The 57,406-nt window shown below is 75.7% G+C and carries 53 protein-coding genes (1 of these 53 cut by a window edge); 35 read left to right on the forward strand and 18 right to left on the reverse strand.

The window, feature by feature from the left end; translation table 11 throughout:
* Positions 1–43: 43 nt before the first annotated feature.
* Entirely contained in the window at positions 44–1,555 is a 1,512-nt protein-coding gene (locus ACRYM6_RS11860; protein ID WP_432543080.1) for a glucoamylase family protein, read from the reverse strand.
* Positions 1,556–1,667: 112 nt separating this feature from the next.
* The gene (locus ACRYM6_RS11865) at positions 1,668–3,953 is read right to left on the reverse strand and encodes a hypothetical protein (RefSeq protein WP_432543081.1); all 2,286 of its coding nucleotides are present in this window, start codon (positions 3,951–3,953) and stop codon (positions 1,668–1,670) included.
* 130 nt (positions 3,954–4,083) lie between these two features.
* Between ACRYM6_RS11865 and ACRYM6_RS11870 the strand changes: the two genes are divergently transcribed.
* The 3 genes from ACRYM6_RS11870 (at position 4,084) to ACRYM6_RS11880 (ending at position 5,949) form a co-directional block, all read left to right on the forward strand.
* The gene (locus ACRYM6_RS11870) at positions 4,084–4,581 is read left to right on the forward strand and encodes a DnaJ family domain-containing protein (protein WP_432543082.1); all 498 of its coding nucleotides are present in this window, start codon (positions 4,084–4,086) and stop codon (positions 4,579–4,581) included.
* A gap of 140 nt (positions 4,582–4,721) precedes the next feature.
* The gene (locus tag ACRYM6_RS11875; RefSeq protein WP_432543083.1) at positions 4,722–5,093 is read left to right on the forward strand and encodes a hypothetical protein; all 372 of its coding nucleotides are present in this window, start codon (positions 4,722–4,724) and stop codon (positions 5,091–5,093) included.
* A gap of 10 nt (positions 5,094–5,103) precedes the next feature.
* Positions 5,104–5,949 carry an LLM class flavin-dependent oxidoreductase gene (locus ACRYM6_RS11880; protein WP_432543084.1) on the forward strand — a complete coding sequence of 282 codons (846 nt, stop codon included), beginning with the start codon at positions 5,104–5,106 and terminating at the stop codon, positions 5,947–5,949.
* A gap of 3 nt (positions 5,950–5,952) precedes the next feature.
* On the opposite strand, the gene ACRYM6_RS11885 is transcribed toward ACRYM6_RS11880, so the two are convergent.
* The 4 genes from ACRYM6_RS11885 to ACRYM6_RS11900 are packed head-to-tail and all read right to left on the reverse strand — an operon-like array spanning position 5,953 to position 10,725.
* Positions 5,953–7,497 (reverse strand): alpha-N-arabinofuranosidase, encoded by a 1,545-nt coding sequence (locus ACRYM6_RS11885; protein ID WP_432543085.1) that lies wholly within the window; start codon positions 7,495–7,497, stop codon positions 5,953–5,955.
* Positions 7,498–7,503: 6 nt separating this feature from the next.
* The gene (locus ACRYM6_RS11890; protein ID WP_432543086.1) at positions 7,504–8,415 is read right to left on the reverse strand and encodes a carbohydrate ABC transporter permease; all 912 of its coding nucleotides are present in this window, start codon (positions 8,413–8,415) and stop codon (positions 7,504–7,506) included.
* A gap of 1 nt (position 8,416) precedes the next feature.
* Positions 8,417–9,361 (reverse strand): carbohydrate ABC transporter permease, encoded by a 945-nt coding sequence (locus tag ACRYM6_RS11895; RefSeq protein WP_432543087.1) that lies wholly within the window; start codon positions 9,359–9,361, stop codon positions 8,417–8,419.
* Entirely contained in the window at positions 9,358–10,725 is a 1,368-nt protein-coding gene (locus ACRYM6_RS11900; RefSeq protein WP_432543088.1) for an extracellular solute-binding protein, read from the reverse strand. The genes ACRYM6_RS11895 and ACRYM6_RS11900 overlap by 4 nt, the downstream gene beginning before the upstream one ends.
* 149 nt (positions 10,726–10,874) lie before the next feature.
* Between ACRYM6_RS11900 and ACRYM6_RS11905 the strand changes: the two genes are divergently transcribed.
* From ACRYM6_RS11905 to ACRYM6_RS11925, 5 genes are all read left to right on the forward strand, one after another.
* Positions 10,875–12,779 (forward strand): glycoside hydrolase family 2 protein, encoded by a 1,905-nt coding sequence (locus tag ACRYM6_RS11905; RefSeq protein WP_432543164.1) that lies wholly within the window; start codon positions 10,875–10,877, stop codon positions 12,777–12,779.
* 149 nt (positions 12,780–12,928) lie between these two features.
* Positions 12,929–14,350: a CAP domain-containing protein gene (locus ACRYM6_RS11910; RefSeq protein WP_432543089.1), complete on the forward strand. Its 1,422-nt coding sequence runs from the start codon at positions 12,929–12,931 to the stop codon at positions 14,348–14,350.
* Positions 14,351–14,424: 74 nt separating this feature from the next.
* Positions 14,425–16,038, forward strand: a complete 1,614-nt coding sequence (locus ACRYM6_RS11915; RefSeq protein ID WP_432543090.1) for a methyl-accepting chemotaxis protein — start codon at positions 14,425–14,427, stop codon at positions 16,036–16,038.
* A gap of 60 nt (positions 16,039–16,098) precedes the next feature.
* On the forward strand, positions 16,099–17,154 hold the full coding sequence (locus tag ACRYM6_RS11920; protein WP_432543091.1) for an aldo/keto reductase: 1,056 nt from the start codon (positions 16,099–16,101) through the stop codon (positions 17,152–17,154).
* Between the two features lie 93 nt (positions 17,155–17,247).
* The gene (locus ACRYM6_RS11925; RefSeq protein ID WP_432543092.1) at positions 17,248–17,580 is read left to right on the forward strand and encodes an ANTAR domain-containing protein; all 333 of its coding nucleotides are present in this window, start codon (positions 17,248–17,250) and stop codon (positions 17,578–17,580) included.
* A gap of 16 nt (positions 17,581–17,596) precedes the next feature.
* Here the strand turns inward: ACRYM6_RS11925 and ACRYM6_RS11930 are convergent, their stop codons facing one another.
* Both ACRYM6_RS11930 and ACRYM6_RS11935 read right to left on the reverse strand, forming a co-directional pair.
* Complete coding sequence (locus ACRYM6_RS11930; RefSeq protein ID WP_432543093.1) at positions 17,597–18,319, reverse strand: GAF and ANTAR domain-containing protein; 723 nt, start codon at positions 18,317–18,319, stop codon at positions 17,597–17,599.
* Between the two features lie 88 nt (positions 18,320–18,407).
* Positions 18,408–18,671, reverse strand: a complete 264-nt coding sequence (locus ACRYM6_RS11935; RefSeq protein WP_432543094.1) for a hypothetical protein — start codon at positions 18,669–18,671, stop codon at positions 18,408–18,410.
* Positions 18,672–18,852: 181 nt separating this feature from the next.
* Between ACRYM6_RS11935 and ACRYM6_RS11940 the strand changes: the two genes are divergently transcribed.
* From ACRYM6_RS11940 to ACRYM6_RS11955, 4 genes are read left to right on the forward strand one after another with little or no spacing between them, the layout of a single operon-like run.
* Positions 18,853–19,500 carry a biliverdin-producing heme oxygenase gene (locus tag ACRYM6_RS11940; RefSeq protein ID WP_432543095.1) on the forward strand — a complete coding sequence of 216 codons (648 nt, stop codon included), beginning with the start codon at positions 18,853–18,855 and terminating at the stop codon, positions 19,498–19,500.
* Positions 19,497–21,746 (forward strand): SpoIIE family protein phosphatase, encoded by a 2,250-nt coding sequence (locus tag ACRYM6_RS11945; RefSeq protein ID WP_432543096.1) that lies wholly within the window; start codon positions 19,497–19,499, stop codon positions 21,744–21,746. The genes ACRYM6_RS11940 and ACRYM6_RS11945 overlap by 4 nt, the downstream gene beginning before the upstream one ends.
* Positions 21,743–22,792 (forward strand): DUF4037 domain-containing protein, encoded by a 1,050-nt coding sequence (locus ACRYM6_RS11950; RefSeq protein ID WP_432543097.1) that lies wholly within the window; start codon positions 21,743–21,745, stop codon positions 22,790–22,792. The genes ACRYM6_RS11945 and ACRYM6_RS11950 overlap by 4 nt, the downstream gene beginning before the upstream one ends.
* A complete protein-coding gene (locus tag ACRYM6_RS11955) occupies positions 22,789–23,163 on the forward strand; it encodes a hypothetical protein (protein ID WP_432543098.1) in 375 nt (124 codons plus the stop codon). The genes ACRYM6_RS11950 and ACRYM6_RS11955 overlap by 4 nt, the downstream gene beginning before the upstream one ends.
* On the opposite strand, the gene ACRYM6_RS11960 is transcribed toward ACRYM6_RS11955, so the two are convergent.
* Positions 23,145–23,708 (reverse strand): dihydrofolate reductase family protein, encoded by a 564-nt coding sequence (locus tag ACRYM6_RS11960; protein ID WP_432543099.1) that lies wholly within the window; start codon positions 23,706–23,708, stop codon positions 23,145–23,147. The two genes, ACRYM6_RS11955 and ACRYM6_RS11960, sit on opposite strands and share 19 nt — an antisense overlap.
* Positions 23,709–23,787: 79 nt before the next feature.
* Entirely contained in the window at positions 23,788–24,834 is a 1,047-nt protein-coding gene (locus ACRYM6_RS11965) for a LacI family DNA-binding transcriptional regulator (RefSeq protein ID WP_432543165.1), read from the reverse strand.
* A 295-nt stretch (positions 24,835–25,129) separates the two neighbouring features.
* Between ACRYM6_RS11965 and ACRYM6_RS11970 the strand changes: the two genes are divergently transcribed.
* From ACRYM6_RS11970 to ACRYM6_RS11990, 5 genes are all read left to right on the forward strand, one after another.
* The gene (locus ACRYM6_RS11970) at positions 25,130–26,458 is read left to right on the forward strand and encodes an extracellular solute-binding protein (RefSeq protein WP_432543100.1); all 1,329 of its coding nucleotides are present in this window, start codon (positions 25,130–25,132) and stop codon (positions 26,456–26,458) included.
* Positions 26,459–26,532: 74 nt separating this feature from the next.
* Positions 26,533–27,384 (forward strand): carbohydrate ABC transporter permease, encoded by an 852-nt coding sequence (locus ACRYM6_RS11975; protein WP_432543166.1) that lies wholly within the window; start codon positions 26,533–26,535, stop codon positions 27,382–27,384.
* Between the two features lie 3 nt (positions 27,385–27,387).
* Complete coding sequence (locus ACRYM6_RS11980; RefSeq protein WP_432543101.1) at positions 27,388–28,275, forward strand: carbohydrate ABC transporter permease; 888 nt, start codon at positions 27,388–27,390, stop codon at positions 28,273–28,275.
* Between the two features lie 16 nt (positions 28,276–28,291).
* Positions 28,292–29,017 (forward strand): ThuA domain-containing protein, encoded by a 726-nt coding sequence (locus ACRYM6_RS11985; RefSeq protein ID WP_432543102.1) that lies wholly within the window; start codon positions 28,292–28,294, stop codon positions 29,015–29,017.
* The gene (locus tag ACRYM6_RS11990; RefSeq protein ID WP_432543103.1) at positions 29,002–30,129 is read left to right on the forward strand and encodes a Gfo/Idh/MocA family protein; all 1,128 of its coding nucleotides are present in this window, start codon (positions 29,002–29,004) and stop codon (positions 30,127–30,129) included. The genes ACRYM6_RS11985 and ACRYM6_RS11990 overlap by 16 nt, the downstream gene beginning before the upstream one ends.
* Positions 30,130–30,247: 118 nt before the next feature.
* Here ACRYM6_RS11990 and ACRYM6_RS11995 read toward each other — a convergent pair whose 3' ends face one another.
* On the reverse strand, positions 30,248–30,628 hold the full coding sequence (locus ACRYM6_RS11995) for a VOC family protein (protein ID WP_432543104.1): 381 nt from the start codon (positions 30,626–30,628) through the stop codon (positions 30,248–30,250).
* Between the two features lie 99 nt (positions 30,629–30,727).
* Here ACRYM6_RS11995 and ACRYM6_RS12000 point away from each other — a divergent pair, with 99 nt between their 5' ends.
* From ACRYM6_RS12000 to ACRYM6_RS12020, 5 genes are all read left to right on the forward strand, one after another.
* A complete protein-coding gene (locus tag ACRYM6_RS12000) occupies positions 30,728–31,195 on the forward strand; it encodes an RNA polymerase sigma factor (RefSeq protein WP_432543105.1) in 468 nt (155 codons plus the stop codon).
* 92 nt (positions 31,196–31,287) lie between these two features.
* On the forward strand, positions 31,288–31,866 hold the full coding sequence (locus ACRYM6_RS12005) for a methylated-DNA--[protein]-cysteine S-methyltransferase (RefSeq protein ID WP_432543167.1): 579 nt from the start codon (positions 31,288–31,290) through the stop codon (positions 31,864–31,866).
* Entirely contained in the window at positions 31,863–32,045 is a 183-nt protein-coding gene (locus tag ACRYM6_RS12010) for a hypothetical protein (RefSeq protein ID WP_432543106.1), read from the forward strand. Before ACRYM6_RS12005 ends, ACRYM6_RS12010 begins: the two co-directional genes overlap by 4 nt.
* Positions 32,042–32,581: a DUF1697 domain-containing protein gene (locus ACRYM6_RS12015; protein ID WP_432543107.1), complete on the forward strand. Its 540-nt coding sequence runs from the start codon at positions 32,042–32,044 to the stop codon at positions 32,579–32,581. Before ACRYM6_RS12010 ends, ACRYM6_RS12015 begins: the two co-directional genes overlap by 4 nt.
* Positions 32,582–32,585: 4 nt before the next feature.
* On the forward strand, positions 32,586–33,110 hold the full coding sequence (locus ACRYM6_RS12020) for a DUF6328 family protein (protein WP_432543108.1): 525 nt from the start codon (positions 32,586–32,588) through the stop codon (positions 33,108–33,110).
* Positions 33,111–33,120: 10 nt separating this feature from the next.
* Here ACRYM6_RS12020 and ACRYM6_RS12025 read toward each other — a convergent pair whose 3' ends face one another.
* The 5 genes from ACRYM6_RS12025 to ACRYM6_RS12045 all read right to left on the reverse strand — a co-directional run bounded on the left by ACRYM6_RS12025 (position 33,121) and on the right by ACRYM6_RS12045 (position 37,976).
* Entirely contained in the window at positions 33,121–34,260 is a 1,140-nt protein-coding gene (locus ACRYM6_RS12025; protein ID WP_432543109.1) for a DUF418 domain-containing protein, read from the reverse strand.
* A gap of 58 nt (positions 34,261–34,318) precedes the next feature.
* Complete coding sequence (locus ACRYM6_RS12030; protein ID WP_432543110.1) at positions 34,319–36,145, reverse strand: thiamine pyrophosphate-requiring protein; 1,827 nt, start codon at positions 36,143–36,145, stop codon at positions 34,319–34,321.
* An 89-nt stretch (positions 36,146–36,234) separates the two neighbouring features.
* Positions 36,235–36,552, reverse strand: a complete 318-nt coding sequence (locus tag ACRYM6_RS12035; RefSeq protein WP_432543111.1) for a hypothetical protein — start codon at positions 36,550–36,552, stop codon at positions 36,235–36,237.
* Positions 36,553–36,619: 67 nt separating this feature from the next.
* A complete protein-coding gene (locus ACRYM6_RS12040; protein WP_432543112.1) occupies positions 36,620–37,729 on the reverse strand; it encodes an aminotransferase class V-fold PLP-dependent enzyme in 1,110 nt (369 codons plus the stop codon).
* A gap of 22 nt (positions 37,730–37,751) precedes the next feature.
* A complete protein-coding gene (locus tag ACRYM6_RS12045; protein WP_432543113.1) occupies positions 37,752–37,976 on the reverse strand; it encodes a hypothetical protein in 225 nt (74 codons plus the stop codon).
* A 94-nt stretch (positions 37,977–38,070) separates the two neighbouring features.
* Between ACRYM6_RS12045 and ACRYM6_RS12050 the strand changes: the two genes are divergently transcribed.
* The 13 genes from ACRYM6_RS12050 to recD all read left to right on the forward strand — a co-directional run bounded on the left by ACRYM6_RS12050 (position 38,071) and on the right by recD (position 55,645).
* Positions 38,071–38,766, forward strand: a complete 696-nt coding sequence (locus ACRYM6_RS12050; protein ID WP_432543114.1) for a metal-dependent transcriptional regulator — start codon at positions 38,071–38,073, stop codon at positions 38,764–38,766.
* The gene (locus ACRYM6_RS12055; RefSeq protein ID WP_432543115.1) at positions 38,763–39,698 is read left to right on the forward strand and encodes a ribokinase; all 936 of its coding nucleotides are present in this window, start codon (positions 38,763–38,765) and stop codon (positions 39,696–39,698) included. The genes ACRYM6_RS12050 and ACRYM6_RS12055 overlap by 4 nt, the downstream gene beginning before the upstream one ends.
* 25 nt (positions 39,699–39,723) lie before the next feature.
* The gene (locus ACRYM6_RS12060) at positions 39,724–40,725 is read left to right on the forward strand and encodes a Gfo/Idh/MocA family protein (protein ID WP_432543116.1); all 1,002 of its coding nucleotides are present in this window, start codon (positions 39,724–39,726) and stop codon (positions 40,723–40,725) included.
* A gap of 10 nt (positions 40,726–40,735) precedes the next feature.
* Positions 40,736–41,182: a nitroreductase family deazaflavin-dependent oxidoreductase gene (locus ACRYM6_RS12065; protein ID WP_432543117.1), complete on the forward strand. Its 447-nt coding sequence runs from the start codon at positions 40,736–40,738 to the stop codon at positions 41,180–41,182.
* 184 nt (positions 41,183–41,366) lie between these two features.
* A complete protein-coding gene (locus ACRYM6_RS12070; protein WP_432543118.1) occupies positions 41,367–41,744 on the forward strand; it encodes a hypothetical protein in 378 nt (125 codons plus the stop codon).
* A gap of 33 nt (positions 41,745–41,777) precedes the next feature.
* Positions 41,778–42,452: a histidine phosphatase family protein gene (locus ACRYM6_RS12075; protein WP_432543119.1), complete on the forward strand. Its 675-nt coding sequence runs from the start codon at positions 41,778–41,780 to the stop codon at positions 42,450–42,452.
* Positions 42,453–42,454: 2 nt separating this feature from the next.
* Positions 42,455–43,081 (forward strand): nucleoside/nucleotide kinase family protein, encoded by a 627-nt coding sequence (locus ACRYM6_RS12080; protein WP_432543120.1) that lies wholly within the window; start codon positions 42,455–42,457, stop codon positions 43,079–43,081.
* A gap of 54 nt (positions 43,082–43,135) precedes the next feature.
* Positions 43,136–44,965 carry a gamma-glutamyltransferase gene (gene ggt, locus ACRYM6_RS12085; protein WP_432543121.1) on the forward strand — a complete coding sequence of 610 codons (1,830 nt, stop codon included), beginning with the start codon at positions 43,136–43,138 and terminating at the stop codon, positions 44,963–44,965.
* Positions 44,966–45,109: 144 nt separating this feature from the next.
* Positions 45,110–45,487 (forward strand): hypothetical protein, encoded by a 378-nt coding sequence (locus ACRYM6_RS12090; protein ID WP_432543122.1) that lies wholly within the window; start codon positions 45,110–45,112, stop codon positions 45,485–45,487.
* A gap of 48 nt (positions 45,488–45,535) precedes the next feature.
* Positions 45,536–46,930 (forward strand): threonine/serine exporter family protein, encoded by a 1,395-nt coding sequence (locus tag ACRYM6_RS12095; protein ID WP_432543123.1) that lies wholly within the window; start codon positions 45,536–45,538, stop codon positions 46,928–46,930.
* Positions 46,931–46,995: 65 nt separating this feature from the next.
* Complete coding sequence (gene recC, locus ACRYM6_RS12100; RefSeq protein ID WP_432543124.1) at positions 46,996–50,409, forward strand: exodeoxyribonuclease V subunit gamma; 3,414 nt, start codon at positions 46,996–46,998, stop codon at positions 50,407–50,409.
* The gene (locus ACRYM6_RS12105) at positions 50,406–53,783 is read left to right on the forward strand and encodes a UvrD-helicase domain-containing protein (RefSeq protein ID WP_432543125.1); all 3,378 of its coding nucleotides are present in this window, start codon (positions 50,406–50,408) and stop codon (positions 53,781–53,783) included. The genes recC and ACRYM6_RS12105 overlap by 4 nt, the downstream gene beginning before the upstream one ends.
* A complete protein-coding gene (recD, locus tag ACRYM6_RS12110) occupies positions 53,780–55,645 on the forward strand; it encodes an exodeoxyribonuclease V subunit alpha (protein WP_432543126.1) in 1,866 nt (621 codons plus the stop codon). The genes ACRYM6_RS12105 and recD overlap by 4 nt, the downstream gene beginning before the upstream one ends.
* On the opposite strand, the gene ACRYM6_RS12115 is transcribed toward recD, so the two are convergent.
* Entirely contained in the window at positions 55,590–56,180 is a 591-nt protein-coding gene (locus tag ACRYM6_RS12115; protein WP_432543127.1) for an OLD family protein, read from the reverse strand. The genes recD and ACRYM6_RS12115 overlap by 56 nt on opposite strands.
* 31 nt (positions 56,181–56,211) lie before the next feature.
* A protein-coding gene (locus tag ACRYM6_RS12120; protein ID WP_432543128.1) for an NAD(P)/FAD-dependent oxidoreductase crosses the window boundary here: on the reverse strand, positions 56,212–57,406 show its 3' portion. The gene runs 188 nt beyond the window's last position; the window shows 1,195 of its 1,383 coding nt (coding positions 189–1,383); the start codon falls outside the window, past its right edge; it ends in the stop codon at positions 56,212–56,214.

The raw sequence follows: 57,406 nt of genomic DNA on the forward strand, positions 1-57,406 counted from the left end.
GGGACCGGTACCGGTCCCGGGGGCCTCGCCGTGCCGGGGCGGCTCACCACCGGGTCGCGAACACCTCCCGGCGCATGAGCGGTTCCAGCGCCGGGGCGAATTCCGCGCCGACGTGGCGGCGCAGCACGTCCCCGCCCAGCGCGTTGCCGAGAGCGGCCATCACCATGCCCTGGTCCAGGGCGAGGAACCGCTGGGAGACGGTGCCGCTGCGCACGGCGACCGCGTCGAGGAACCCGCCGTCGGTCGTGCAGTCGAAGTCGGCGGCGAGGTTCCGCAGGTTCCGCACCGCGGCGTCGGGGGCGTAGCGCAGGGCCAGGAACGAGGCGTGCGGGGTGACGACGCCGTCGCCGTACCTCCTGGGCGCCGCCGCTCCCGGGCGGCACCCGGCGAACGGCTGCTGCACCGAGGTCCGTTCCTGGTCGGAGGCGTACCCGGGACCGTCGAGGCCGAGCTGGTCGACGCCGTACTCGCGGTACCCGCCGGCGGGGTCGTCGCAGGGGGAGAACCCCCAGTACCCGTACCCCGCCTCCTGCATCCCGTGCTCGATCTGGCACCGCACGTACAGCGGGTGGTTGCGCGCCCACGAGCGCCTCCCCCACTCGTCCTCGGGGACGAGCAGCGGCACCATGAGCGCCTCGAACATCGACCCGCCCCAGGTGGGGACGACGAGCCTGCCGCGGTACGGCAGGGCACCCTCGAACACCCGGACGCCGTCGTAGCTGCGCCAGGAACCCCGCGGGCGGGTCTCGGTCCAGTCCCGGTCGCAGGTGCCGTCCGGGAAGGTCCGGTGGGTGCCCCAGTAGTGCTCCGCGGGGATCTGCCCGGCGGCGATGCCGACGTAGGAGGCGATGCGGGGTTCGGTGTTGAACGTCCCGTAGTGGTGGCCGGTGTACCAGACGGGGTCACCGCCGCGGTGGTTCCCCACGACCACGGCGTCCTCGTCGGGGTCGGCGTCCCAGAACCCGCCGCGCAACTGCCCGCCGGGGGCGTTCTCGGCCGCGTCCCAGTAGAACCCGAAGTCCATCGAGCGGCGCAACCGCCGGGCCCGCCGCGCCAGCGCGGGCTCGGCGCGCTCGACGACGATCAGGGCCGCGGCGAGCCAGCCGTTGTCGACCGACGACAGGAAGGGCTTCACGACCTCCCCGGAGGTGGGGAACTCGGTGAGCCTGCGCCCGTCGGCGGGGTCGTACCAGTTGTAGAACTGCCCGCTCCGCTCGTGGCGCTCCAGCGTTCCCAGGGTGGCGAGGGTGCGGGCCAGCCGGCGGCGGGCCTCGGCGCGGTCGAGCAGGCCCAGTTCGCGGGCGGCGACGGTCGACCACAGGCCGCAGGCGATGTTCGTGGGGGAGGTCTGGTGGCCGCGGGAGGCGGCGGACAGGTCGGCGCCGACGTCGTCGGCCGCCAGACCGGAGGCGGGGACGGTCAGGGCGTCCAGGCAGCGCCAGGTCTGCTCGGCCCAGGTCCGCAGCTGCTCGCGGTGCCGGGGCCGGTGGGCGGTGGTGGTGGCGGCCAGGCTCCCGGCGGCGAGGGCCCCGGTCAGGAAGGTGCGGCGGTGCATCGGAACCTCCCCCGGGGGCGTCGGCGGTGACGGGTGGGCCGTCGTGACGCAGGCGCCCACTGCACGGCCAGCCTGCCCCCGCCGCCACCGCCCGTCAAAGCGGGCGGCTCCCTCAGGGGACCTTGACCCCGGCCCCGCGCATCTTCTTCTTGCTGCGCTGCACCGACTCCTTGAACGCCCGCAGCACCTTCGTGCCCCGGCGCCGGTACGTCAGCAGCTCCATCGCCGCGTCCAGCACGGCCGCGTCGGCGGCCTGCACGCCGAGGTCGGCGTAGGCCAGCGCGACCGCCGCGTCCACCGTCGCCGCCGGCGTCTGGTCGATGTTCGGGTTGCCCCCCGCGAGCGCCGCGACGAACTCGGAGACGGCGCGGTGGGCGTCCTGCGCCGAGCCCAGGCCCTTGGGGAACGACTCCGCGGGCACCGGCGCCGGGACCGGCACCGGCGCCGCCGCGGGCGTGGCCGGCTGGACGGCCCGCAGCTCCTCGACCAGCCGACGCGCGGTCCCGCGGGGGTCGGTGAACCAGTCCGCGACCCGCAGCAGCCGGTACGCCTCACCCGCCGCGCGGTGCCGCGCGGGCAGCGCGACCTCCCGGTCCTGCACCCGCAGCAGCGCCAGGGAGTCCTCCAGGTCCAGCAGGAGCACCGCCCCGTCGGCCCGCAGCACCAGGTCCGCGCCGGTGCCCGCCTCCGCCGAGGGCCCGGCGGCGGTGACGGCGGCCGCGACCGCGTCCCGCACCGCCGACGCCCGGCGCGGCAGGTCCAGCGACACCGCGCCCAGCGCCGCCCGCGCCCGGTCCCACGCCGACCCCTGGTCCGCACCGGTGCCCAGCAGCACGACCTGCCGGGCGCGCCCGGCGAGGTCGGCGACCCGGCCGGCGTCCAGGCGGTGCGCGTCGTCGACGACGAGGACGTCCAGGTCGCCCGCGTCCGGTTCCGCCGCCACGGTCACGGCCACGGCCCGCGCCCCGGACAGGGCGAGCTGGAGCTCGCGGGCGGCGCGGGCGCGCCGCTGCTCGTCCAGGCGCCGGAACTCCTCGGCCAGCCGGTCCACCGGCACCCCGCCGGGGTCGGGGGCCTCGACCAGGGCCCGCCACGTCGTGCCCTCCACCAGCCGGGCGACCTCGGCGGGGCTCGCGCCCGCCGGGACGGCCGCCACCAGGTCCTCCAGCCCGTCCGCGGAGACGGCGGCGCGGTCCCGGCGGGCGCGGGCGGCGGCCGCGGCTCCCCGGACCCGGTCGGCCAGCCCGGGCAGGGCCGCGACCTCGGGGTCGGCGGGGACGCCGGGCAGGAGCGCGGCGACCACCGGCAGGTCCCGGCGCACCGCGTCCAGCACGGCCACCAGCTCGTCCCGGCCCGAGAACGTCGCCGGCGTCCCGTCGGCCCGCTCGGCCCACGCCCGGTGCAGCTCCGTCAGCGCCTGCACGTCACCGGTCCCGAACCCGGCGCCGTCGTGCCGCAGCGAGGACAGCCGCTTCAGCTCGCGGCGGCGCTCGCGCTCCTCGGCCGACAGCAGCGACCGCGGCTGGCGGGCCAGGATCGCCGCGGCGTGGTCGAGGTCGGTGTGCAGCGCGCTGGGCACGTAGGTCCGCAGCGCCTGCTCGACCCGGGCCAGCAGCGCCGGGGCGACCTCGACGTCGGCGAGCGTGCGCGGGGAGCGCCAGCGCACCTCCGCGCCCAGCCGGGCCAGCAGCCCCGCCAGCCGGTCCAGCGTCGCGGGCAGGGCGTCGAGGGCGTCCCCGGCGGCGGCGACCTGCTCGTCGTCGGCGCCGTGCAGCGCGTCGTCCCCGGCCGCGCCGCCGCGGCCCAGCAGGTCGACGACGCGGGCCCGGTCCTGCGCCGTCCACGCCGCCGCCGCGGGCAGCAGCGGCGGGTGCAGGTGCTCGGCGCGCAGGGCCGCCAGGCCGGCCAGGGCGTCGGAGCGGCTGGGGGCCCCGTCGCCGCCCGGTCCGCCGAACCAGGCGCGGTGGCGGGCGTCGAGGTCGCGCAGCACGGACAGCCACCGGTTCGGGTCCGCCGGGGGCAGGTCCGCGCCGCGCCGGCTGGGGTCCTCGGGGGTGTCGGCCAGCAGGTGGCCCAGGCCCAGGCCGGTCAGCTCCAGCCGGGCGGCCGCCGTCGCGGCACCGGGCACGAGGGTGACCCGGCGCCCGGCGGCGGCCAGGGCGGCGAGCAGGCCGGTGAGCAGCACGGCGCCCTCGGACCCGGTGCCGGACCCGGTGTCGACGACCAGGGGGTCGCCGGCCAGCGCGGTGTCCACGGCCAGCTGGTGGCGCGAGGTCGCCGCGGCGGGCAGCAGGGTCACGGCCGCCGGGGCCTGCGGCGCGGGGGCCGGGGTGCCGGCGGGGCCGCCGCGCAGGACGGTGAGCAGGTCGTGGTGCCGGGCGCCGGGGTCTGTGCTCACGCCCCGAAAGTACCGGCTCGGCCCGGGCGCGAGGTGACGCGGCGGTGCGTTGACCGCACCCGGGGCGGTGGGTAGTTTCGGGACCGGTAGCCGGGTGGCCGGGCACGGGCGCGGACGAGCGGGTGGGACGGTGAGCGGACGCGAACCGGTCAGGCGGTCCTTCGAGGACCGCGTCGAGCGGCTGGTCCGCGAGGCCCGCGAGCGCGGCGACTTCGACGACCTGCCCGGGGCCGGTGCCCCCCTGCGCGGGCTGGACCGCGAGTTCTCCGCCGAGCAGTGGGCGGCCGACAAGGCGCGCCGCGAGGGGTTCGACGTGGCCGGGATGCTGCCGCCGGCGCTGGCCCTGCGCCGCGAGCGCGAGGCCCTGGCCCGCGACGTCCACGAGCTGACCTCCGAGACGGTCGTGCGCGAGGTCGTCGAGGGGTTCAACGACCGGGTCCGCGAGCTGTACCGGCGTCCCGCCGAGGGGCCGTTCGTCGCCGTCGCGCTGCTGGACGCCGACGCCCTGGTGGGGGAGTGGGTGCAGCGGCGCCGCGCCGCGGCCGCCGCCCGGGCGCCCGCACCGGACCCGGCGCCGCCCGCGCGGGGCTGGTTCGCGCGGTGGCGCCGCCGCGGGCACGCACGGTGAACGGCGGGCAGCGCTGCGGCGTGGATCTTCGCCCTGACCGGCGAAACCCGGCCGCGAACGGGCCCGGACGGCGCTCCGCGCCCGCCGCAGGGCACATCCTGGCTGACGTCGCGCAGCGCGACGCCGGCTGAGGGGAACGCATGGACGACCGCACGTCACCGCCGCGCAGCTCGTGGCCCGTGCCGCTGGACGCGGTGCTGGACGCGCTGCGCGCGCAGGACGTCGTCGTGCTCGACCTCGGCGCGCGCGGGCGGCTGGCCGTGACCCGCCACCCCGCCGGGCCCGTCCCCGCGCCGCGGGGCCTGCCGCCGCTGGGGGCGCGGGCCGCGCGGGCGCTGCACCTGGTCGCGGCGGGGGAACCGGCCGCCGTCGTCGCCGACGACCTCGCCGTGCCCATCGTGGAGGTGGCGGACCTGCTGCGGTCGCTGCGCGAGCGCTACGGCGTGGACAGCACCACCGCGGCCGTCGAGGCGGCGCGGCGGGCCGGGGACCTGGACGGGCCCGCGCGTTAGCCTCCCGGGCGTGGAGCTGTCCTGCGTCGTCCTCAACGACCTGCACCCGTCCGCCTTCGTCGCGACCGCCCGCGAGGCCGAGGGGGCCGGGCTGCGGACCGTCTTCAGCTACGACCACCTGTCGTGGCGCGACCTGCGCGACGGGCCCTGGTACGCCGCCGTCCCGCTGCTGACGGCCGCCGCGGCCGCGACCGGGCGGGTCCGGCTCGGCACCCTGGTCGCCTCGCCGAACTACCGGCACCCCGTCCCGTTCGCGGCCGACGTCATGACGCTCGACCAGGTCAGCGGCGGCCGCTTCGAGCTGGGGGTGGGGGCGGGCACCTCGGCCCACGACGCCGCGGTGCTCGGCCTGCCCGCGTTGACGCCGCGGCAGCGGCAGGACCGGTTCGAGGAGTGGACGCTGCTGCTGCGGACGCTGCTGTCCCAGCGGCGCACCGACGCCCGCGGCGAGCACTACACCGCCGTCGACGCCCGCTCGATCCCCGGGCCGGTCGGCGGCCGGGTCCCGCTGACGGTGGCGGCGGCCGGGCCGCGGGGGATGCGCTTCGCCGCCCGCACCGGCGACGCGTGGGTCACCTACGGGGAGGGGGAACCCGGCGACGGGGACCCCGTGGAGGACGCGATCGCCCGCTTCACCGCCCCCGCCGCCCGGTTCGCCGCCGTGGAGGGCTCGGCCGGGGTGCGCCGGCTGGCGCTGCTGGGGCTGGACGAGCGCGGCGCCTACGCCGACTACCCGCGGTTCGCGGCGGCGCTGGCCGGGGCCGGGTTCGACGAGGTCGTCGTGCACTGGCCGCGCCCGGACGGCAGGGGTCTGCCGTCCGGGCGCCTGGAGCAGGTGCTCGGCACCCACCGGTGAGGTTCAGCCGAGGGTGAGCTCCACCGTCGCGAACGAGTGCGCCGGCAGGTCCACCACGAGGGTCTGGCCCTCGCGGCGCGCCCCGTCGAAGGCGACCGGGGCCACCGCCGTCGGGTCCTCGACGGTGTTGTGGGCCTGCAGGGTCGGCGCCGCCAGGACCCGGGCCGTGCCGACCGCCCAGTCCCGCCCGCGCAGGTCCAGGCGGACCTGCGCCCCGGCCTCGACGTCCAGGTTGGTCAGCGAGACCAGGGCGGTGCCCTCGCGCGAGCTCACCGACGTCGTCAGCGTCGGGTAGGAACCCTGCTCGCCCTCGAACCGCGCGTCCGAGGACGTCACCTGCACGGGGTGGTGCGTGGCGTCCTGGTGCCCGGCGTTCATCGCGAAGACGTGGTACGTCGGGGTGAGCACCATCTGCGCCCCGTCGGTGAGCACCATCGCCTGCAGCACGTTGACGGTCTGGGCGATGTTCGCCATGACCAGCCGGCGCGCGTTGGCGTGGAACACGTCGAAGTGCAGCCCGGCGACGAGGGCGTCGCGCAGGGTGTTCTGCTGGAACAGGAACCCGGGGTTCGTCCCGGGCTCGACGTCCCACCAGGTGCCCCACTCGTCGCAGACCAGCCCGATCGTGGCGTCCGGGTCGTAGGCGTCCATGACGCGCGAGTGGCCGCGGACGATCTCGTCGATGCGCCACGCGTTGACCATCGTCGCGTGGTACTCGGCGGCGTCGAACTCCGTCGCCGAGCCCTTGTTCGCCCAGTCGTCGCTGGCGTGGGTGTAGTAGTGGAACGACAGCGCCTGCCAGCGCTGGTGGTGCCGTTCCTCCACGGGCCCGCCGAGGCGGCTGATCGACTTCATCAGCGTCTCGGTCCAGTGGTAGTCGTCCCGGTTGGGGCCGGCCGCGATCCGGTACAGCTCGTTGCCGTCGTGGTTGCGGGCGTAGGTGGAGAACTGGGCGGCGAGCTGGGCGTACTGCTCGGCGGTCATGTTCCCGCCGCACCCCCAGGCCTCGTTGCCGACGCCCCAGAACGGCACCTTCCACGGTTCGGTCCGGCCGTGCTCGCGCCGCAGCCGGGACATCGGGGCGTCCCCGGAGCGGGTGAGGTACTCGACCCAGTCGCTCATCTCGGCGACCGTGCCCGACCCGACGTTGCCCGAGACGTAGGGCTCGGCGCCCAGCAGCTCGCACAGCCGCATGAACTCGTGGGTGCCGAAGGAGTTGTCCTCGACGACGTCGCCCCAGTGGGTGTTGACCATCGAGGGGCGTTCGGCGCGGGGACCGACGCCGTTCATCCAGTGGTACTCGTCGGCGAAGCAGCCGCCCGGCCAGCGCAGGTTGGGGATGCTGATGTCCTTCAGCGCCTGGACGACGTCGTCGCGGACGCCCGCGGTGTTCTGGATCTGCGAGTCCTCCCCGACCCAGAAGCCCTCGTAGATGCAGCGGCCGAGGTGCTCGGCGAAGTGGCCGTAGAGGTGGCGGCTGATGGTGGCGCCCGCCACGTCGAGGTCGACGACGCCGGACAGGGACCCGTTGGTCGGGGAGGTGCTCACAGTGGTTCAGCCCTTCAGACCGGTGCCCGCCACACCTTCGACGATGCGGCGCTGGAAGATGAGGAACAGGATGACGAGCGGCAGGGCCCCGAGGACCGTGGAGGCCTGGATGTCGGAGAAGCGCTGCCCGTAGGAGCCCTGGACGGTCGCGAGGCCGACCGGGATGGTCATGAGGTCGGGGTTGGACAGGACGAACAGCGGCAGGATGAGGTTGTTCCACACCCCGACGAAGGTGACGATCGCCATGGCGGCCAGCACGGGCCGCGACAGCGGCATGATGATCGACCAGTAGATGCGCCAGTTTCCGGCGCCGTCGATGCGCGCGGCTTCCTCGAGCTCGTTGGGCAGCCCGTCGAAGAACTGCTTGAACACGAAGAGCGCGATGACGCTGGAGACCTGCGGGAAGATCACGGCCCAGTAGGTGTTGAGCAGCCCGACCGTGTTGAGCATCTGGAAGATCGGGATGATGAGCACGTCGGCGGGGACCATGATCCCGGCGATGACGAGCACGAAGACGACCTGACGCCCGCGGAACCGCATCCGCGACAGCGCGAACGCCGCCATCGAGGCGAAGAGCACTACGAGCACCGCGGACAGCGTCGAGGTGATGAAGCTGGCCAGGTACCAGTTCCACAGGTCGCCGCCGCCGAGCAGCGTCGAGTACGAGGCGAGCGTCGGGTTGACGTCCTCCAGGATCGCCCGCGTGCCGAGGGCCGACACCGAGTTGTCCGTGAACGAGGTCTTGATCGCCCACAGGCTCGGCAGGAGCCAGAGCACCGCGAAGATCGACAGGACGACCACCGCGATGCGGTTGAACGTCCGGCCGCCGTTGGTCGCCACCTTGGCGACGCGCGGCGGCGGGGCCGCGGCGGAGACGCCGGACCGGCGGGAGGTACCTGCGGCACCGGTGGTCGCCATCTCAGGCTCCCTTCTGCTGGGTGCGCTCGACGAGCTGGCGGATGAGGGCGATGACGAGGATGACGACGAACAGGACGAACGACGCGGCCGCGGCGGCGCCGATGCGGTAGTCGGTGAAACCGGTCTTGGTGATGAACACCAGAGCCGTCTCGGTGCTCGTGCCCGGGCCGCCGTTGGTCATCAGGTACACCTGGTCGAAGATCTTGAGGCTGGCGATGATCTGCAGCAGCAGCACGAGCGTCGTCGTGCGGCTGAGCAGCGGGATCGTCAGGTGCCGGATCTGCTGCCACGGGGTCGCGCCGTCGATCGCCGCGGCCTCGTAGAGCTCGCGGGGGATGTCCTGCAGGCCGGCCAGGTACAGGATGAAGTTGAAGCCGATCGTCCACCAGATCGTGGCGACCGCGATGCCGACCATGGCCAGGTTCGGGGTGGCCAGCACGGGGGAGGGGGCGTCGTCGCCCAGCCACTTCTGCACCGTGGCCCACAGCCCGGTGTCGGCCGTGAAGATGAACACCCAGATGAGGGAGATGGCGGCCGAGGGCAGGATGAACGGCGTGAAGAACGCCATCCGCCAGAAAACCTGACCGCGCTGCATCCGGTTCGCCAGGACGGCGAAGACGAAGGACAGGATCACCAGCGGCGGGACGGTGTAGATCGTGAACTGCAGCGTGTGCCACATCGACGACCAGAAGTCCGACGACGACAGCAGCGTCGTGTAGTTCTCCAGGCCGATGAAGTTCCCCAGGCCCGTCTTGACGATGCTCGTGTCGAAGAAGCTCGCGACGAACATGTAGAGCGAGGGGCCGAGCAGGAAGGCCAGGTAGAAGAGGCCGAAGGGCGCGACGAAGAGCCACGCCTTGTTCGTGCGGCGCAGCCGGTCCGGGTCGGTGCCGCCGCGCAGGGGGGTCCGCGCCGCCGTGGGCGCGCCGATCGTCTGGGTGCTCACAGGGGGTTCGCCGTCCGTGCGTAGGTCTCGAGTTGGCTGCGGATGCTGGCCGTGGCCGCCTCCGGGGTCGACAGGCCCTGCAGGACCAGGCCGATCTGCGACCCGGTGACCGTCTCGAAGTTCGAGCCCGAGCCCGAGTACCAGGCCGCGGGGTCGTACGAGGCGTACGTCGCGGTCTCGGCGTAGTCGACCTGCGGTTCGAGGGACTTGTACTCCTCGCTGTCGAAGATCGGCAGGTAGGTGGGGACGTGACCGCCCTCGGCCCACGTCATGCCCTGCTCGAGCATCGAGTGCACGAACCCCATCGCCCGTTCCAGCTGGTCGGCGTCGCGGTCCATCCGCGGCAGCACGAAGGCGTGCGAGTCGGCGTGCGCGGCCGGCTTCTCGTACAGCTGCGGGAACGCGGCCATGCTGAAGTCCAGGCCCTCGATGCTCTGCAGCGTCGTGATCTCCCACTCGCCGTTCATGAAGAACGCCGTCTCGCCCTGCGAGAGCATGAGCTCGGCGCCGGGGACGTCGACCACCTTCGGCATGAGGCCGGTGCCGGTCCAGCGCTGGATCGCCCCGAGGGTGTCGACCATGAGGTCGTCGTCCATCGTGATGTCCTGACCCTCGTCGCTCATGAGCGGCGAGGCGCCCTCGCGCTGGCTGTAGAGGGTGTTGACGAAGCGCCAGCAGTTGGAGTCGTCGCCGACGGACGCGGTCGCGGCCCCGTAGCGGCCGGTCGTCTCCTTCGCGGCCGTCAGCGCCGCCTCCCAGGCCTCCAGGCCCTCGATCCTCGCGAGCTTGCCGTCGGCGCCCAGCAGGCCGGCCTGCTGGCAGACCTCGGTGCCGTAGAACAGCACCCACGGGTGGGTGTCCATGGGGATCGCGTAGGACTGCCCCTCGAACGAGGCCGCCTCCCACGCCGCGGGGGTGAAGTCCTCGACCTTGAGGCCCACCAGGGCGAGGGTCTCGTCGGTGATCGGTTCCAGCAGTCCCGCGGCGGCCAGGTTGGTGGCCCGGGTGAGGTGGGCGACCGCGACGTCCGGCGGCTTGTTCCCCAGCGTCGCCAGGGAGACCTTCGTGTAGTACGGGTTGCCCCACGCGAAGGTCGCCGCGACGAGGGACTCGGCGCTGCCCTGCTGCTTGCGGTACTCGTCGAGCATGAGCAGCAGGCGGGCGCCGTCACCACCGCCGAAGAGGTTCCAGAACGTGACCGTGCCCGGGTTGAGCTGGGAGCCGACGAGACCCGCGGCCAGCGGCGAACCGCACCCCGCGGTGCCGGCGACCAGGCCCAGGCCGCCGGCGGCGAGGCCGCCGCGCAGCACGCTGCGCCGGCTGAGGGCACTGCGGGTGGGGGGTGTCGGGGGATGACTGTTCACGCGTGTCCGTCCCTGCCGTCGTTGGCGGTCGGTGGCCACCGGGTCGGCGGCACCGGCTGTCCGAGAACCGCTCTGTCCCGGTCAGTGGGGTGGAACGTAGCACGCGTTTGCAACGCTGCATAGCGGTCCCCGGTCTCGTGCTTGCAACGATGTACGTGCGGCGGCAGACTGTCCCGGCACGCACGTCCGTCGACGAGGAGGAGCACGTGCCCGCAACCCCCGCCGCCACCCCCCGCCCCGAGCACCCCCGGCCCTCGGTGGTCCGGGCCGACTGGCTCAACCTCAACGGCCCCTGGGAGTTCGAGGTCGACGCCGGTGACTCCGGGCTCGAGCGCGGACTGCGCGACCGCCCCCTGAGCGGCACCATCACCGTCCCCTTCGCCCCCGAGTCCACGCTCTCCGGCGTCGGGACCACCGACTTCCTGCCCGCGGTCTGGTACCGGCGGCAGCTGGAGGTCCCCGCGGACTGGGCCGGGCGCCGGACCCTGCTGCACTTCGGCGCCGTCGACCACGACGCGACCGTCTGGGTGGACGGCGAGGAGGTCGTGCGCCACCGCGGCGGCTTCACCCCCTTCACCGCCGACCTCGGCCACCGCACCGGCACCGTCACCGTCGTCGTGCGCGCCCGCGACGACCGGTACGGCCCGCAGGCCCGCGGCAAGCAGTCCACCCGGTACGACAACTACGAGTGCCTCTACACCCGCACCACCGGCATCTGGCAGACCGTCTGGGCCGAGCCGGTCCCCGACGTCAGCCTCGGTCGGCCGCGGGTCACCCCCGACGTGGCCGGGTCGACCTTCCACCTCGAGCAGCCGCTGCGCCGCAGCCACACCGGGGCCGCCGGCGACCGCGCGGGCTGGACCCTGACCGCGCAGGTGCGCGACGGCGCCGGGACCGTCGTCGAGGCGAGCGTGCGCGCCGACCTCGACCTGTCCCCGCGGCTCACCCTGCCGCTCCCGGCCGGGCGCGTGCGGCTGTGGGATCCGCAGGACCCGCACCTGTACGACCTGACGATCACGCTGCGGGACGCCGGCGGCGCGGTCGTGGACGCGGTGGAGACCTACGCGGGGCTGCGGTCGGTCAGCCTGGACGGCAAGGCCGTCCTGCTCAACGGCCGCCCCGTCTTCCAGCGCCTCGTCCTGGACCAGGGGTACTACCCCGACGGGCTCATGACCGCGCCCACCGACGAGGCGCTGGTGCGCGACATCGAACTGTCCCTGGAGGCGGGCTTCAACGGGGCCCGCCTGCACCAGAAGGTCTTCGAGGAGCGCTTCCTCTTCCACGCCGACCGCCTCGGCTACCTGTGCTGGGGCGAGTTCGGCGACTGGGGGGCGGCCGAGGAGGGCACCAGCCACCGCGGGGAGTACCAGCAGCCCACCCCGGGTTTCGTCGCGCAGTGGCTCGAAGCCCTGGAGCGCGACTACTCCCACCCCTCGATCGTGGGCTGGTGCGGGCTCAACGAGACCCACCAGCCGCTCACCGACCGCGGCCAGGTCCTCGACGACGCGACCCGGGCGATGTTCCTGGCCGCCAAGGCGATGGACACCACCCGCCCCGTGCTGGACGCCTCCGGCTACTCCCACCGCGTCCTGGAGTCCGACGTGTGGGACTCGCACAACTACACCCAGGACCCGGCGCAGTTCGCCCGCGAGATGGCGGGGCTGGCGAAGGGCGAGCCGGACACCAACTTCGCCCACGGGACCACCACCGTGATCTCCCTGCCCTACCAGGGGCAGCCGTGGTTCTGCAGCGAGTTCGGCGGCATCTGGTGGCGCCCGGACACCGCCGCCAGCGACCCCGACGTCGACCGCGGCGCCGAGTCCTCCTGGGGCTACGGCGAACCCCCGCGCAGCGAGGAGGAGTTCCACCACCGCTTCGAGGGGCTCACCGGCGTCCTGCTCGACGACCCCCTGATGTTCGGCTACTGCTACACCCAGCTCACCGACGTGTTCCAGGAGCAGAACGGCGTCTACTCCTTCGACCGCAGCACCAAGCTCGACGTCGCCCGGGTGCGGGCGGCGCAGCAGCGGCCCGCCGCGATCGAGCGGGGCTGACCCCCGGCCCGCCCCCCACCGCGGGGGCGGGCCACCCCCGCGGACCCGGCGGACCCGCCCTCCGTCACCGTCCGTGACCCCGGTGCGCCCGGGCGGGGGTCCCCGGGCGGGGGCTGTCGTCACCGCGGCCGCGCGACGATCCCTCCTGCGTGACCGTGAAGCGCTCCCGACTCCTGGCCCCGCTGCTGGCGGCGCTCGTCGTGCTGCCCGGCACCGGCGCCGCCGCCCTCGCGACCGCCGCCCCCGCCGCGGCCGCCGCCCAGGTGCTCACCCCCGTGGTGCCCGCCGCCGTGCAGCAGCAGCAGATCCTCGACGGGCTCAACCGCGAGCGCGCGAAGGTCGGCGCCCCGGCCGTCAGCCTCGACCCCACCCTCGAGGTCGTCGCCCAGGACTGGGCCGACGCCCTCGGCCAGGGCGACGGCATGAAGCACAACCCGGACTTGGGGAGGCTGCTGTCGGACTTCCCGCAGTGGGGCGAGATCGTCGCCACCGCCGACATGGGCAACCCCGACACCAAGGGCCTGGAGAACGGCGACCTCGCCGTCGACACGTGGATGAAGTCCACCCCGCACCGGGCGGTCCTGCAGGACCCCAAGTACACCTCCGTCGGCGTCGGGCTCGTCTACACCACCCTGTGGTCGGGGAACCGCACCGTGTGGCGCTCCTACTGGGTCGCCGACTTCGGGACCGCGCGGCGCACCCCGCTGGTCGCGCAGAACCCCGACGGGTCGCGCAGCTACGTCGGGATCCCCGTCAAGGGGGCCATCCTGCAGGGCTACGCGGCCACCGGCGCGAACTCCGGGTACCTCGGGCTGCCGATGGGCCGCGAGCTCGGGCCGCTGCGCGCGGGCGGGTACGGGCAGCACTTCGCCGGCGGCTCCATCTACTGGAGCGGGACGACCGGGTCGGCCGTCGTGCGCGGCGCCGTCCGCGACCGCTGGGCCGCCACCGGCTGGGAGAACGGCTGGCTGGGGTACCCCACCGGCCAGGAGTTCAACGTCCGCGACGGCGTCGCGCAGCGCTTCCAGGGCGGCATCGTCTACTGGTCCCCGGCCACCGGCGCCCACGCCCTCGGCGGCGCCGTCCTCGACGCCTACCGCGCCGCCGGGTACGAGAACGGCCCCCTCGGGTTCCCGACCACGACGGCGACGTCGCTGCCGGCCGGTTCCTACGCCCACTTCCAGCACGGCTCCGTCTACTCCGGCCCCGGCGGGACGCACGTCGTCGCCGGCGCCGTCCGGTCGGCGTGGGCCGCGCAGGGCTGGGAGACCGGCGGCCTGGGCTACCCGGCCTCGGCCGCGTTCGGCGGCCTCGCCGGCGGCGGGACCGGCCAGCACTTCACGGGCGGCTCGGTGTACTCCTCGCCCGCGTCCGGCACCCACGCCGTGCCCGCCGCGGTGCGCCGGGCCTGGTCCGAGCGCGGCTGGGAGACCGGCCCCCTGGGGTACCCCGTCTCCGGGGCCCGCACCTCCGGGGGCGTCGTCGTCCAGGACTTCCAGGGCGGCTCGATCACCGTCCGCGGCGGCGCGGCCGAGGTCCGCACGCTGGTCGTGCAGCGCGCCCTGCGCTGACCGGCCGCCCGCCCCCGGTCAAGACCGCGGTCCCCGGTGCCGATGCCGGGAGCTGACCCCCCAGGAGGAACACCGTGCCCACTGCCAGTGAAGACCGTGCCCGTCGTCCGCTGGCCGACCGGTCCGTGACCTCCAAGATCGCCGCCGCCGTGCTGTCGGCGTCGGCCGTCGCGGTCGCCGTCGGCGCCGTCGGCGTCACCGGCATGCAGCGCGCCAACGCCGAGGTCACCGCGATCGGCGAGCAGCACGTCGCCGGCATGCTCGACATCGCCACCGCGCGCGGTGCCGTCTCCGACCAGTACCGGGCGGAGTTCCTCGCCCTGATCCCCGGCGCCGACGTCCCCGCCTCCGTCGAGCTGGCGCACGAGGCCGACGCCGCCCTCGCCGACGCGCTGGACAGCTACACCGGCCGCGGCCCGGCGGCCGCGGCCGTCGCCGCCGCGGACGACCTGCGCGCCGCCTACACCGAGTACGCCGTCCTGCGCGACGTCATGGTGTTCCGGCAGGCACCGCCGAGCGGTTTCCAGGTCCCCGCCGGCGACCAGATCAGTGCCCGCTTCGGCGCTGCCGAGGACGGCTTCAACGCCGCCATCGCCACCCTGCAGGAGACCGAGACCGCCGAGGCCGCCGCCCGCCAGAGCGCCGCCGAGAGCGCCGTCGCCCGCTCCCGCGCCGTCGTCGTCGCCGTGCTCGTCGGCGGCCTGCTGCTGGCCGGGGTGATCGCCGCCGCCGTGCTGCGCCTGATCCGCCGCCAGCTGACCACCGTCGGCACCGCCCTGGACGCCGTCGCCGCCGGGGACCTGACCGTCGCCGCCGACGTGCACGCCGCCGACGAGCTCGGCGCCATGGCCGGGGCGGTCAACCGCGCCCGCGACGGCATCGCCTCCCTGGTCACCCGCATGTCGGCGTCGGCGGCCACCCTGGCCGCCTCCTCCCAGCAGCTGACCTCGGTCGCGGGGGAGCTGTCGGCGGGGGCGCACGACTCCGCCGCCCAGGCGCAGGTCGTCTCGGCCGCCACCGAGGAGATCAGCGCCAACATCGGCACCGTCGCCGCGGCCGGGGAGCAGATGACCTCGGCGATCCGCGAGATCGCCACCGCCACCGCCGAGGCGTCCTCCACCGCCAGCACCGCGGTCGCCTCCGCCGACGAGGCCAGCGCCACCATCCAGCGCCTGGGCACCTCCTCGCGCGAGATCGGCGACGTCGTCAAGCTCATCACCTCCATCGCCGAGCAGACCAACCTGCTGGCGCTGAACGCGACCATCGAGGCCGCCCGCGCCGGGGAGATGGGCAAGGGCTTCGCGGTGGTGGCCGGTGAGGTGAAGGAACTGGCCCAGCAGACCGCCCGCGCGACCGAGGAGATCGTCTCGCGGGTCGGGGCCACCCAGACCGACGCCGAGGCCGCCACCGTGGTCATCGGGCAGATCGCCGAGGTCATCGCCCGCATCGACGGCCTGCAGTCCACCATCGCCGCGGCGGTGGAGGAGCAGTCGGCCACCACCAGCGAGATGGTCCGCAACGTCACCGAGGTCTCCACCGGTTCGCAGGAGATCTCGGCGAACATCTCCGGCATCGCCGCGGCCGCCTCGCGCACCACCGGCAGCGCCGGCGCCACCGCCGCCGCCGCCGGCGAGGTCTCCCGCGCCGCCGACGACCTCAACGCCCTCGTCGCGACCTTCCGGGTCTGAGACCGGCGCCGCCCGACGCTGCCCCTGCCGCCGAGCCGCGGCGGGGGTAGCGTCGCGACCATGGAGTACCGCCGCCTCGGACGGTCGGGACTGCGCGTCTCGACGATCACCATGGGAACGATGACGTTCGGCGGGAAGGGGGGTTTCGCCGCCGTCGGGAACACCGACGTCGCCACGGCCCGCCGCCAGGTCGACCTGGCCCTGGACGCCGGCGTGAACCTCCTCGACACCGCCGACATGTACAGCGACGGGCTGAGCGAGGAGATCACCGGCGAGGTCCTCGCCGGCCGCCGCGACGACGTCCTCATCGCCACCAAGGCCCGGATGGTCGTCGGGCCCGGCCCGAACGACGGCGGCGCCTCCCGCTACCACCTCGTGCGCTCGGCCGAGCGCAGCCTGAAGCGCCTGCGGACCGACCACATCGACCTCTACCAGATCCACGAGTGGGACGGGCAGACGCCGCTGGAGGAGACCCTCGAAGCGCTCGACACCCTCGTCCGCTCCGGCAAGGTCCGCTACGTCGGCGTCTCGAACCACACCGGCTGGCAGCTCATGAAGGCGCTCGCCACCTCCGACGCCCACGGCTACCAGCGGTACGTCAGCCAGCAGATCCACTACACGCTGCAGGCCCGCGACGCCGAGTCCGAGCTCGTCCCCCTCAGCATCGACCAGGACCTCGGCGTCCTCGTCTGGAGCCCGCTGGCCGGGGGGCTGCTGTCCGGCAAGTACCGCCGCGACGGCAGCGCCCCCGAGGGCTCGCGGCACCTGGGGGACTGGAGCGAACCGCCCGTCCACGACGAGGGGCAGCTCTACGACATCGTCGACGTGCTCGTCGAGGTCGGTGCCGCGCACGGCGTCTCGGCCGCCCAGGTCGCGCTCGCCTGGCTGCTGGGCCGGCCCGCGGTGACGTCGCTGGTGGTCGGGGCGCGCACCGAGGAGCAGCTGGCCGACAACCTCGCCGCGGCCGACCTGGTGCTCGCCGCGGACGAGCGGGCCCGGCTGGACGCCGTCAGCGCCGTCCCGCTGCGCTACCCGCACTGGCACCAGCTGGCGACCGCCCGCGAGCGCCTGTCGGAGGCGGACCTGAGTCTGCTCTCCCCGCACCTGTCGTCGTAAGATCCTGGACGGCTTCGCACCGCCCAGACCTCGCTGCGCGAACCGCCTCCCGCCGACCGGCGGGAGGTCGGCTGCACGGAGGACGCGACGAGGATGCAGGACGGACCACGCCCGCTCGAGGGCGTGCAGGTGGAGGACACCGAGGGCATGCGGGCGGAGCTGGTGCAGCTGCGCACCGCCCTGGCCCGCCGCCCGGTGATCGACATGGCCAAGGGCGCCATCATGGCGCTGACCCGGTGCGACGAGGACGCGGCCTTCCGGCAGTTGTCCGAAGTGTCCCAGACGAACAACGTCAAGCTGTTCGACCTGGCGACCGCCCTGCTGGCCGACCTGCGGCGCGGCGAGCCGTCCGGCCTCGACGCCGGCGGCGGGGCCGAGCGCGAGGTCGACCGGCTGGTGCGGAAGACCTGGACCCGGCTCGGCTGACCCCGCTCCCCGCCGGTCAGGCCTGACCGGCGGGGACCTCGCCCAGCGCGGCGACCACCTCCGAGGCCACGTCCCGCAACCGCCGCCGCTCGGCCCGGGCCCGCGCCCGCAGCTGCTCGAACGCCGCGTCGGGGTGGACGCGGTGCCGCTCGGCCAGGACCCCCTTGGCCTGCTCCAGGACGACCCGGCTGTCCAGCGCCTCCTGCAGCTGGTCGCGCAGCCGCTCCCCGCGCGCCCCGGCCTCCAGCTGCCCGATGCCGACCGCCCCGAACGACGCCATGGCGTGCGCCACGTCCGTCTCGACGCCCGAGAACGGGCCCTCGTGGTCGCGGAACAGGTTCATCGCCCCGATCGTGCGACCCCCGTGCCGCACCGGGACGGTGTGCACGGCCACGATGCCCTGCGCCGCCGCGGCGCGCGCGAACCGGGGCCAGCGCCGGGCCAGGTCCCGCGCGTCCACGGCCGCGACCGGGGCGCCGGTCCGGTAGCACTCCAGGCACGGGCCTTCCTCGTTCTGCAGCTGGAACAGCTCCACCACCCGGGCCGGGCCGGAGCTGGCCGCGAGCAGCCCCAGGCGGCCGGAGGCGTCCTCGACGAGGAACCCGGCCGCGCTGGCGGACAGCAGCCGCGCGCAGTGCTGCACCAGCCGGTGCGCCAGCTCAAGCGGCTCACCCCGCTCGGCCAGCACCTGCGCCACGTCACCGACCGCGGCTGCGACCGCCTCCGCCCGAACCTCCACCGCACGCCTCCCGGCCCTCGTCCCGCTCCCGAGGGTGCCAGGTCGGGCCCGGTCCCGCGGCCGATCGCCGCGACCGACCGGTGGGTGCTCAGCCGAGGAACGTCGAGGGGTCCGGCCCGGTGCGGCGGGGCAGGACGCGCCCGGCGGGCCGGCACCGCCGTTCCAGGTCGGCGATCCGCGCGGCGTTGCGGGCCAGCGCCTGCGAGGTGGGGTGGTCCGCGGCGTCGTCGGCCACGAGCCTCCACCGCTCCTCGTAGGCCACGCGCAGGTCCTCCAGCGGACGGTCGCGGACGTCGACCGCGACCTCGTCGGCCAGCGGCTGGGCGGGGGGCATCAGGTGCGTCGTGGCCACGGGGACCTCACCGTCTCGGGGCCCGCGGCTCGCGCCCGGACCACGTGGGTTTCGGAACAGTCCACCACCGCCGGTGACCGTCGGCAACACGGCCGTGTCCGGCGGCCGGGCCGGACGCAGTAGTTTCGAGGGCGTGCGCCCAGCCCGCCGGCCGTCGGCGGGGAGCGCAGGAGGAGGAACGGTGTCCAACGCCCCGACCGCGGCGAGGCGGCGCGACGGCGGGGGCGACGGCGGGGGCGAGGGCCCGCTGGCCCGCGTGCGCGCCGCGACGGCCCGGGCCCACCACGAGCTCGACACCTCCCTGGCCGTGCTGGAGCGCCCGTGGGACGTGGCCGGCCACCGCCGCTGGCTGGAGCTGACCTGGGGCCTGCTGGCACCGCTGGAACGGGCGCTGGCCGGGTGGGCCCGCACCGACCCGGGCGTGCTCGACGTCGCCGCCCGGGCCCGGGCCGACCTCGCGCTGGCCGACCTGCGCGCCCTCGGCGTGCCCGACGCGGAACTGGCGGCGCTGCCGGAGTGCCCGCGCACCCCGGCCGTCCCGGACCGGGCCGCGGCCCTGGGGGTCTGCTACGTCCTGGACGGCTCCACGCTCGGCGGGCGGCTCATCGCCCGGACCGTCGTCGCCGCCGGGGTCCCCGCCGAGGCGACGACGTCGCTGACGGGCCGGCCCGGCGCCGGCCGCCGCTGGCGGGACACGACGGCCGCCGTGGAGGCCGTCGCGGACCGGGACGTGCCGGCGGTCGTGGACGCCGCGCGGGCCACGTTCACGGCCTACCGGGAGTGGCTGGCCCCGCTGGCCGGGCGCGCCGCGACGGGGGCGACCCCGTGAGCGAGGTCGCCCCGTACGTCCCGGTCTACGGCGAGGTCGACCTCACCAACTGCGACCGCGAACCCATCCACGTCCCCGGCGCCGTCCAGCCGCACGGCTTCCTGCTGGCCGTCGACCGGACCGCGCACACCGTCGTCGTCGCCTCGCGGAGCACCGCGACCCACCTCGGCCGCGCCCCCGAGGAGCTGCTGGGCCGCCCCCTGGCCGACGTGCTCGGCGACCGGCTCGCCGCCGACGTCCTCGCCGTCGAGGCCTCCGAGGTCCTGTCCGAGCCGCTGCGCGCCCGGCTGGACCTCGTGCCCGGCGGCACCGACGTCGACGTCGTCCTGCACCTGTCGGGGGACCGGCTCGTCGTGGAGGTCGAGCCCGTCGGGTCCTCCACCGGGGTCTCGCCCGTGTCGTACCGGTCGGCGCGCGCCGCGGTGTCCCGGCTGTCGGAGACCGCGACGGTGGACGAGCTGTGCCGCCGGCTGGCGCACGAGACCCGCCGCCTGACCGGCTTCGACCGCGTCATGGTCTACCGGTTCGACGCGCAGTGGAACGGCGAGGTCGTCGCCGAGGACCGGCGCGAGGACCTCAACGCGTTCCTGGGGCTGCACTACCCGGCCGGGGACATCCCCGCCCAGGCCCGCCGCCTCTACACGGTGAACTGGACCCGCCTCATCGCCGACGTCTCCTACGTCCCCTCCCGGTTGCACCCGGTGCTGGACCCGGCGACGGGCGCCCCGCTGGACCTGTCGTTCTCGGTGCTGCGCAGCGTGTCCCCGATCCACGTCGAGTACCTGCGGAACATGGGCGTCACCGCCTCCATGTCGGTCTCCCTGGTCCAGGACGGGCAGCTGTGGGGGCTGGTGGCCTGCCACCACTACTCCGGCCCGCACCGGCCCTCCCACGACGCCCGCTCGGCCGCGGAGTTCCTCGGCCAGACCGCCTCCCAGCTCATCGCCGGCCGCCAGCGCTCGGACGACCGCGACGACGCGCTGCGGGCCCAGGAGCTGCTGGCCGCGATCGTCGCCGACGTCTCGGGGTCCGGGCGCGACCCGCTGAGCAGCCTGGCCGGCGACGACCGGCTGCTCGACCTGGTCGGGGCCGGGGGAGCGGCGGTGTGGGACGGGTCGCGGCTGCTGACGCTGGGCCGGGTCCCGGACCGGGCCGGGCTGCTGCAGATCGCGACGACGCTGGCCCGCAGCGACGGGGCCCCCACCTTCACCGACCACCTGGCCTCCCTCACCCCGAGCCTGTCCCGCTGCGAGCGGGAGGCCGCCGGGGCCCTGCGCGTGGGCCTGGGCGCGGACCGCTGGCTGCTGTGGGTCCGGCCCGAGCAGGAGGAGGTCGTGGACTGGGGCGGCGACCCGCGCAACAAGGAGATCGCCGCCGCCGAGGGCCCCGACGTGCGGCTCAGCCCGCGCAAGAGCTTCGAGAAGTGGCGCGAGGTCGTTCGCGGCCGCAGCCTGCCCTGGCGGCGCTGGCACCCCGAGACCGCCGAGCGGCTGCGCAACCAGCTCACGTCCGTCGTGCTGGGCCGGGCCCGGGACCAGATCGCGATCGCCGAGTCGCTGCAGCGGGCCGTGGTGCTCGACGAGGCGCCGCAGTTCGACGGGCTGCAGGTGCTGGCCCGCTACCGCCCCGCCGAGGGGTCCCAGCTCGGCGGGGACTGGTGGGACGCCGTGGAGCTGCCCGACGGCCGGGTCGCCGCGGTCGTCGGGGACGTCGCCGGGCACGGGGTGCACGCGGCGGCCGCCATGGCGCAGCTGCGCGCGGCCCTGCGCGCCTACCTGCTGGAGGGGCACGGCCCCGCCGCCAGCCTCGACCGGCTCGACAGCCTCGTGGGGACGCTGTTCAGCGCCCACACGGCGACCGCGGTCGTCGTCGTCGTCGACGCCGACCGGGGCACCGCCCGGCTGGCCGGTGCCGGGCACCCGCCGCCGCTGCTGCTCACCGCCGGCGGCTGCGAGCCGCTGCGGCTGCCGTCGCGACCGCTGCTGGGCATCGGCGCGGGCAAGGCGACCGACGTCACCGTCGAGGTCCCCGCGGACGGGCTCCTGCTGCTCTACAGCGACGGCCTCGTCGAACGCCGCGGCACCCCCCTGGGCGAGACCATCGAGCAGCTGCGCGCCGCCGCCGCGACCGGGCCCGCCGGGCCCGGCCCCGAGGCGCTGGGCGCCTTCGCCGACCGCCTCATGACGGTCGTCCCCGGGGCCGAGGGGGACGACACGACGCTGCTGCTGCTGGGGCGCCGCCCGTGAGGCCGGCCCCGCGGCGCGGCGCGGGGGGCGCCGCCCTGGCCGCCGCGTTCCACCGCGAGGTCCTCGCGCCGCTGCTGCACCGCACCTTCGGCGACGCGCCGTTCGTCGCGGGCCGCTTCGGCTCCGGGTCCGACGTCCTCGGCCTCGACGACGACGTCTCCACCGACCACGACTGGGGCCTGCGCTGCACCCTCCTGGTGGACCCCGGCGGACCCGGCCCCGAGGAGGTCCGCGCCGTCCTCGACCGCGACCTGCCGGCGACGTTCACCACCGCCGCCGGGACGCACCCCGTCCGGTTCGCCACGACGTGGGACCCGCGGCCGCGGCACCGCGTCGAGGTCGCCGACCTCGACGGGTTCGTCCGGTCGCGGCTGGGCGTCGGCCCGCGGGAGGGGTTCAGCACCGCCGAGTGGCTGTCCTTCACCGGTCAGGCCGTCCTCGAGCTCACCGCCGGGCCGGTGTTCGCCGACCCCGCCGGCCGGTGGGAGGAGGTGCGCCGCGCGCTGACCTGGTACCCCGACGACGTCTGGCGGTACGTCGTGGCGTGCGCCTGGAGGCAGTTGGAGCAGGAGCTGCCGTTCGTCGGGCGCACCGCCACCCGCGGGGACGACCTGGGCTCCCGGCTGCTCGCCGCGCGCCTGGCCGGGACCGCCACCCACCTCGGGCTGCTCCTGGACCGCGTCTGGGCGCCCTACTCCAAGTGGACCGGCACCGCCCTCGCCGCGTCCCCCGCGGGCCGGGCCCTGCCGCACCTGCACCGCGCGCTGGCCGCCGACCGCTGGCCCGAGCGCGAGGCCGCGCTGTGCGCGGCGCTGGAGGACCTGCTGCTGCGGCAGCGCGAGGTGGGGCTGCCCGCCCCCGGGCCCGCCACCGCCCCCTTCCACGACCGGCCGTTCCGCGGTGTCACCGAGGGGCTGGCCGAGGCCGTCGCGGCCGGGCTGCACGGCTTCCCGCCGCTGGGCGTCGGCGCGGCCGACCAGTGGAGCAGCGCCGTCGACGTCCTCGTGCGACCCGGCCTGCGCCGCAGCCTGCGGGAGGCGTCGTGACCGCGCCCGGCGCGCCCACCGCGGCGCAGGCCCTGCTGCTGGGCCGGATGAGCGCCGAGGGCGAGCCCCTGCTGGCGTCGCTGCCCGTCGGCGGCGGCTGGATCGGCGGCGCGGGGGCGCTCGCGGTGGGGCCGGCCCGGCTCTGGCTGGCCCAGCCGCAGCTGGTCGGCGGGCCCTCGACGGCCTCGGTGCCCGTGGGCGACGTCGGGTCGGCCTCGCTGCGCCGGCGGCGGTTCGGCGCCCTCGCGGTCGTCCTGCGCCTGGGCGGCCGGGACGTCCTGCTGCCGACCCGCGCCGCCGCCGGCGACGTCGAGGAGTTCCTGCGCGCCCTCGACGCCGCCCGCGGGGACGCTCAGCGCACCACGTCGTAGACGAGCTTGACGATGCCGTTGGCGTACGTCTGCGACTCCACCACGGCCAGCCGCTGCGCGTCCTTGTCCGACCGGCTCCACAACGTCTTGCCCGCCCCGAGCAGCAGCGGGAACACCAGCAGGTGGTACCGGTCGACCAGGCCCGCGTCGGACAGGGACCGGGCCAGGGTCGCGCTGCCGTGCACGGCCATGGGGCCGCCGTCGGTCTCCTTCAGCGCCGCGACCTCGTCCAGGGACCGCAGGACCGTCGCGGGCCAGCGGTCGTCCTGCCCGGTCAGCGTCGTCGAGACCACGTAGCGGGGCATCGCGTTGTACTCCGCGAACTCGTCCATCGTCGGCCACACCGGCGCGAACGCCTCGTAGCTGGTGCGGCCCAGCAGCAGCGCGGTCGTCTCCTCCTGCTCCCGCTGCTTGATCTCGTAGGCGGCGGGGTCGAACTCGACCTCCTTGAAGGTCCAGCCGGAGTTGCGGTAGCCCGGTTCCCCGCCGGGTGCCTCCACCACCCCGTCGAGGGAGGTGAAGGCGGTGACGATCAGCTGGCGCATGGTGTCCCTTCCCGTGTCGGAGCTCGTCGCGACGCTACTGGTGCCGGGACCGGTCGGGGAGGGGGAACTGAGCGGTCGCTCAGCGGGGGGCGGTGGACCCCCGGACGACGAGCTCGGTGGCCAGCTCGACGTGGTGGGAGTCCAGCTGCTCGCCGCCGGCCATCCGCAGCACCGTCCGCAGCGCGACCCGGCCCATCTCCCGCAGCGGCTGGCGCACGGTCGTCAGCGGGGGAGCGGCCATCGCCGCCAGCTCGGTGTCGTCGAAGCCCGTCACCGACAGGTCGTCGGGCACCCGCAGCCCGAGGGCGCGGGCCGCCTCCATGACGCCCAGGGCGATCGAGTCGCAGCCGCCGACGACCGCCGTCGGCCGGTCCGGGCCAGCCAGCAGCCGCATCCCGAGCCGGCGGCCCGCGTCGTACTGGAAGTTGTCGTTCAGGACGTGCTCGGCGACCGGGGTGAGCCCCGCCGACTCCATGGCCGCGCGGTAGCCGTGCAGGCGGGCCTGGTTGCACTGCGACCCGGGCGGGCCGCCCACCCAGGCGATGTCGCGGTGCCCCTGGGCGAGCAGGTGGTTGGTCGCGCTCATCCCCCCGGTGAAGTTCGTCGACCCGACGCTGGTGACCTCCCGGCGCGGCAGGTTCAGCGGGTCGATGACCACCAGGGGCAGGTTGACCGAGGCCAGGGCGTCGATGTGGGCCCCGGTGAGCTCGCCGGTGACGACGATGACCCCGGTGCGCCCGGCCGCGGCCAGGCCCCGCGCCCACGAGCGCGGCGGCGTGGTCAGGCGCTGGGAGCGCCCGTCCCGCAGCAGGCCCACCACGACGGAGGCGTCCGCCTCGCCGGCGGCCTCCACGACCCCGTCCACGACCGCCGTCGCGTAGGAGGAGAAGTCGCCGTCGATGAGGAACTCGACCGTGCAGCTGGCCGCGGTGACCCGCCGGGCCGACGGCGGGGAGTAGTCGTGCTGGACCAGCAGCTCCTCGACGAGGGCGCGGGTCTCGGGGGAGACGTCCTCGCGGCCGTTGACCACCTTCGACACGGTCGCCACGGACACCCCGGCGCTCGCGGCGATGGTGGCCAGGGTGGTCCGGTCCCTGGTCCGGGGTCGAGCGGGGGCGTTCTCCAGCACGGGTCCTCCTCGACTCGTCGTGCGACGACTGTACGGCCGGCGGGCCCGTCGCGCCAGCACCCTATCGAAAGTTTTCGGCGAGCGATCGGTCCGACAGGTCACTGTGCTGCAACGATTCCCAGGGCCGTCCGGGGGAACGTGGTGGAAGACTTGACCTCATCGCCGACGTCCTCTTATGGTCCTGGGCAGACGACGCGGTCGAAAGCTTTTCGACCGCGTTCGCTGCGGCCCCAGCCGGGACCGTGGACGTGGATCAGCCGCAGGGACGCGGCTCGGCACAACGGAGATCACTGTGGATCACAACCGCGCTTCGCGTCGGTCCTTCCTCGCCCTGGCGACCGCGACCCCCCTGGTCGCCACCGTCCTGGCCTCCTGCGGCGACTCGGGTCCCGCGGGATCGGGCTCGGGCGACGGGGCCACCGACTGGATCCTCACCGGTCAGCCCAAGGAGGGGATCCGCCAGGCCGCCCGCGACGACTGGAACTCCGCGCACGAGGACCAGCAGATCCAGGTCAGCGCGTTCCAGAACGACGCGTACAAGGCCAAGATCAAGACCGCGATCGGCGCCGGCCAGGCCCCCACCATCATCTTCGGGTGGGGCGGCGGCACGCTGCGCAACTACGCCGAGTCGGGCCTGGTCGACGACCTGACCCCGTGGCTGACGGAGAACCCCGAGGTCAAGGACCGCCTCTTCGACGCGGCCTTCGCCGCCGGGACGGTCGAGGACAAGGTCTACGGCCTGCCGACCGAGACCGTGCAGCCGCTCGTCTTCTTCTACAACAAGAAGCTCTTCCAGCAGATCGGCGCCGAGCCGCCCACCACCTGGGACGAGCTCATGGCCGTGGTGCCGAAGTTCAACGCCGCCGGCATCGCCCCGATCTCCCTGGGCGGGCAGTCGCGCTGGACGAACATGATGTGGCTGGAGATGCTGTTCGACCGCATCGGCGGCCCCGAGCTGTTCGAGTCCATCTACAACGGCACCCCGGCCTGGACCGACCCGGCCGCCATCGACGCCCTCACCAAGGTGCAGGACCTCGTCAAGGCCGACGGCTTCGTCAAGGGCTTCGCCTCGATCACGGCCGACTCCAACGCCGACCAGGCCCTGCTCTACACCGACAAGGCCGCCATGATGCTGCACGGCACCTGGACCTACGGCGGCATGAAGACCGACGGCGGCGACTTCGTCTCCAGCGGCAACCTCGGCTACATGAACTTCCCCGCCGTCACCGGCGGCAAGGGCGACCCGATGAACACCTTCGGCAACCCGGCGCAGTACGTGTCGATCTCCTCCAAGGCCACCCAGGCCCAGAAGGACATCGCCCTGGCCTTCTTCAAGGACGGTCTGCTGCAGGACAAGGAGGCCGAGGCCTACATCACCGAGGCCGGCGAGGTCCCCGTCGTCAAGGGCATCGACTCCAAGTTCGCCGGCATGGAGGACGAGGAGTGGCTGAAGTTCACCTACGACCTCGCCACCAACGCGCCGTCCTTCGCGCAGTCCTGGGACCAGGCGCTGTCCCCGACCGAGGCCGAGACCCTGCTGGACAACATCGAGAAGCTCTTCGGCCTCGCGATCACCCCGCAGGAGTTCGCCGCCAACATGAACGCGGCGATCGGCTCGTGAGCACGTCCGTGAGCACGGCCCCCAGCCCCGTCCCGGCGAAGGTCTCGTCGGCGGCCCACACGTCCACGGGCCGACTGGGCTGGCTGGTGCTGCCGGCGCTGCTGATCTTCGTCGCGTTCGCCGTCGTCCCGCTGATCGGGGTGTTCGTCCTCAGCTTCACCTCCTGGGACGGCATCGGGGCCATCTCCTTCACCGGCCTGACGAGCTGGAAGGCCGTGCTCACGGACCCCGGGCTCCCGCACGCGCTGTGGGTCACCTTCCTGGTGATCGTGCTGTCGTGGATCGCCCAGACGCCGCTGTCGATCCTGCTGGGCGTCTTCATCTCCGGTCACCAGAAGTACCGGGGGTTCCTGGCGGTCCTGTTCTTCCTGCCGCTGCTGCTGTCGGCCGCGGCGGTCTCCATCGCCTACAAGGCGCTGCTCGACCCGAACTTCGGGCTGGGCCCGGGCCTGAACCTGGCGATCCTCACCCAGGACTGGCTGGGCCGTGAGGCGCTGGCGATGGGCGTCGTGATCTTCATCATCGCCTGGCAGTGGATCCCGTTCCACTCGCTCATCTACCAAGGCGCGATCCGCCAGATCCCGGCCTCCATGTACGAGGCCGCGCAGATCGACGGCGCCGGGCGCGTGCGGCAGTTCTTCTCCATCACGCTGCCGCAGCTGAAGAACACGATGATCACGTCCTCCACCCTCATGATCGTGGGGTCGCTCACCACGTTCGACCTCATCTTCGTCCTCACCGGCGGCGGGCCGAACGACGCGACCCGCGCGCTCGCCCTGGACATGTACCTGACCGGTTTCCGGGCCAACCAGATGGGCCTGGCCTCGGCCATCGCCGTGATCCTCGTCGTCGTCGGCCTGATCCTGGCCCAGGTGCTGCAGCGCCTCGGCGGCAAGGAACGCAACTCCCAGCTGGAAGGGGCCTGACCGATGGCCACGCAAGCCGCCGCCCCCGCGGCCCGCACCGGCGGGTCCAGCTCCTCCGGCTCCCGGCGAGGCACGACCGAGCGCAAGAACTGGCTCGGCGGCGCCTTCGGCTGGCTCTGGCTCCTCATCGTGATGATCCCGATCTACTGGATCGTCATCACGAGCTTCAAGAGCTCCGCCGGCTACTTCGGCACCAACCCGCTGGTCCCGTCGTCCACCCCGACGCTGGACAACTACAAGCTGGTGCTCGAGAACGACTTCGCGCGCTACTTCATGAACTCCGTCATCGTGACGGTCGGGGCCACGATCCCCGCGGTGCTCGTCTCGTTCATGGCCGCGTTCGCGATCGTCCGCGGCTCCGGCCGGTGGCTCAGGGCCGTCAACGCCGTGTTCCTCATGGGCCTGGCGATCCCGCTGCAGGCGACGATCATCCCGATCTACCTGATCATCATCAGGGCCGGGATGTACAACTCCCTCGGCGCGCTCATCCTGCCCTCGATCGCCTTCGCCATCCCGCTGACCGTCCTCATCCTGTCCAACTTCGTCCGCGACGTCCCGAACGAGCTGTTCGAGGCCATGCGGATGGACGGCTCCAGCGAGTGGGGCACCATGTGGCGCCTGGCGTTCCCGCTGACCCGCCCCGCGCTGGTCACGGTGACGATCTACCAGGGCCTGCAGATCTGGAACGGCTTCCTGCTCCCGCTGATCCTCACCGACCGGGCCGACCTGCGCGTCCTGCCGCTGGCGCTGTGGACCTTCCAGGGGCAGTACAGCGTCAACATCCCGGCGGTCCTGGCCTCGGTCGTCCTGACCACGCTGCCGATCCTCGTGCTCTACGTCGTCGGTCGCCGGCAGCTGCTGTCCGGTCTCACCGCCGGTTTCTCCAAGTGATCGAAAGGGTTCCGCTGTGACTCGCCAGGCGCTCGTCGTCCGCGGGGGCTGGGACGGGCACTCGCCCGTCGAGGCCACCGAGCTGTTCATCCCGCACTTGGAGGCCAACGGCTTCACCGTGCGGGTCGAGGACCTCGGGACCGACTTCGGTCCCTCCTCGACCGCCACGCCGAAGGTCTACACCGACGCCGAGTACCTGGCCACGGTCGACCTCATCGTGCAGTGCAACACCATGAACACCATCGAGAAGGAGGAGTTCGAGGGGCTGCGCACGGCCGTCGAGAACGGCACCGGCTTCGCCGGGTGGCACGGCGGCATCGCCGACTCCTACCGCTCGAACTCCGACTACCTGACCCTGGTCGGCGGGCAGTTCGGCTGCCACCCGGGCAAGCACCCCGACGAGCGCGAGGGCGGGCCGCAGGACAACTACGTGCCCTACCGCGTGAACATGGCCCCGGCGGCGGCCTCGCACCCGATCACCGAGGGCATCGAGGACTTCGACCTCGTCACCGAGCAGTACTGGGTGCTGTCCGACGACTACGTCGACGTCCTGGCCACGACCACCCAGGCCGTGCGCGAGTGGGACCCGTGGAACCGCCCGGTGACCTCGCCGGCGATCTGGACGCGGCAGTGGGGCAAGGGGCGGATCTTCGTCGCCACCCCCGGCCACGACCCGGCCACGCTGAAGAACGAGAACGTCAAGACGATCGTGGAGAGGGGCCTGCTGTGGGCAGCCCGATGAAGGTCGGCGTCGTCGGCGCCGGGGTCATCTCGGCGCAGTACTCGGCGGCGCTGAAGCGGCTGCCGCAGCTGCAGATCACCGCCGTCAGCGACTTCGTGCCCGAACGGGCGCAGGCGCTGGCCGACGAGCACGGCGCGCAGGTGCTGTCGCTGGCCGAGCTGCTGGCCTCCCCGGACGTGGACGTCGTCCTGAACCTGACGCTGCCGCGCACGCACGCCGAGGTCGCGCTGGCCGCGATCGCCGCGGGCAAGCACGTGTACGGCGAGAAGCCGCTGGCCATGACCGTCGCGGAGGGTCGCGACGTGGTGAAGGCCGCGGCGGCAGCGGGCCTGCGGGTCGGCTGCGCGCCGGACACCGTGCTCGGCACCGGGATCCAGACCGCCCGCGCCCTGGTGGACGCCGGGCAGATCGGCACCCCGCACTCGGCGACGGCGTTCATGACCACGCCCGGTCACGAGCGCTGGCACCCGCAGCCGGACTTCTACTACCAGCCCGGCGGCGGTCCGCTGCTGGACATGGGGCCGTACTACCTGACCTCGCTGGTGCACCTGCTCGGCCCGGTCACCCGCGTCGTCGGCGCCTCGACGCGGCCCTCGACCGAGCGCACCATCGGCTCCGGGCCGCGCGCCGGGGAGTCGTTCGGCGTCACGATCGACACCCACATCACCGGGATCCTCGAGCACGCCTCGGGGGCGCTGTCGACGCTGATCATGAGCTTCGACACCTGGGCCGCGCGGCTGCCGCGCATCGAGGTGCACGGCACCGGCGGTTCGCTGTCCGTGCCGGACCCCAACATGTTCGAGGGCACGGTGGAGCTCTTCTCCGCCGCGACCGCGCCGGCCCCCGGCCCGGACGTCGACCCCGCGGCGAACTGGGCGGACGCCGGCGTCACCGCCGGGTTCGTCGACTCCGGTCGCGGGTACGGCCTGGCCGACCTCGCCCTGGCGGTCGAGGCCGGTCGTCAGCACCGCGCGAACGACGAGGTCGCCCTGCACGTCCTGGAGATCATGGAGTCGGTGCAGCAGGCGGCGGACGGGCACACCTCGGTGACGCTGACCACCACCTGCGAGCGGCCCGAGGCCATCACGACGGCGGTCGACCTCACCGCCTGAGACAGCGCTCCCGCGCGGTCCGCGGAGCTCGTGCGCGGCGTCCCCCGTCCCGGGGGGGCGCCGCGCACTCGCGTGGTGGCCCGGTCGTCCGGGCCGCGCGAGGGGTCCGCGCGAGGCGTCAGGCGTCGTCCAGGCACAGGCAGAACGGGTGCCCGGCGGGGTCGGTGTAGACGCGCCACCCCCGGTGCTGCGCGTCGTCCTCGACGAGCGTGCCGCCCAGGGCCAGCACCCGCGGCTCGGTGCTCGCGAAGTCGGCGACGTACAGGTCCAGGTGCGCCTGCTGGGGGACGTCGCCGGCGGGCCACGTCGGCGCGACGTGGCCGGGGGCGAGCTGGAAGTCCAGCCGCCCGCCGCCCTCCCCGCGCAGCGTCACCCACTCCTCGTCGGAGCCGGGGTCTACCTCCCAGCCCAGCAGGCCGCCGTAGAAGGCGGCCAGGCCGCGGGGGTCGGGGGTGTCCAGGGCGACGGTGCCGAAGCGGATCCCGGTGTGCTCAGCCACGCCCCGAGACTGCCGCCCGCCGTGCCAGTCTGTCCACACCTCCCGGCCCGCACCTCACACCCGGTGCCCCCGGGACGTTGGCAGGGTGTGGGAGAGACGGTGGAACCCTTCGAGCGGGTCGTCCAGGAGCACGGGCGGGTCGTCCTGCGGGTCTGCCGCGCCGTCGTCGGCGAGGACGCCGCGCAGGACGCGTGGTCGGAGACGTTCCTGGCGGCCCTGGTCGCCTACCCGCGGCTGCGGCCGGGCAGCGACGTGCGCGCCTGGCTCGTCACCATCGCCCACCGCAAGGCCGTGGACCTCCTGCGCGCCCAGGCCCGCCGCCCCGTCCCGGTGGCCGAACCGCCCCCGGTGACGACCGGCGAGCACCCCGGCGACGGGCGCCAGGACCTGTGGGCGGCGGTCGCCGCGCTGCCCGGCAAGCAACGCCTGTGCGTGGCCTACCACCACTTCGCCGGGCTGCCCCACGCCGAGGTCGCCGCCCTCGTCGGGGGCACCCCGGCCGCAGCCCGTCGGGCGGCGGCCGACGGCATCGCGACCCTGCGGCGCACCTGGAAGGACGCATCGTGAACGGACGCATCGTGAACGACGGCACCCCCCGCCCCGCCCCCTGCGACGCCGGCGAGCCGGACGGCTGGGCGGTCGAACCCGGCGACAGCCCCGTGGAGGAGCAGCTGCACGCCCACCTGCACGCCGTCCTGGAGCAGCGGGCCGCGCAGGCCGGCGTCCTGGACGTCGCCTACCGCACCGTCGACTCCCCGCTGGGCCCCCTCCTGCTCGCCGCGACCGAGGTGGGTCTGGTCCGCGTCGCCTTCGAGCGGCAGGGCCACGACGAGGCGCTGGAGGAACTGGCGCGCGCGGTCAGCCCGCGGGTGCTGCGCGCACCGGCCCGGCTGGACCGGACGGCGCGCGAGCTCGAGGAGTACTTCGACGGCGATCGCACCGGTTTCGACGTCCCCGTGGACCTCGCCCTCGCCGCGGGGTTCCGGCGCGCCGTCCTCGACGTGCTGCGCCGCATCGGTTTCGGCGCGACCCTCAGCTACGCCGGGGTGGCGCGGGAGGCCGGCAGCCCGCGGGCCGTGCGGGCCGTGGGCACCGCCTGCGCCCGCAACCCGGTCCCGCTGGTCGTGCCCTGCCACCGCGTCGTGCGCAGCGACGGCAGCGTCGGGGAGTACGCCGGTGGCCCGGAGGCCAAGCGGCTGTTGCTCACCCTGGAGCGACGGGCCAAGGTGGGGGAGTGAACCGCCTGGACGTCCTCACCCCCGCCGTCCCCGACGTCGACGTCGCCCGCCGGTTCTCCCTCGACGGCCTCCGGCTCGAACTGCTTCAGGACCCCGCGGGGGTGCGGTGGGAGATCGCCCTCGACCCGGGCCCGGTGGTCGACGCCGGCGGCGCCCTCCACCTGCGGGAGACCGCGTGAGGTGGGTCGTCCTGCTGCGCGGGGTGAACGTCAACGGCATCGGCATCCGCTCCGCCGCGCTGTCGGCGTGCCTGCAACGGGCCGGCTTCACCGGGGTCCGGTCGGTGCTGGCCAGCGGCAACGTCGCGGTCGACGCCCCGGACGACCTGACGGCGCCCGACGTGCGGGCCCGCGCGGAGGCCGCGCTGCGCGAGGGCTTCGGGTACGACGCGTGGGTCGTCGTGCTCACCCCCGCCCGGCTGGCCGAGATCGCCGCCGGGTACCCGTTCGCGCGCGACGACGAGCACTGGCAGCCGTACTGCGTGTTCACCTCCGAGCCGGGACGGCTGGCCGAACTGGCCGGCGCCCACGTCCCGAACGAGGTGGAGGAGGTGCAGCCGGGCGGGGACGACGTCCTGTACTGGCGCTGCCCGAAGGGGGCGAGCACCGACACCCCGTTCGCGAAGCTGTCCGCCGCCGCGCGGTGGAAACCCTCCACCACGACCCGCAACCTGCGCACGGTGGACCGGCTCCTCGCCGTCGCCGGACGGGACTGACGCGGTGGCCGTCGACCCCGACGACCCGTACTCCGGGCTGCGCAACGAGACCCCCACCGAGCGGCTGGACCGGAACTGGGCCGAACTCCTCCAGGAACTGCGCGTCGTGCAGACCGGCGTGCAGCTGCTCACGGGTTTCCTGCTGACCCTGCCGTTCCAGGCGAGGTTCGAGGAGCTCGACCGCTACCAGCAGAGCGTGTACGTGGTCGTCCTGCTGCTCGCGGTGAGCGCCCTGGTCCTGTTCATCGCCCCCGTGGGGTACCACCGGGCCCTGTTCCAGCAGCGCTCGAAGGCGCGGCTGGTCGCGGTCGGCTCGCGGTTCACGAAGGCGGGCCTGGCGACGGTGGGGCTCGTCGTCTCCGGCGGGGTCCTGCTCGTCGTCGACGTCGTCGTCGGCCGCGTCGGGGGCTGGGTGGCCGGCGGCGGGGTCGCCGCGCTCATCGCGGTCTGCTGGTACGCGCTGCCGCGCCGGGCGCTGCGGCAGGTCCGGGCCGGGCGCCGGGACGCCGAGCGGGGCGAGGACCGCTGACGCGCGGCGGTCACGACCGCACGTCCTGCGGCGCCGCCGCGGGGACCGGCAGCAGCCGGCGCTGCACGCGCGCGCTCAGCGCTTCCAGCGGCCCCGCGCGCCCGGTGCGGGCCAGCGCGTGCGCGAACACCACCACGCAGCCGGCGACGACGGCGAACACGACGGCCGTGACCGCGGCCCGGTGCTCCGGGCCGAAGCGCGTCGCCAGCCCCAGGCCCCAGCCGTAGCACAGGGCCGAGGCCAGCAGGTTCTGCAGGACGTAGCAGGACAGGGCGGTGCGGCCGACCTCGGCGAACCGGCGGCCCACCCACCGCGGCCGGGAACGGGTGTGGACCTGCACGACCAGGGCCAGCACCCCCAGGGCCACCAGCACCGCCGAGCCGTACCGGGTCAGGAGCACCCCGAAACCGCCGCCCGCGACGAGGAACACCGCTTCCAGGACGAGACCGAGCACGCCCAGACCCATCAGGCGGCGGCGGAACCGGACCCGTTCGGGGTCCAGCAGACCGCACCGCACGAGTTCGGCGCCCAGGACGAACGAGGCCGTCGACAGCAGCAGCAGGCCCACGGGTTCGGCGCGGAACACCGCGAGGTGGTCCAGCCGGAACAGCACCAGGTCCGTGAACGACCCGTCGGCGTACGGGGTCCGCAGGTCCCCGCCCGCACCGGCGCCCAGTGGGGCCCGGTTCAACGCGACCACCAGGGCGGTCAGCGCGACGGCGTGGACGGTGAGCAGGACGACGAGCACGCGGCGGCGGCTGCGGTCGGGCCGGGCCAGCACCGGGGCCGCCAGCAGCGCGGCGACCGCGTACCCCATGAGGACGTCGAACTCGGCGATGAGCAGGAAGTGCACGCTCGCCTCGGCGAACAGCACCCCCGCCCGCACCCGGTGCGCCCGGTTCCAGGACACCCCGCGCCGCAGCGCCGAGCGGCGCTGCAGCTCCAACCCCACCCCGAACAGCAGGCTGAGCAGCGCCAGCGACTTGCCCAGCGGCAGCGCCTGGGCCAGCGCCGACCCCACCCCGCCGGCCACCGGGGCCAGCGCGGTGCCGAGCAGCCCGTCGGGGTGGGTGAACACCCACACGTTCGTCGCGAAGGTCCCCAGGATCGCCAGGCCCCGGGCGATGTCGAGCGATGCGTCGCGTCCCACCCGGCCAGGGTGGCGCCGGCCGGGCGCCGTCCGCGTCGGCCGGAGGAGGACGTCGGGCCTACTCCGGACGGTGTACGTGCCGGCGCACGGCGCGGGCCGCGGCCCCCACCGTCTCCCGCACGCCCTCCACGACGATCCCGCGGGCCGCGGGGTCCCCGCGCAGCTGCGACGTCGCGGTCTTGACGACCTGGTCGAGGCTGACGTGCGGCGGGATCATCGGGACGTGCGGGTCGACGACGGCGTCCAGCACGAACGGCCGGTCCGCGGCCATGGCCTCGTCGAGGACGTCGTCGAGGTCCTCGGGGCCGTCGACGCGCCGACCGGCCAGGCCGAGGAGCCCGGCCCACCCGGCGTACGGGACGTCCGGCACGTCCATCGCGGCGGCGAACGGCACCTCGCCCTGCATCGCGCGGGCCTCCCACGCCACGAACGACAGGTCGCGGTTGTTCAGGACCAGCACCACGAACCGCGGGTCGGCCCACGTCCGCCACCGCTGGGCGACCGTGACCAGTTCGGACAGGCCGTTCATCTGCATCGCCCCGTCGCCGAGCAGCGCCAGGACGGGACGGTCGGGGTGGGCCTGCTTGGCGGCCAGCGCGTACGGCAGCCCGCCGCCCATCGACAGCAGGGTCCCCGACAGCGAGGCCGTCATGCCGGGCCGCAGGTCCAGGTCGCGGGCGAACCAGCTCGTCGCGGTGCCGCAGTCGACGGCGACCTGGTGGTCGTCGGCGAGGCGGTCCGACAGCCCGCGGACCACCAGTTCGGGGTTCAGCGGGTCGGCCTGCGCCCGGACCCGCTCGGCGCTCCAGGCGTCCCACGCGGAGTTCCACCGGGCGATGTCGCGGCGCCAGCCGGGGTCGGGTTCGGCGCCGTCGAGCAGCGGCAGCAGCGCCTGCAGGGTCAGCCGCGCGTCCCCCACGAGGTTGACCTCGGTGGGGTAGCGCAGACCGCACCGGGTGCCGTCGACGTCGATCTGCACGGCCCGGGCCGCACCGGCCTCCGGGTAGTACTCCGAGTACGGCATCGTCGTGCCGACCAGCAGCAGGGTGTCGCACCCCTGCATGAGCTCGTAGCTGGGGCGGGTGCCGAGCAGGCCGATGGCCCCGGTCACCCAGTCGAGCCGGTCGTCCAGGACCGCCTTGCCCAGCAACGCCTTCGCGACGCCCGCACCGAGGGCGTCGGCGACGGCGGTCAGTTCCGCGGTGGCGCCCAGGGCCCCGGCCCCGGCGAGGATCGCGACCTTGCGGCCCGAGCGCAGGACCTCGGCGGCCTGCGCCAGCGCCTCCGGGCGCGGGATCCCCGGCAGGGAGCCGGGGACGGCGGAGGTGTGGGTGAAACCGTGCCCGTGCGGGACCTCGGTCACGGCGTCGGCGTCCTGCACGTCGCTGGGCAGCACCACGGCCGTCACGGTGCGCCGCTCGGTCGCGGTCCGCGCCGCGCGGTCGATCGCGTGCTGGACCTGGGTGGGGTCGGTGACCTGGAACACGAACTCCCCGGCGACGTCGCCGTACAGCCGGACGAGGTCGAGCTCCTGGTAGTAACCCGTCCCCAGGGCGTTCGTCGCGGTCTGCCCCAGCAGCGCCACCACCGGGACGTGGTCGAGCTTGGCGTCGTACAGGCCGTTGAGGACGTGCACGGCGCCGGGACCGGAGGTCACCACGGCCACGCCCAGCGGGGAACCGCCGAACTTCACGTCGGCGGTGGCGGCGAACCCGGCGGTCTCCTCGTGCCGGACCTGGACGAACTCCGCCTCACCGGCCTCGACGGCCCGGCCGATCGCGGAGATCACCCCGCCGATGCCGTCACCGGGGTAGCCGTAGAAGCGCCGGGCGCCCCACTGCGCCAGACGCGCGACGACGTGGTCACCGACCGTGGGAGAACTCATGCCCCCAGCGTCGGCGCCACGTCGTCGTCGTGCACCCGGGAACTGCACCCGGGAACTGCCCCCGGGAACGTCGTGCCCCGGGAACCGGGTCAGTCGGAGGGCATCCGGGTGTGGTGCTGCTCACCGAGCGGCTGGTCGCCGCTGCCGCTGCCGCCGCTGAACTTGTCCTTGACCGAACCGGCCACCGAACCGGCGGCGGCGCCGACCTTCTCCTGCGCCACCGAGCCGGCCTGCTTGGCCACGTCCCCGGCCTTGTCCTGCAGGTCGCCGACCGTGGCCTGCACCTTCGGGTTGCCCCACAGGCGGCCGACCGAGCTGCTGATCTGGTCGTAGCGCTCGCGTCCGGCGCGCGCGCCCAGCACGTAACCCGCTCCGGCCGCGGCCAGCAGCAGAACCTTGCCCATCATGGCTTCCTCCTCCGCTTCGGGTTCTCGCTCTGCGCCAACTCTGGCAGCGCGGGCCCGGGCGCGCTCGTCAGGAACGGCGCCGCAGGGCGTCCACCAGGGCGTCGACGTCCCCGGCGGTGGTGTCGAGGTGGCCGCTGACGCGCAGCGCCGGGGCGGTCATCTCCGCGGGCGCGCGTTCGACGCCGGCGCAGGTGGTGACGATGCCGTCGGTGGCGATGAGGTCGGCGCGCAGCGCGGCGACGTCGAGGGGCCGGCGGGGTCGCAGGGTGACGATCGCGCTGGGTTCGTCCAGCGGTTCGACGACGTCCCAGGTCCCCTCGAGCCCGGCGGCCAGCCGGTGGCGGGTGGCGGCCCCGACGGCGGCGAGCCCGGCGTGCACGGCCGCCGGCCCGAGCTCGACGTGCCCGGCCAGGGCGGCCGCGAACCCCAGGCGCCCGGCGATCGCCGCCTCGGCCTGCTCCAGACCGGCGGTGCGGCCGGCGAGGGCACCGCGAACGGCGACGAACCCGACGGCGCGGGGTCCGGCCAGCCACTTGCGGGAGGTGCCGTAGACGACGTCGGCGTCGCGGGCGGTGGTCGTGTCGAGGTGGCCGAAGGCCTGCGCGGCGTCGACGACGACGGGCACCCCCGCCGCGCGGCAGACGGCCACGACCTCGGCCAGCGGCTGCACGGTGCCCACGTGCGAGCCCAGGGCGGTCAGGTGGACCAGGTCGGGCCGCTGCCGGGCCAGGGAGCCGGCGAACGCCTGCGGGTCCCAGCGGTGCGGTCCGGCGACGGCGGTGGTGCCGATGCCGAGCTGCCGCACGACGGCGAGGTTGGGCCCGTACTCCCCGGCGGGGTGGGTGACCATGACGGGCAGGCCGCCGGGCCAGTGCAGCAGGACTTGGCGCAGGGCGTCCTCGGCGCTGTGGACGAAGGCGACGACGCCCTCGCCGGCGCTCCAGCCGAGCAGGGCGCGGACCCGGTCGCGGGCGGTGTCCAGCACCGGCGCGGCCGCGGCGGCGGCCAGGTACCCGCCGCGCTCGGCCTCGGCGCGCAGGTGGGCGGTGACGGCGTCCAGCACGGCCCAGCTGCTGCGGCCGGCCGCGGCGGAGTCCAGGTGCACCTGGGCGCGCGGGGGACGGGTGCGGCGCCAGGTGGCGGTCAGGTCCCCGGCGAGGGGGGTGGGGTCGCTCACGTCCCCGATCCTGGCGCAGGCGTCAGGGCGTGGCGGGGGCGGTGGGAGCCGGGGCCGGGGCCGGGCGGGCGCGGTGGCGCAGGCGCGCCACGACCCCGGCCGACCACGCCACGGCCAGGAGCGCGGCGAGCGCCGCGGTCCCGTGCCGGGACTCGGTCACCGCCACGGCGGCGACCACGAGGAGGGCCAGGCTGACGACGACGTCGGCCACGGCCACCCAGCTGCGTCTGCGCGACCCGCTGTCCATCGCCCCACTGTAACCCTGTTTTCGGCGGACCGAACTTCGAACCGCGGACCGGTGGCGACCCCGGTCGCCGCCGGCGGGGTGGCAAGCTGAGGGCGTGCCCCGCGCCTCGACGACCGCAGCGGCCACCCCCGCCGCGGAGGACTGCCTCAAGACCGTCTACGCCGCCGGGGAGTGGTCCGACGCCAAGATCACCCTCTCGATGCTCGCCGCGAGCATGGGGGTCTCCGCGTCCACCGCCTCCGAGGCCGTCCGCAAGCTCACCGACGCCGGGCTGCTGCGGCACGAGCGCTACGGCGGGGTGGAGCTGACCGACGACGGCCGCACCCGCGCGCTGGCCGTGGTGCGCCGGCACCGGCTGCTGGAGACGTTCCTCGTCGAGGAGCTCGGGTACTCGTGGGACGAGGTCCACGAGGAGGCCGAGGTGCTGGAGCACGTCGTGTCCGACCGGATGCTGGACCGGCTCGACGCCCGGCTCGGGCGCCCCGAGCGCGACCCGCACGGGGACCCCATCCCGCGCGCCGACGGCACCGTGCCGCAGCCCGGCGCGCACAGCCTGGCCGACGTCCCCGAGGGCGGGGTGGGCGTCGTCGCCCGCATCTCCGACGCCGACGCGGACGTCCTGCGCTACTTCGCCGACCTCGGCATCGGGCTCGACGTCCGGCTGGAGGTGGTGCAGCGCAGGGGCTTCGCCGGGACCACCGTCGTCCGCCTGGGCGGTGGGCGGGAGGTCGACCTGGGCGACCCCGCCGTGGCGGCCATCTGGGTCCTGCCGGTGCGGGAGGAGGCGTGAGCATCACGTACGACAGCCACGGCCGCCCGCAGGCCGAGAAGACCCGCGACGTGACGGTCGTCGGCAGCGTCAACGCCGACCTGGCGATCCGCCTGGCGCAGCTGCCGCCGGCGGGCCAGACGGTGCGCGGGTCCGACGCCGAGCGGGGCCTGGGGGGCAAGGGGGCCAACCAGGCCGTCGCGGCCGCCCGCCTGGGGCGGTCGGTGGCGATGGTCGGCGCGGTCGGCGACGACGACGAGGGCCGCGGGCTGCGGGAGCACCTGGCCCGGGAGGGCGTCGACGTGGAGCACGTCGCGGCCCTGGGCGTGCCCACGGGCGTCGCGGTCGTCCTCGTCCACGACGGGGAGTCCACGATCGTCCTGAGCCCGGGCGCCAACGACCACGTCGACGACGCCCGGGTGCGCGCGGCGGCGGGCACCGTCGCCTCGGCCCGGGCGGTGCTGCTGCAGTGCGAGGTGCCCGACGAGGCGCTGCTGGCCGCGGCCTCGCTGTGCACGGGGCTGCTGGTGCTGAACCCGGCCCCGGCGCGGGCGCTGCCGCCGCAGCTGCTGACCCGCGTGGACCTGCTGGTCCCGAACGCCGGGGAGCTGGCGGTCCTGGCCGGCGGCGAGGTGGCGACCGACGTGGACGGCCTGGTCGCCCAGGCCCGCGCGGTGCGGCCGTCGGGCACCACGGTCGTGACGCGCGGCGAGCGCGGTGCGCTCGTGGTGACGCCGGGCGGTCACGCCGAGGTCGCAGCGGTCCCGGCGCGGCTGGTGGACGCCACGGCGGCGGGGGACAGCTTCGTCGCGGCGCTCGTGGACGGCCTGCTCGACGGGCTCGGCCTGGTGGAGGCGGCGCGGTGGGCGGCCCGGGTGGCCGCGGTCGTCGTCAGCCGTCCTGGTGCGTCGGCCTCGGTTCCGCGCAAGGCTGAGGTCCCGCAGGAGCGCTGACGCTCCTCAGCAGCAGGAGGTCGCGGTGAGCGTCGGGTGGGGTTTCGTCGGTACCGGGGGGATCGCGGCCACGGTGGCGCGGGCGCTGGAGCTGGCGCCGGGGGGCCGGCTGGTGGCCGTGGCCTCGCGCGAGGTGGACCGGGCGGCGCGGTTCGCCGCGGACCACGCGGCCGGGGCGAACCCGTACGGCGACGTGCGGGAGATGCTGGCCGACCCGGCGGTGGACGCGGTGTACGTGGCGACCACCCACCCGCAGCACCACGCGCCGGCGAAGCAGGCGCTGCTGGCGGGCAAGGCGGTGCTGGTGGAGAAGCCGATGACGGTCAGCCTGGCCGCGACGCGGGACCTGCTGGACACCGCGGCCCGGCGCGGCGTCTTCTGCATGGAGGCGTACTGGACGCGGTTCCTGCCCGGGACGGTGGCCCTGCTGGAGCTGGTCGAGTCGGGCGGGATCGGGCCGGTCCGCGGGCTGCACGCCGACTTCGGGTTCCCGGCGCCGCCGTCGCTGACGCGCTTCCACGACCCGGCCGTCGGCGGCGGGTCGCTGTTCGACCTCGGCCCGTACCCGGTGGGGCTGGCGCTGACGCTGTTCGGGACGCCGGCCCGGGTGCGGGTCGCGGGGGTGCTCGCGCAGTCCGGGGTCGACGAGCAGGTGGCGCTGGCGCTGGACTGGCCCTCGGGGGCGAGCGCGGCGCTGTCGACGACGATGGTGGCGCGGACGCCGTCGCGGGCGTGGATCGAGGCCGGCGAGGCGTGGGTCGAGGTGGCCTCGCCGCTGCCGGCGGCGCCGGGCTTCACCGTCCACCGGCCGGCGGCCGGCGGCGGGGAGGAGGTCACCGTGCACGACCACGCCGTCGCCGACGGCCACCGGTTCATGCTGGAGCACGTCCACGAGTGCCTGGCCGCCGGGCTCACCACGAGCCCGCTGGTGACCCCGCGGTTCTCGCTGGACCTGGCGACGGTGTTCGAGGCGGCGGTGGAGGCGCTGGGGATCACCCGCGCGGCGGAGGTGGTCGCCGCCGGTTAGCGTCGGGCCCATGCCGTTGACCGGAGAGTACGAACCGAGCCCCGAAGCGTGGGTCCGCGACCAGGTGGAGCAGTACGAGTCCTCGGGTGGGACGGAGGGCACCGAGCTGCGGGGCATGCCCGTGGTCGTCCTGACGACGAAGGGCGCGAAGTCGGGCAAGCTGCGCAAGCAGGCGCTGATGCGCGTCGAGCACGAGGGCGACTACGCGGTGGTCGCGTCGCTGGGCGGGGCGCCCAAGCACCCCGTCTGGTACTACAACGTGAAGGCGCACCCGCTGGTGGAGCTGCAGGACGGGCCGGTGAAGCGGGACTACACCGCCCGCGAGGTCACCGGCGAGGAGCGGGAGCAGTGGTGGGAGCGGGCCGTCGCGGCCTACCCGGACTACGCCGACTACCAGCTCAAGACCGACCGGGTCATCCCGGTGTTCGTCCTGGAGGCCGCCGCGGCCGAGGACTGAGGAGCCTCTGACCTGCGGTGATGCAGCTCACCCGGACGGCCGTTGGGCCGTCCGGGTGACTTCGGTTCAGATCACGGCCGACGCTGCCTAACACTGGGAGTCACACAGGGAACACTGTGGGCAACCAACAGCGGTCAGACAGGAGACGACGATGCGACTTGGAACGGTGACTTCGGCCCCGGCGGTGCGCACCGCGTCCCGCGTCGACGGCCTCAGCGGCTCCGAATCCGTCACGCCGGTCCGCAGGATCACCCCGGAGTGGATCGACGAGGACCCGCTCGACGAGCTGACCCAGTCCGACCGGGCCCTGCTCGGCCACCTCTACGGCTTCGAGGACCTCGAGGCCGGCGCCGCCCCCGTCGCCTCGCTGGCCCGCGAGATCAACCGCGAGCGCGCCAGCGGCATGGTCTCCGAGCAGCGCGACCTCACCGCCGAGGACCTGCGCCGCATGATCGGCCGGCTCACCTTCACCGCGAAGGAGCCGGTGCCCGTGGAGGTCCAGCTGCGGCTCATGGTGATGCTCAACGGCTCCACCCAGGGACGCCTGGACGTCGTCCTGTGACGTCCTGAGGGACCTTCTGCGATCGTGGCGGGCGTGCGCCTCTTCCTCGTCCGTCACGGCCAGACCCGCTCCAACGTCGAGCACCTCCTCGACACCGCCGTCCCCGGCGCCGACCTCAGCGACCTCGGCCGCGAGCAGGCCGACGCCCTCGTGGGGACGCTGGCCGAACGCGGCATCGGGGCCCTGACCGCCTCCACGCTCGTCCGCACCCAGCAGACCGCCGCCCCGCTGGCCGCCCACCTCGGCCTCGACGTCGCCGTCGCCGACGGGCTGCGCGAGATCGAGGCCGGCGACCTGGAGATGCGCGGCGACGAGGCCTCCGTCGCCCGCTACCTCGACGTCGTCGCCGCCTGGCTGCGCGGCGAGCTCGACGTCGCCGAGCCCGGCGCCGAGGACGGCACCGCCTTCTTCGCCCGCTACGACGCCGCCGTCGACGACGCGGTCACCGCCGCCCGCGCCGCCGGCGTCGACACCCTCGCCCTCGTCAGCCACGGCGCCGCCATCCGCACCTGGGCCGGGACCCGCGTGCGCAACCTGACCACCGAGTACGTCATCGCCACCGGCCTGGCCAACACCGGCGTCGTCGAGCTCGTCGGCGACCCGGGGTCGGGCTGGACGTGCGTGAGCTGGATGGGCGCCGTCGTCGACGCCGAGCAGGCCGAGGTCGCCGGGCAGGGCCCGGCCGCCGAACCGGGGTCGGTGTTCTGAGCGTGGCCTACCCGGAGCTGCTGGGACGGGCGCGGGCGCTCACGACCGGACCCCGGCGGGTCCTCGGCCTCGTCGGCGCCCCCGGCGCCGGCAAGTCCACCCTCGCCGCCCGGCTGGCCGCCGACCTCGGCCCCCGCGCGGCCGTCGTCGTCCCCCTCGACGGGTTCCACCTCGCCGACGTCGTCCTGGCCGCCCTCGGCCGGCGCGACCGCAAGGGCGCCCCCGACACCTTCGACGCCGGCGGCTACGTCGCGCTGCTGCGCCGGCTGCGCTCGGGGGAGGAGGACGTCGTGTACGCCCCGCAGTTCCGCCGCGACCTGGAGGAACCCGTCGGCTCCGCGCTGCCCGTGCCGCGGGAGGTGCCGCTCGTCATCACCGAGGGCAACTACCTGCTGCTGCGCGAGGGCCCCTGGGCGGCGCTGGAGGGGCTCCTCGACGAGTGCTGGTACCTGCGCCCGGACGAGGCGGTGCGCCACGCCCGGCTCATCGCCCGCCACGAGGCCTTCGGCAAGGACCCCGCCGCCGCCCGCGCGTGGGCGCTGGGCAGCGACGAGGCGAACGCCGCCGTGATCGCCGCGAGCCGCGCGCGCGCCGACCTCGTCGTCGACCCCGCCGACCTGCCCGGCTGAGACCGGGAGCCGAACCTCTGGCGCGACTGTGCGGTTCCTGAGAAGGTGCCGCCCATGCGAGGTCGCAGCGTTGCCGCCCTGGTCTTCTCCACCGTCCTGACGACCGGCCTGACGACGGGGCTCGCCGGCCCCGCCCACGCCCGGACCGCCACCGACCCGGTCCCCACCGACCGCACCCCCGTCGCCACCGGCTTCGGCGGCGCCGTCGCCAGCGTCGACCCCGACGCCACCGCCATCGGCCTGGACGTCCTGCGCCGCGGCGGCAACGCCGTCGACGCCGCCGTCGCCACGGCCGCCGCCCTCGGCGTCACCGAGCCCTACTCCGCCGGCGTCGGCGGCGGCGGGTTCCTCGTCAGCTACGACGCCACCACGCAGCGGGTCACCACCATCGACGGCCGCGAGACCGCCCCCGCCGCGATGACCCCCGACGCCTTCCTCGGCCCCGACGGCACCCCCCGCCCGTTCGCGGACCTCGTGGGCTCGACCCTGTCCGTCGGCGTCCCCGGGACCCCCGCGACGTGGGAACGGGCGCTCGCCGAGCAGGGCACCATGACGCTCACCCAGGCGCTGTCGGGCGCCCGGTCGCTGGCCGAGCGGGGGTTCGTCGTCGACGAGGAGTTCCGCGAGCAGACCGTCGACAACGCCGAGCGGTTCCGCGACTTCTCCTCCACCGCCCAGCTGTTCCTGCCCGGCGGGAACGCCCCCGCGGTCGGGTCGGTGTTCCGCAACCCCGACCTCGCCCGGACCTACCAGGTCCTCGGCGAGCAGGGCGCCGGCGCGTTCTACGGCGGCGAGCTCGGCCGCGCCGTCGTCGACACCGTCGCCGCCCCGCCCGTCGCCGACGGGGTGGGCCGCGAGGTGCTGCGCGGGCGGATGACCCTGGACGACCTGCTGGCCTACCGCGCGCCGGACCGCGAACCCACCCGGGTCGTGCACGACAGCGCCTCGGGCACCGTCGAGGTCTACGGGATGGGCGCCCCCAGCAGCGGCGGCACCACCGTCGGGGAGGCCCTCAACGTCCTCGACGCCCTCGACGCCCGGCTCGGGACCACCACCGACCCCGTCGTCTCCGAGCACCGCAAGCTCGAGGCGGCCGCCCTCGCGTTCGCCGACCGCAACCGGTTCGTCGGCGACCCCGACGTCCAGGACGTCCCGCAGCAGCGGCTGCTGTCGCCGGAGTTCGCCGCCCAGCGGGCCTGCCCGGTCACCGACGACGCCGTCCTGCCGCGCCCGGTGGCCCCCGAGGTCGGCTGCGACGCGACGGCCCCCGGCGACCCCGAGCCCCGCGAGGGGCAGTCCACCACGCACCTGGTGACCGCCGACGCCGCCGGGAACGTCGTCTCCTACACCCTCACCATCGAGCAGACCGGCGGGTCCGGGATCGTCGTCCCGGGCCGGGGCTTCCTGCTGAACAACGAGCTCACCGACTTCAACGCCGCCCCCGCCGTCGCCGGGCAACCCGACCCGAACCTGCCCGGCCCCGGCAAGCGCCCCCGCTCCTCGATGTCGCCGACCATCGTGCTCGCCGACGGCCGCCCCCTGCTGGCCGCCGGGTCGCCCGGCGGGGCCACGATCATCGGCACCACCCTGGGGATCCTCGCCGACCGCCTCGACCGCGGCGTGCCGCTGCCCGAGGCCGTCGCCGCGCCCCGCGTCTCGGAGCAGAACGGGACCGCCACCTCCGCCGAGACCGCCTACGTCGAGTCCGAGCGTGGGCAGGCGCTCGCCGCGCTCGGGCACGTGTTCCGGCCCGTGGAGGAGATCGGGGCGGCGGCCGCGCTGGAGTTCCTGCCCGACGGGCGGGTGCAGGCCGTGGCCGAGCCCGTGCGGCGCGGCGGCGGGTCCGCCGGGGTCGTCCACCCCGCACCCGACCCCGCGCCCTGACGGCGCCCTGACAGCGCCCGGACCGGTCGGGGACGGCTCTCACCGTCTTCACAGGACCCGACCGGTCCGGACGCAACGCGCGGGAGCCCCCGTGCGTCCAACGGGTGGAAGAGCAGGACGCACGACACCGGAGGTCGGACCGACATGAACCGCCGCACCACGCTCGCCCTGACCGCAGCGGCCGCTCCCGCCCTCGCCCTGGGCCTGGCCGCCTCGACCGCCAGCGCCGACCCCGCCGCCGGGGCCCCGCCGCAGACCGTCCAGGCCGTCACCACGGCCGTCACCACGAGCCCGGCGACGGCCGCCGTCCCCGCCGACGGGTACGCCGTCACCGACGTCCGGGTGACCGGGGACGTGGCCGCGGCCACCCTCGAACCGGCCGACCCCGCCGCCCTCGACCCCGCCACCGCCGTCCTGCGCCTCGACGGCGGCACGTGGACCGTCGTCGACCTCGGCACCGCCGGCGTCGGCTGCGACCTGCTCACCCCGGCCCAGCAGGCCGGGCTCGCCCTGACCTGCTGACCGGACCGGGCCGCGTGCGGGCCCGGTGACAGCCGGTAGCGTCGGCGCGTGTTCACGCGCGCGACCCCCGGCCGTTGGCGCACCCGGCTGGCGGAGATCGTCGCCGGTGACGTCCCCTCGCCCGAGCTCCCCGTCGAGGGCGGCCCGACGCGGGCAGAGGCGCTCGAGGCCCTCGAGGCCCTGGCCCGGATGGCCGAGGCCCTGCTGTCCGCCGGCGCCTCGGCCGCCGACGTGACCGCCCTGACCCTGCGGGCCGCCGCCGGCGCCGGGCTGCTGCACACCCAGGTCGACATCAACTACACCGCCGTCATCGTCTCCACCGCCGGCACCGACCGCGTCCCCCTCACCTCGGTGCGCGTCGTCAAGGTGCGCGCCAGCGACTACTCCCGGCTCGCCGCGCTCTACGAGCTCGCCCACGCCGCCGGCGACGGCCTGCCCCCCGCCGAGATCGACACCCGGCTGCGGCGGCTGCTGTCCCAGCGCCGCCCCTACCGGCCGTGGGTCTCCGCCGCCGGCAGCGTCGGTCTGGCCGCCTCGGTCGCCGTCACCCTCGGCGGCACCGTCGCCGTCGCCGTGGCCGCCGCCCTCGTCACCTGCCTGCTGCAGGTCGTGCTGTCCTCGCTCAACCGCCGCGGGCTGCCCGCCTTCTTCCAGCAGGTCGCCGGGGCCGCGATCGCCACCGCCTGCGCCCTGGCCCTGCTCGTCACCGGCCCCCACCTGCCCGCGTGGGTCGGGGACCTGCCACCCTCCCTCGTCGTCGGGTCCGGCATCGTCGCGCTGCTCGCCGGGCTCTCCCTGGTCGGGTCCGCCGAGGACGCGATCTCCGGGTTCTACGTCACCGCCGGCGCCCGCGCCTTCGAGACCGTCCTGCTCACCACCGGCCTCGTGCTCGGCATCGCCGGGGTCCTCGACCTGGGCCAGCGCGCCGGCATCACCCTCTCCCTCAGCTTCTCGCCCGGGCAGCCGTACCCGCTGCTCGTCCAGGTCCTCGCCGGGGCCGTCGCCGCCTCGACCTGGGCGGTCTCCGGCTACGCCGGGTCCCGCGCGGTGCTGCTCGCCGCCCTCGCCGGCGCCACCGCCACCGCCACCGCCGGGGTCTGCGCGCAGCTGGGCCTGGGCCCGGCCGCCTCCGCCGGCGCCGCCGCCCTGCTCGTGGGGTTCCTCGCCGAGGGCACCGCGTGGCGCTGGAACGTGCCCGGCCTCGTGGTGTCCGTCTGCGGCATCGTCCCGCTGCTGCCCGGGCTGGCCATCTACCGGGCGATCTTCTCCCTCGTCGGCGGCGGCACCTCCGCCGGCCTCGCCCAGCTCGTCACCGCCTTCGGCACCGCGCTGGCGCTGGCCGCCGGCGTCGCCCTGGGGGAGTTCTGCTCCCAGCCGCTGCGCCGGGAGTTCGACCGCATCGAGCAGCGGGTGCGGCGCCGCTCCCTCAACCGGCAGTTCTGAGGACCGCCCTCCCGGGCGGCGCCCGCCGCGCGGTCGTGTCGCAGGGGTCGGGTAGGAAGGGCACCGTGCTCCACGTCCACCGCTCCGAGAGCCCGGCCGCTCTCGTCGCCGGCCTCGCCGACGTCCTGCGCCGGCCCGCCGCCGGCGCCGACCCGTTCACCCCCGACGTCCTGGCCGTCGGGGCCCGCGGGACCGAGCGCTGGATCGCGCAACGGCTCTCGCACCACCTCGGCGCCGGACCCGGCGGCGACGACGGCATCTGCGCGCGGGTCGAGACCCCCTCCCCGGCGCAGCTGCTCGACGGCGTGGTGGCCGACGTCCTGGCCCGGACCCGGCCCGAGGTGGCCGGCGCCGTCGACCGGTGGGCCCCGGACGCGCTGACCTGGCACGTGCTGGAGGTCCTCGACGGGATCGCCCCCGCCGACGGGCCGGCCCCCGACCCGCGCCCGGAGTTCGCCGTCCTGCGCCACCACCTGCGCGCGGTCGAGGGCGAGGACGTCCCCCGGGTCCGGCGGACCGCGGCCGCGGCCCGGCTCGCGGGCCTGTTCGCCCGCTACGGCGCGGCCCGCCCGGCGCTGCTGGCCGACTGGGCCGCGGGCGGGCGCGAGGTCCCCGACGACCTGCGCTGGCAGCCGGAGGTGTTCCGCGCCGTCCGCGAGCACGTCGGCCTGCCCGCCCCCGCCGAGCTGCTCGACGACGTCTGCTCGGCGCTGCGGGCCGACCCGTCCCTGACCGGTCTGGGCGGGCGGTTCGGGGTGTTCGTCGTGACCCGCCTGGCCCACGCCCGGCTGCGCGTGCTGGCCGCCCTCGCCGAGCACCGCGAGGTGCACCTGTTCCTCCAGCACCCCAGCCCCGCCCTGTGGGCGCGCGGCACCGCCCCCGACGGGCTGCGGCGCGCCCCGCACGCCGAGCGCGCCCAGGCGCAGGTGCGCCACCCGCTGCTGCTGTCGCTCTCGCGCGACGTGCGGGAGCTGCAGGCGCGGCTGCTGGAGGCCGCGCCCGGGTTCGTGGACGTCCACCACCCCGCGCCCGCCCCGCCCCGCACCCTCCTGGGCCGGCTGCAGGACGCCCTGGCCCGCAACGAGGTGCCCGCCCCGGCGCCCCTGCCCGAGGACGACGCGTCCGTGCAGGTCCACGCCTGCCACGGCCGGGCCCGCCAGGTCGAGGTGCTGCGCGAGGTCGTCCTCGGCCTGCTCGACCGCGACCCGACCCTGCAGCCGAGGGACGTGCTCGTCATGTGCCCCGACGTGGAGACCTACGCCCCCCTCGTCCAGGCCGTCTTCTCCACCGACTCCCACCCCGGCGGGGCCCTGCGCGTCTCCGTCGCCGACCGCTCGGCCCTGCAGACCAACCCGCTGCTCGGGCTCGCCGCCCGGGTCCTCGTCCTGGCCCAGAGCCGGCTGACCGCCAGCGAGGTCCTCGACCTCGCCGGGACCGGCGCCGTCCGGCGCCGGTTCGACCTCGACGAGGAGGACCTCGAGCAGCTGCGCGAGTGGACCGTCGACGCCGGCGTGCACTGGGGGCTGTCCGCGCAGCACCGCTCGGCGTGGGCCCTCGGGCAGGTCGCCCAGGGCTCCTGGCGCGCCGGGCTGGACCGCCTCCTGATCGGCGTCGCCGTCGGCGGCGCCGGCGAGGACCACCTCGTCGGCGCCCCCGGCGCCCAGGTGGTCCCGCTGGCCGACGTCGAGTCCTCCCGCGTCGACCTCGCGGGCCGCTTCGCCGAGCTCCTCGACCGCCTCGACGCGACCGTGGCCCGGCTCGCCGGGCGGCGCAGCGTCGCCGCGTGGTGCGAGGTGCTGCTCGACGGCGTCCTCGACCTCGCCGACGTCACCCCCGACACCGCCTGGCAGGTCACCCAGCTGCGCCGCGAGCTGGGCGCCGTCGCCACCGACGCCGCCCGCGCCGGGACCGCCGAGGTCGGGCTCGCCGACGTCGCCGCCCTCGTCGCCGAGCGGTTCGCCGGACGGCCCCAGCGCGCGAACTTCCGCACCGGCGCCCTGACCGTCTGCACGCTCACCCCGATGCGCTCGGTCCCGCACCGCGTCGTGTGCCTGCTCGGCATGGACGACGGCGCGTTCCCGCGCGTCACCGCCCCCGACGCCGACGACGTCCTGGCCCGCGACCCCCACCTCGGCGACCGCGACCCCCGCAGCGAGGACCGCCAGGTGCTGCTCGACGCGATCTGCTCCGCGCGCGACACCCTCGTCGTCACCTACAGCGGCCGCGACGTCCGCACCGGCGCGCCGCTGCCGCCGGCCGTCCCGGTGGGCGAGGTCCTCGACAGCCTCGAGGCCGCGCACCCGGGGGCGCGCGGCCGCGTCGTCGTGCAGCACCCGCTGCAGCCCACCGACCCGAAGAACTTCACCCCCGGCGCCCTGGGGCGCCCCGGCGCGTTCAGCTACGACACCAGCGCCTACGCCGGGGCCCGCACCGGCACCGGCGAACCCGCCGCCCCGCCGCCGTTCCTACCCGCCGGGCTGCCGCCGGCACCCGCGGCCGACCTCGACCTGGACCAGCTCGTGCAGTTCTTCCAGCACCCCGCCAAGGGCTTCCTGCGGCAGCGCCTCGACATCGCCACCGCCACCCGTGAGGAGGAACCCGACGACGCCCTGCCCGTCGAGCTCGACGCCCTGCGCAAGTGGGCGGTGGGGGACCGGGCCCTGACCGCGCGGCTGCGCGGCACCCCGCCCGCCGACATCACCCGCCTGGAGACCGCCCGCGGCGACCTGCCGCCCGGGGCGCTGGGGGACCGCGTGCTGCGCGAGGTCGGCCCCGTGGTCGACGCGATCGCCACCGTCGCCGCCGAGTTCGGCCCCGCCCCGGGCGACCCGGTGCCCCGCTCCGTCGACGTCGAGCTCGACCTCGACGTCCCCGGCGCCGGGCCGGTCCGGCTCACCGGCAACGTGCGCGGCGTGCGGCCCGTCCGGCCCGGCGGCCGCGCCACCGGCGAGGTCGCCGTCACCACCACCTACTCCCGGGTCAAGGCCAAGCAGACCGTGCGCGCCTGGATCGAGCTGCTCGCCCTGTCCGCCGCCCACCCCGCCACGGACTTCCGCGCCGCCGTCGTCGGCCGCGGCGCGCAGGGCACCGTCGCGGTGGTGACCCTCGGCCCCGTCCCCGCCGACCTCGCCCGCGGCGCCCTCACCGACCTGCTGGAGCTGCGCTCCCACGGCCTGCGGACCCCGCTGCCGCTGCCCGTGGAGACCGCCATGGCCTACGCCCTCGCCGCCTGGGGCGGCCGGCCCGCGCCCGCCCGCCGCCGCGCCGCCGAGCAGGCGTGGGTCTCGGGCTGGTCCTTCCCCAAGGAGGACGCCGACGAGGAGAACGTGACCGTCTGGGGCGCCGGGGCCGGCGTGGACACCCTGCTCGACTGGTCGCCGCCGCCGGGCTGGCCCCCGGCCGCCCCGCCGACCTTCGACGCCGCCGTGCAGCGGCTCTGGGAACCGCTGCTGGGGACCTACCGGGCGGAGGAGCGGTGAGCGCGCCCACCTTCGACCTGACCGGCCCCCTGCCCACGGGCACGACCGTCCTGGAGGCCAGCGCCGGGACCGGCAAGACGTACACCATCGCCGGGCTCGTCACCCGGTTCGTCGCCGAGGGCCGCGCCGCCGTCGAGGAGCTGCTCGTCGTCACCTTCGGCCGGGCCGCGACCGCCGAGCTGCGCGACCGCGTCCGCGAGCGCCTCGTCAGCACCCGCGACGCCCTGGCCGACCCCGAGGCCGCCCGCACCAGCCCCGACGCCGTCGTGCGCCACCTCGCCGCGGCCGACGTCGAGCGCCGCCGCGCCCGCCTCGGCACCGCCCTGGCCGGGTTCGACGCCGCCACCGTCGCGACCATCCACGAGTTCTGCCGGCAGGTCCTCACCAGCCTCGGCACGGCCGCCGACGTCGACCCCACCGCCACCCTCGTCGAGGACGTCGACGACCTCGTCGAGGAGGTCTGCGACGACCTGTACGTGCGGTTCGCCGTCCGCGCCGGCGCCGACGCGCCGCCCTTCGACCGCGACGTCGCCCTGCGCATCGCCCGCGAGGCCGTCGGGCGCCCCGACGCGCGCATCGCCCCCCGGGGCACCGCGCCGAACACCCCCGAGGACCTGCGCGTCCGGTTCGCGCAGGGCGTCCGGCGCGAGGTCGCCGCCCGGATGCGCTCGCGCCGGGTCATGGGCTTCGACGACCTCCTGACCCGCCTGCGCGACGCCCTCACCGACCCCACCGCCGGCCCGACGGCCTGCGAACGCCTGCGGCGCAGGTACTCCGTCGTGCTCGTCGACGAGTTCCAGGACACCGACGCCGTGCAGTGGGACGTCCTGCGCACCGCCTTCCACGGCCAGGACCGCCCGCTGGTCCTCATCGGCGACCCCAAGCAGGCGATCTACGCCTTCCGCGGCGCCGACGTGGGCTCCTACCTCGACGCCGTCGCCGTCGCCGACGCCACCGCGACCCTCGGCACGAACTTCCGCAGCGACCCCGCCGTCCTGGAGGGGACGGCCCAGCTGCTGCGCGGCGCCGCCCTCGGCGACGAGCGGATCGTCGTGCACCCCGTGCGGGCCCACCACCCCCGGCCCGCGCTCGTCGGCCCGGACGGCGCGGCCGACCGGTCGCCCGTGCGGCTGCGGGTCCTGCGCCGCGACGGGCTGCCCGTCACCGCCCGCACCGGCGTCCCCGCCGTCGCCGACGTGCGCGCCGCCGTCGCGCGCGACACCGCCGACCAGGTCGTCGCCGTCCTCGGCGAGGGGCTGCGGGTCCGCCCCCACCGCGGGGGGGACGAGCGCGACCTCGCCGCCGGGGACGTCGCCGTCCTCGTCCGCACCGGCGCGCAGGCCGTCCTCGTCCAGGAGGAGCTGCGCCGGCGCAACGTGCCGTGCGTGCTGTCCCGCGGGCCCAGCGTCTTCGCCACCCCCGCCGCCCGGGAGTGGCTGTGGCTGCTGGAGGCGGTCGAGCAGCCGCACCGCGCACCCCGCGTGCGCCGCGCCGCCCTGACCAGCTTCGTGGGCCGCACCACCGCCGACCTCGACGCCGGCGGGGACCACGCCACCGACGACCTGTCCGTCCAGCTGCGCGAGTGGGGCGCCCTGCTGGCCGAGCGCGGGGTCGCGGCGACGTTCGCCGCGCTGAGCGAGCAGCACCGGCTGGCCGCCCGCCTGCTGGCCGTCGAGGGCGGCGAGCGCCGCCTCACCGACCTGCGGCACATCGCCGAGGTCCTGCACGGCGAGTCCGCGCTCAACCCCGGCGGCGGGGTGTCCAGCCTGTTGTCGTGGCTGCGGGGCCGGGTCGAGGAGGCCGCCGGCGACAACGACCGGGAGCGCTCGCGGCGCCTGGACACCGACCGCGCCGCCGTGCAGATCGCGACCGTGCACACCAGCAAGGGCCTGGAGTACGAGGTCGTCTGCGTCCCCTACGGCTGGGACTGCCCCGGCGGGGGGTCGTCCCGGGACCGGCTGCCCGTCGCGCACGTCCCCGACGGCGACGGTGGGGGCCCGGCGACCCGGGCCCTGCACGTCGGTGGCCCGGCCGCCCCCGGCTACGACGCCCACTGCCGCGCCGCCGACACCGAGGACCTCGGCGAGGAGCTGCGGCTGCTGTACGTCGCGCTGACCCGCGCGGTGTCCCGCCTCCTCGTCTGGTGGGCCCCCGCCACGAACACCCAGCGCGGCGCGCTGCACCGGCTGCTGCTCACCGACGACCCCCACCGCATCCCCGAGAAGCTGCCGCTGCCCACCGACGACGCCCTGCGCGCCGTCCTGGCCGCCCGGTTCCCCGCCGGCGGCGCCGTGGCCGTCGAGGACGTCCCGCGCACCGCGCCGCTGCGCCGGCGCCCCACGCCGGTGGCGGCGGGCACCGCGCTGGAGGTCGCCGCGTTCGGCGCCAGCGTCGACACCGGCTGGCGGCGCACCTCGTACTCCGGCCTGACCCGCGGCGTCCACGACACCCACGGGCCCGGCCGCGCCGTCCTGTCCGAACCGGAGGTCGAGGCCACCACCGACGAGGCCGACGCCGAGGCGAGCGGCCCCGTGGAGGCCCCCGACCCGCACGGCTGGCGCGAGGTCCCCTCACCGCTGGCGGACCTGCCCGCCGGGACCGGCTTCGGGACCCTCGTGCACGCCGTCCTGGAGGGTTTCGACCCGGCGGTGCCCGACCGTCCCGCCCACCTCGCGGCCCTGGCCCGCGACCAGTTCGCCCCCGCGCTGGCCGAAACGCTCGCCGCGGCGCTGGACCCGGTGCTGCGCACCCCCCTCGGGCCGCTGGCCTCCGGGCGCAGCCTGGACGGCTTCGCCGTCGGCGACCGGCTCGCCGAGCTCGACTTCGAGCTGCCGCTGGCCGGCGGCGACGACGCCGGCCCCGGCGGCTCCCGCCTCGGCGACCTCGCCGCGCTGCTGCGCGCCCACCTCGACCCCGCCGACCCGGTCCACCCCTACGCCGACCTCCTGGAGGACCCCGCCCTGGCCGCGGAGGACCTGCGCGGGTACCTCACCGGCTCCATCGACGCCGTCCTGCGCGACGGCGACCGGTACCTCGTCGTGGACTACAAGACCAACCGGCTCGCCGGGCCGGGGGAGCCGCTGACGGCCTGGCACTACCGCCGCGAGGCGCTCGACGAGGCCGTCCTGGCCGCGCACTACCCGCTGCAGGCGCTGCTGTACTCCGTCGCCCTGCACCGGTTCCTGCGCTGGCGGGCCCCCGGGTACGACCCGGCGACCCACCTCGGCGGCAGCCTCTACCTGTTCCTGCGCGGCATGTGCGGGCCCGGCACCGCCCCCGGCCCCGACGGCGTCCCGCCGGGCGTGTGGTCCTGGGCGCCGCCGGCCGCCCTCGTCGTCGCCGTGTCCGAACTGCTCGCCGGGAGGAACGCGTGAGCCTGCCCGACCCCACCGCCGAGGTGGACCGTTCCGCCACCGTGGCCCGCACCGCCACCGGGCTGCTGCGCGAGGTCAACGAGCTCGGCCTGCTGCACGCCGCCGACGTCCACGTGGCCCGCCGGCTCGGCGCCGTCGCCGGGGAGCACGACGAGACCGTGCTGCTGGCCGTGGCGCTCGCGGTCCGCGCCGTGCGGCACGGCTCGGTCGTGCTGCCGCTGTCCCGGGTCGACGAGCTCGTGCCCGAGGACGCCGACGACTCCGGCGCCGTCGAGCCGGTCCCGGTCCGCTGGCCGGACCCGGACGCCTGGCTGGAGGCGCTGCGCCGCAGCCCGCTGACGGTCGAGCACCCGCCCGGCACCGTCGAGGAGGACCGGTCCGCGCCGCTGCACCTGGTGGGCGACCGGTTGTGGCTGGACCGGTACTGGCGCCAGGAGCTGGCCGTGGCCCGGGACCTGCGCGCCCGCAGCACCGCCGTCGCGCCGTTCGACCCCGGCGCCGCCGCGGCGGTCCTGGACCGGCTCTGGCCCGGGGACGGCCTGCCCGGCGGGGCCGACGACCAGCGCGCCGCGGCCGCGGTGTGCCTGGCGCACGGGGTGTCGGTGCTGGCCGGGGGACCGGGGACGGGCAAGACGACGACGGTCGCGCGGCTGCTGGCGGCCGTGCGCGCGCTGTCGCCCGGGACCGTCCGCGTCGCGCTGGCCGCCCCCACCGGCAAGGCCGCCGCGCGCCTCACCGAGGCCGTCGTGGAGGCCGCGGACACCGGCGGCGTGTTCACCGACGCCGAGCGGGAGTTCCTGCGCGGGGTCAGCGCCTCGACCCTGCACCGCCTGCTGGGCATCCGCCCCGGGTCGGTGCGGGCCCGCTTCGACGCCGGGCACCGCCTCCCGCACGACGTCGTCATCGTCGACGAGGCGTCGATGGTGGGTCTGGGCGTCATGGCCCGGCTGCTCGCCGCGCTGCGCCCCGGGGCCCGGCTGATCCTCGTCGGGGACCCCCAGCAGCTGGCCTCGGTGGAAGTCGGCAACGTCCTGGCCGACCTGACCGCTGACCTCACCGCGGGCCGGGCCGGGACGCCGCACGGCGTCTCGCACCTGAGGCGCACCCACCGGTTCGCCTCCGGCGGCGGGATCGCCGCCATCGCCCAGGCCGTGCGCGAGGCCCGCGCCGAGGACGTCGTGGACCTGCTGCGGGCCGGCGGGCCGGACGTGGAGTTCCTGGAGGTGCCCGACGCCGAGGTGGTCTCCGGCGCGGCCCTGGACGTCGTGCGCGCCGACGTGCTGGAGCGCTCGCGGGCCGTGGTGGAGGCCGCGGCCGCCGGGGACGCCGACGCCGCCCTGGCCGCGCTGGAGACCCACCGGGTGCTGTGCGCGCACCGGCGGGGGACGCGCGGGGTCTCGCACTGGGGGGCGCTGGCGCACCGGTGGGCCGTGGAGGAGCTCGGGGTGGTGCCCCGCACCGACGGCCGATACGTCGGCCTGCCGGTGATCGTCACCGCGAACGACCCCGGCACCGGCGTCTTCAACGGCGACACCGGGGTGGTGCTGGACGACGGCGGGATCCTCGTCGCGGCGATCGCCCGCGGTCCCGGGCCGCTGCGGGTACCGCTGGCGCGGCTCGCCGCGTTCGAGCCGGTGCACGCGATGACGGTGCACCGCAGCCAGGGGTCGCAGTTCGAGACCGTCACGGTGCTCGCCGCGCCGGAGCGGTCCCCGCTGGCGACGCGGGAGATGTTCTACACGGCGCTGACGCGGGCCCGCAGCCGGGTGCGGGTCGTGGGGTCGGCGGCGGCCGTCGCGGCCGCGGTCAACCGGCCGCTGGCCCGGGCGACGGGTCTGGCGGACCGGTTGCAGGACCGGTGAGGTCCGCGCGGGCCTGGCGGGCCACCTCGCCGGTGATGCGGTCGACGACCGCGGCGAGGTCGCCGTCGCGGGGCGGGGGAGCGGACCGCGCGGCGGTCGCGTAGGCGGCGGGGTCCTTGTCGCCGGGCGTGGAACCGGTGCGCCGCAACGCCTCGGTGAACCCCGCCCAGCCGGCCAGGGCCGCTTCGAGGTCGCCGGCCAGGACGTGCACGGGGACGCCGGTGAGGGCGTCGCGGACCCGGCGGGTGCCGTGGTGGGCGCGGTGGTGCTCGTCGTCGCCGTCGAGGACGACCGCGGCGACGTCGACGCCGTGGGCGCGGGCCACGGCCACGGCCAGCGGCAGGACGTGCTTGCCGCCGACCGCCAGGACGGGGGTGTCCAGCAGCGCCCCGAACACGGCGGCGTCGGTGGCGCCCTCGACGAGGACGACCCGCGGGCCCGTGAGCGCCGACGCGAAACCCGCCGGCAGCGCGGTGTGCGCCAGCCGGCGGGCTCGGTTCGTGCTGATCCCCAGGGAGGCGGCGACGCGCGCCACCACCTCCTCGGGGATCACGGCTCGGGGGGGGTCAGCCGACCTTCGGCTTCTCCTCGGCCTTGGGGTAGATGTCCGTGTTCTGCGCCGGGGTGATCAGCGCGTCCTCCGGACGGGTCTGGTTCAGCGCGACCGACTGCGGCGGCAGGATCGCGTGCAGCGCCCAGTCGGTGAGCACGCGGATGCGGTTGCTCATCGCGGGCAGCGCGTACAGGTGGTAGCCGCGCGCGACGATCTTGGCGGGCAGGCCCGTCATCTCGATGCCCAGCGGCTTGGCGACGGCGGTGCCGCCCCCGAGGTCGGCCACCAGGCCGAGGTCCTTGTGGATGTAGTCGGCGGCCTGGCCGATCCCGAAGGACGCGGCGATGTTCTTGCCGGCCTGGGTGCCCTGGCGCTGGGCGTGCTGCGCGGTGGGCGGGGTGATCGGCTGCGGGCCGTCGGCCGGCTTCGGCTTGGCGAGGTCGGGGACCGCGGCGGCGTCCCCGGCGGCCCAGACGTCGTCCGCACCGGCGACGCGGAACTTGGCGTCCACGACGAGGCGGCCGCGGTCCAGCGGCAGGCCCAGCGTGCCCATGAGCGGGTTCGCCATGATGCCCGCGCCCCAGATGAGGGTGCGCGAGGGCACCGGGGTGCCGTCGGTGAGGTTGATGACGTTGCCCTCGACGCTGGCCACGGAGACCCCGAGGCGCACGTCGATGCCGCGGCCCTTGAGGGCCGACAGGGCGTACTGGCCCAGGCGCGGCCCGAGCTCGGGCAGCACCGCCGGGGCGACGTCGATGAGCAGCCAGCGCACGTCGCGCACGTCGATGCTCGACCAGCGGTCGGCGACGCGGGAGAGCCAGCGGTGGGTCTGGGCGACGATCTCGGTGCCGGTGTAGCCGGCGCCGACCGCGACGACCGTCATGCGCTCGGCGCGCTCGGCGTCGAAGCGCGGGTCGTCGGGCAGGCTGTCGGCCGCGTCGAGCTGGGAGATCAGGTGGTCGCGCACGAACGCGGCCTCGGTGATCGTCTTGACGCCGCGGGCGTTCTCGGACACGCCCGGGATCGGGAACCGGCGGGTCACCGCACCGGGGGCCAGCAGCAGCTTGTCGTAGGAGAGCACCTGGGTGCCCTCGGAGACGACGCCGCGCTCGCTGCGGGAGATGGTGATGGTCTTGGCCTCGGGGTCCACCGAGGTGGTGTGCCCCACGACGAGCTTGTGGCGGGGCAGCGCCTGCCGCAGCGAGACC

It is taken from the genome of Kineococcus rugosus, from assembly GCF_050871975.1.
Taxonomy (GTDB): domain Bacteria; phylum Actinomycetota; class Actinomycetes; order Actinomycetales; family Kineococcaceae; genus Kineococcus.

Coding starts and splice junctions, on each gene's coding strand:
- ACRYM6_RS11905 (WP_432543164.1), top strand. CDS start 10,875: ATGTACGTGCGGCGGCAGACTGTCCCGGCACGCACGTCCGTCGACGAG.
- ACRYM6_RS12090 (WP_432543122.1), top strand. CDS start 45,110: ATGAACCGCCGCACCACGCTCGCCCTGACCGCAGCGGCCGCTCCCGCC.
- ggt (WP_432543121.1), top strand. CDS start 43,136: ATGCGAGGTCGCAGCGTTGCCGCCCTGGTCTTCTCCACCGTCCTGACG.
- ACRYM6_RS11875 (WP_432543083.1), top strand. CDS start 4,722: ATGGACGACCGCACGTCACCGCCGCGCAGCTCGTGGCCCGTGCCGCTG.
- ACRYM6_RS11980 (WP_432543101.1), top strand. CDS start 27,388: ATGGCCACGCAAGCCGCCGCCCCCGCGGCCCGCACCGGCGGGTCCAGC.
- ACRYM6_RS11925 (WP_432543092.1), top strand. CDS start 17,248: ATGCAGGACGGACCACGCCCGCTCGAGGGCGTGCAGGTGGAGGACACC.
- ACRYM6_RS12045 (WP_432543113.1), bottom strand. CDS start 37,976: ATGGACAGCGGGTCGCGCAGACGCAGCTGGGTGGCCGTGGCCGACGTC.
- ACRYM6_RS12035 (WP_432543111.1), bottom strand. CDS start 36,552: ATGATGGGCAAGGTTCTGCTGCTGGCCGCGGCCGGAGCGGGTTACGTG.
- ACRYM6_RS12030 (WP_432543110.1), bottom strand. CDS start 36,145: ATGAGTTCTCCCACGGTCGGTGACCACGTCGTCGCGCGTCTGGCGCAG.
- ACRYM6_RS12065 (WP_432543117.1), top strand. CDS start 40,736: ATGCCGTTGACCGGAGAGTACGAACCGAGCCCCGAAGCGTGGGTCCGC.
- ACRYM6_RS11960 (WP_432543099.1), bottom strand. CDS start 23,708: ATGCGCCAGCTGATCGTCACCGCCTTCACCTCCCTCGACGGGGTGGTG.
- ACRYM6_RS11890 (WP_432543086.1), bottom strand. CDS start 8,415: ATGGCGACCACCGGTGCCGCAGGTACCTCCCGCCGGTCCGGCGTCTCC.
- ACRYM6_RS11860 (WP_432543080.1), bottom strand. CDS start 1,555: ATGCACCGCCGCACCTTCCTGACCGGGGCCCTCGCCGCCGGGAGCCTG.
- ACRYM6_RS11920 (WP_432543091.1), top strand. CDS start 16,099: ATGGAGTACCGCCGCCTCGGACGGTCGGGACTGCGCGTCTCGACGATC.